The sequence below is a fragment of the Nonomuraea sp. NPDC049129 genome (assembly GCF_040648495.1).
Classification (GTDB): domain Bacteria; phylum Actinomycetota; class Actinomycetes; order Streptosporangiales; family Streptosporangiaceae; genus Nonomuraea.
The window spans coordinates 115344-170832 of sequence record NZ_JBEZDU010000001.1 but is presented as its reverse complement, the minus strand read 5'-3'; the positions used below and the strand labels follow the sequence as shown (position 1 = coordinate 170832).

Annotated in this window: 55 protein-coding genes and 1 pseudogene (2 of these 56 only partly in view); 34 read left to right on the top strand and 22 right to left on the bottom strand. The window is 69.6% G+C overall.

Annotation, left to right across the window (positions count from 1 at the left end; translation table 11 throughout):
* On the top strand, window positions 1-2947 hold the 3' portion of the coding sequence (locus AB0B64_RS00790; RefSeq protein ID WP_358173519.1) for a DUF4132 domain-containing protein. It extends 1913 nt beyond the left edge of the window; the window shows 2947 of its 4860 coding nt (coding positions 1914-4860); its start codon lies beyond the left edge, outside the window; its stop codon occupies window positions 2945-2947.
* Between the two features lie 199 nt (window positions 2948-3146).
* Here the strand turns inward: AB0B64_RS00790 and AB0B64_RS00785 are convergent, their stop codons facing one another.
* The gene (locus AB0B64_RS00785) at window positions 3147-4763 is read right to left on the bottom strand and encodes a phospholipase A2 (protein WP_357952375.1); all 1617 of its coding nucleotides are present in this window, start codon (window positions 4761-4763) and stop codon (window positions 3147-3149) included.
* Between the two features lie 428 nt (window positions 4764-5191).
* On the opposite strand from AB0B64_RS00785, the gene AB0B64_RS00780 reads away from it, so the two are divergent.
* Window positions 5192-6034, top strand: a complete 843-nt coding sequence (locus tag AB0B64_RS00780) for a hypothetical protein (RefSeq protein WP_358173516.1) — start codon at window positions 5192-5194, stop codon at window positions 6032-6034.
* 35 nt (window positions 6035-6069) lie between these two features.
* Here the strand turns inward: AB0B64_RS00780 and AB0B64_RS00775 are convergent, their stop codons facing one another.
* Both AB0B64_RS00775 and AB0B64_RS00770 read right to left on the bottom strand, forming a co-directional pair.
* Complete coding sequence (locus AB0B64_RS00775) at window positions 6070-8304, bottom strand: Orn/Lys/Arg decarboxylase N-terminal domain-containing protein (protein ID WP_358173513.1); 2235 nt, start codon at window positions 8302-8304, stop codon at window positions 6070-6072.
* Window positions 8305-8394: 90 nt separating this feature from the next.
* Window positions 8395-8832, bottom strand: a complete 438-nt coding sequence (locus AB0B64_RS00770; protein WP_357952378.1) for a hypothetical protein — start codon at window positions 8830-8832, stop codon at window positions 8395-8397.
* Window positions 8833-9017: 185 nt separating this feature from the next.
* On the opposite strand from AB0B64_RS00770, the gene AB0B64_RS00765 reads away from it, so the two are divergent.
* From AB0B64_RS00765 to AB0B64_RS00750, 4 genes are all read left to right on the top strand, one after another.
* Window positions 9018-9662 (top strand): acyl-homoserine-lactone synthase, encoded by a 645-nt coding sequence (locus AB0B64_RS00765; RefSeq protein WP_357952379.1) that lies wholly within the window; start codon window positions 9018-9020, stop codon window positions 9660-9662.
* Window positions 9663-9962: 300 nt separating this feature from the next.
* Window positions 9963-10241 (top strand): CATRA system-associated protein, encoded by a 279-nt coding sequence (locus AB0B64_RS00760; RefSeq protein ID WP_357952380.1) that lies wholly within the window; start codon window positions 9963-9965, stop codon window positions 10239-10241.
* Window positions 10228-11418 (top strand): CATRA conflict system CASPASE/TPR repeat-associated protein, encoded by a 1191-nt coding sequence (locus tag AB0B64_RS00755; protein WP_357952381.1) that lies wholly within the window; start codon window positions 10228-10230, stop codon window positions 11416-11418. Before AB0B64_RS00760 ends, AB0B64_RS00755 begins: the two co-directional genes overlap by 14 nt.
* Window positions 11415-15077 (top strand): CHAT domain-containing protein, encoded by a 3663-nt coding sequence (locus AB0B64_RS00750; protein ID WP_358173510.1) that lies wholly within the window; start codon window positions 11415-11417, stop codon window positions 15075-15077. The genes AB0B64_RS00755 and AB0B64_RS00750 overlap by 4 nt, the downstream gene beginning before the upstream one ends.
* A 6-nt stretch (window positions 15078-15083) precedes the next feature.
* Here AB0B64_RS00750 and AB0B64_RS00745 read toward each other — a convergent pair whose 3' ends face one another.
* Both AB0B64_RS00745 and AB0B64_RS00740 read right to left on the bottom strand, forming a co-directional pair.
* Window positions 15084-16253, bottom strand: coding sequence for a glycerophosphodiester phosphodiesterase (locus AB0B64_RS00745; RefSeq protein ID WP_357952383.1), 1170 nt, complete (start codon window positions 16251-16253; stop codon window positions 15084-15086).
* A gap of 125 nt (window positions 16254-16378) precedes the next feature.
* Window positions 16379-16987, bottom strand: a complete 609-nt coding sequence (locus AB0B64_RS00740; RefSeq protein WP_358173507.1) for a helix-turn-helix domain-containing protein — start codon at window positions 16985-16987, stop codon at window positions 16379-16381.
* A gap of 138 nt (window positions 16988-17125) precedes the next feature.
* On the opposite strand from AB0B64_RS00740, the gene AB0B64_RS00735 reads away from it, so the two are divergent.
* Window positions 17126-17686 carry a hypothetical protein gene (locus AB0B64_RS00735; RefSeq protein WP_358173504.1) on the top strand — a complete coding sequence of 187 codons (561 nt, stop codon included), beginning with the start codon at window positions 17126-17128 and terminating at the stop codon, window positions 17684-17686.
* 1 nt (window position 17687) lies between these two features.
* A pseudogene (locus AB0B64_RS00730) lies at window positions 17688-18143 on the top strand (FAD-dependent oxidoreductase); the annotation flags it as partial.
* Between the two features lie 62 nt (window positions 18144-18205).
* Here the strand turns inward: AB0B64_RS00730 and AB0B64_RS00725 are convergent.
* Entirely contained in the window at window positions 18206-19123 is a 918-nt protein-coding gene (locus AB0B64_RS00725; RefSeq protein WP_357952386.1) for an aldo/keto reductase, read from the bottom strand.
* 402 nt (window positions 19124-19525) lie between these two features.
* Between AB0B64_RS00725 and AB0B64_RS00720 the strand changes: the two genes are divergently transcribed.
* Both AB0B64_RS00720 and AB0B64_RS00715 read left to right on the top strand, forming a co-directional pair.
* The gene (locus tag AB0B64_RS00720; RefSeq protein ID WP_358173502.1) at window positions 19526-20104 is read left to right on the top strand and encodes an MFS transporter; all 579 of its coding nucleotides are present in this window, start codon (window positions 19526-19528) and stop codon (window positions 20102-20104) included.
* A 94-nt stretch (window positions 20105-20198) separates the two neighbouring features.
* Window positions 20199-21071 carry a helix-turn-helix transcriptional regulator gene (locus tag AB0B64_RS00715; protein ID WP_357952388.1) on the top strand — a complete coding sequence of 291 codons (873 nt, stop codon included), beginning with the start codon at window positions 20199-20201 and terminating at the stop codon, window positions 21069-21071.
* A gap of 76 nt (window positions 21072-21147) precedes the next feature.
* On the opposite strand, the gene AB0B64_RS00710 is transcribed toward AB0B64_RS00715, so the two are convergent.
* The gene (locus AB0B64_RS00710; protein ID WP_358173499.1) at window positions 21148-21369 is read right to left on the bottom strand and encodes a DUF397 domain-containing protein; all 222 of its coding nucleotides are present in this window, start codon (window positions 21367-21369) and stop codon (window positions 21148-21150) included.
* Window positions 21360-22181, bottom strand: a complete 822-nt coding sequence (locus AB0B64_RS00705) for a helix-turn-helix transcriptional regulator (RefSeq protein WP_358173496.1) — start codon at window positions 22179-22181, stop codon at window positions 21360-21362. Before AB0B64_RS00705 ends, AB0B64_RS00710 begins: the two co-directional genes overlap by 10 nt.
* Before the next feature lie 219 nt (window positions 22182-22400).
* Here AB0B64_RS00705 and AB0B64_RS00700 point away from each other — a divergent pair, with 219 nt between their 5' ends.
* A complete protein-coding gene (locus AB0B64_RS00700) occupies window positions 22401-22907 on the top strand; it encodes an ATP-binding protein (protein WP_357952392.1) in 507 nt (168 codons plus the stop codon).
* Here the strand turns inward: AB0B64_RS00700 and AB0B64_RS00695 are convergent.
* Window positions 22891-23736, bottom strand: coding sequence for an alpha/beta hydrolase (locus tag AB0B64_RS00695; protein ID WP_358173493.1), 846 nt, complete (start codon window positions 23734-23736; stop codon window positions 22891-22893). The genes AB0B64_RS00700 and AB0B64_RS00695 overlap by 17 nt on opposite strands.
* A gap of 65 nt (window positions 23737-23801) precedes the next feature.
* Here AB0B64_RS00695 and AB0B64_RS00690 point away from each other — a divergent pair, with 65 nt between their 5' ends.
* Both AB0B64_RS00690 and AB0B64_RS00685 read left to right on the top strand, forming a co-directional pair.
* Window positions 23802-24353: a helix-turn-helix domain-containing protein gene (locus AB0B64_RS00690; protein WP_358173490.1), complete on the top strand. Its 552-nt coding sequence runs from the start codon at window positions 23802-23804 to the stop codon at window positions 24351-24353.
* A gap of 69 nt (window positions 24354-24422) precedes the next feature.
* Window positions 24423-24932, top strand: coding sequence for an HAD domain-containing protein (locus AB0B64_RS00685; protein ID WP_358173487.1), 510 nt, complete (start codon window positions 24423-24425; stop codon window positions 24930-24932).
* 34 nt (window positions 24933-24966) lie between these two features.
* Here AB0B64_RS00685 and AB0B64_RS00680 read toward each other — a convergent pair whose 3' ends face one another.
* Window positions 24967-25419: a hypothetical protein gene (locus AB0B64_RS00680; protein WP_358173484.1), complete on the bottom strand. Its 453-nt coding sequence runs from the start codon at window positions 25417-25419 to the stop codon at window positions 24967-24969.
* A gap of 102 nt (window positions 25420-25521) precedes the next feature.
* Complete coding sequence (locus tag AB0B64_RS00675) at window positions 25522-25962, bottom strand: DUF6010 family protein (RefSeq protein WP_358173481.1); 441 nt, start codon at window positions 25960-25962, stop codon at window positions 25522-25524.
* Between the two features lie 143 nt (window positions 25963-26105).
* Here AB0B64_RS00675 and AB0B64_RS00670 point away from each other — a divergent pair, with 143 nt between their 5' ends.
* Window positions 26106-27050: a helix-turn-helix domain-containing protein gene (locus AB0B64_RS00670; protein ID WP_358173478.1), complete on the top strand. Its 945-nt coding sequence runs from the start codon at window positions 26106-26108 to the stop codon at window positions 27048-27050.
* Here AB0B64_RS00670 and AB0B64_RS00665 read toward each other — a convergent pair.
* From AB0B64_RS00665 to AB0B64_RS00655, 3 genes are all read right to left on the bottom strand, one after another.
* A complete protein-coding gene (locus AB0B64_RS00665; RefSeq protein ID WP_358173475.1) occupies window positions 27047-28036 on the bottom strand; it encodes a GNAT family N-acetyltransferase in 990 nt (329 codons plus the stop codon). The genes AB0B64_RS00670 and AB0B64_RS00665 overlap by 4 nt on opposite strands.
* A 154-nt stretch (window positions 28037-28190) precedes the next feature.
* Entirely contained in the window at window positions 28191-28889 is a 699-nt protein-coding gene (locus AB0B64_RS00660; RefSeq protein ID WP_358173473.1) for a hypothetical protein, read from the bottom strand.
* A 507-nt stretch (window positions 28890-29396) separates the two neighbouring features.
* Window positions 29397-30464 (bottom strand): glycerophosphodiester phosphodiesterase family protein, encoded by a 1068-nt coding sequence (locus tag AB0B64_RS00655; RefSeq protein WP_358173470.1) that lies wholly within the window; start codon window positions 30462-30464, stop codon window positions 29397-29399.
* 225 nt (window positions 30465-30689) lie between these two features.
* Between AB0B64_RS00655 and AB0B64_RS00650 the strand changes: the two genes are divergently transcribed.
* Both AB0B64_RS00650 and AB0B64_RS00645 read left to right on the top strand, forming a co-directional pair.
* A complete protein-coding gene (locus tag AB0B64_RS00650; protein WP_357952401.1) occupies window positions 30690-31127 on the top strand; it encodes a MarR family winged helix-turn-helix transcriptional regulator in 438 nt (145 codons plus the stop codon).
* A 147-nt stretch (window positions 31128-31274) separates the two neighbouring features.
* Window positions 31275-31832 carry a hypothetical protein gene (locus tag AB0B64_RS00645; protein ID WP_358173467.1) on the top strand — a complete coding sequence of 186 codons (558 nt, stop codon included), beginning with the start codon at window positions 31275-31277 and terminating at the stop codon, window positions 31830-31832.
* Here the strand turns inward: AB0B64_RS00645 and AB0B64_RS00640 are convergent.
* A complete protein-coding gene (locus tag AB0B64_RS00640) occupies window positions 31765-32385 on the bottom strand; it encodes a DUF3459 domain-containing protein (protein WP_357952403.1) in 621 nt (206 codons plus the stop codon). The genes AB0B64_RS00645 and AB0B64_RS00640 overlap by 68 nt on opposite strands.
* Window positions 32386-32393: 8 nt before the next feature.
* Here AB0B64_RS00640 and AB0B64_RS00635 point away from each other — a divergent pair, with 8 nt between their 5' ends.
* The gene (locus AB0B64_RS00635) at window positions 32394-32666 is read left to right on the top strand and encodes an NAD(P)-dependent oxidoreductase (protein WP_358173464.1); all 273 of its coding nucleotides are present in this window, start codon (window positions 32394-32396) and stop codon (window positions 32664-32666) included.
* A 26-nt stretch (window positions 32667-32692) separates the two neighbouring features.
* Here AB0B64_RS00635 and AB0B64_RS00630 read toward each other — a convergent pair whose 3' ends face one another.
* Window positions 32693-33145 (bottom strand): helix-turn-helix domain-containing protein, encoded by a 453-nt coding sequence (locus tag AB0B64_RS00630; protein ID WP_358173461.1) that lies wholly within the window; start codon window positions 33143-33145, stop codon window positions 32693-32695.
* 101 nt (window positions 33146-33246) lie between these two features.
* Between AB0B64_RS00630 and AB0B64_RS00625 the strand changes: the two genes are divergently transcribed.
* Window positions 33247-33624: a PPOX class F420-dependent oxidoreductase gene (locus AB0B64_RS00625; RefSeq protein WP_357952407.1), complete on the top strand. Its 378-nt coding sequence runs from the start codon at window positions 33247-33249 to the stop codon at window positions 33622-33624.
* Window positions 33625-33775: 151 nt separating this feature from the next.
* On the top strand, window positions 33776-35275 hold the full coding sequence (locus tag AB0B64_RS00620; protein ID WP_358173458.1) for a serine/threonine-protein kinase: 1500 nt from the start codon (window positions 33776-33778) through the stop codon (window positions 35273-35275).
* 85 nt (window positions 35276-35360) lie between these two features.
* On the opposite strand, the gene AB0B64_RS00615 is transcribed toward AB0B64_RS00620, so the two are convergent.
* On the bottom strand, window positions 35361-35657 hold the full coding sequence (locus AB0B64_RS00615; RefSeq protein WP_357952409.1) for a DUF3817 domain-containing protein: 297 nt from the start codon (window positions 35655-35657) through the stop codon (window positions 35361-35363).
* 224 nt (window positions 35658-35881) lie between these two features.
* On the opposite strand from AB0B64_RS00615, the gene AB0B64_RS00610 reads away from it, so the two are divergent.
* The 5 genes from AB0B64_RS00610 (at window position 35882) to AB0B64_RS00590 (ending at window position 40474) form a co-directional block, all read left to right on the top strand.
* Window positions 35882-36502: a TetR/AcrR family transcriptional regulator gene (locus AB0B64_RS00610; RefSeq protein WP_357952410.1), complete on the top strand. Its 621-nt coding sequence runs from the start codon at window positions 35882-35884 to the stop codon at window positions 36500-36502.
* A gap of 191 nt (window positions 36503-36693) precedes the next feature.
* A complete protein-coding gene (locus AB0B64_RS00605) occupies window positions 36694-36828 on the top strand; it encodes a hypothetical protein (RefSeq protein WP_357952411.1) in 135 nt (44 codons plus the stop codon).
* A gap of 30 nt (window positions 36829-36858) precedes the next feature.
* Entirely contained in the window at window positions 36859-37776 is a 918-nt protein-coding gene (locus tag AB0B64_RS00600) for an SDR family NAD(P)-dependent oxidoreductase (RefSeq protein WP_358173455.1), read from the top strand.
* A gap of 49 nt (window positions 37777-37825) precedes the next feature.
* Window positions 37826-39400, top strand: coding sequence for an AMP-binding protein (locus tag AB0B64_RS00595; protein ID WP_358173452.1), 1575 nt, complete (start codon window positions 37826-37828; stop codon window positions 39398-39400).
* 9 nt (window positions 39401-39409) lie between these two features.
* Window positions 39410-40474 carry a TIGR03617 family F420-dependent LLM class oxidoreductase gene (locus AB0B64_RS00590; RefSeq protein ID WP_358173449.1) on the top strand — a complete coding sequence of 355 codons (1065 nt, stop codon included), beginning with the start codon at window positions 39410-39412 and terminating at the stop codon, window positions 40472-40474.
* A 6-nt stretch (window positions 40475-40480) separates the two neighbouring features.
* Here AB0B64_RS00590 and AB0B64_RS00585 read toward each other — a convergent pair whose 3' ends face one another.
* On the bottom strand, window positions 40481-41155 hold the full coding sequence (locus tag AB0B64_RS00585) for a TetR family transcriptional regulator (RefSeq protein ID WP_358173446.1): 675 nt from the start codon (window positions 41153-41155) through the stop codon (window positions 40481-40483).
* A gap of 88 nt (window positions 41156-41243) precedes the next feature.
* Here AB0B64_RS00585 and AB0B64_RS00580 point away from each other — a divergent pair, with 88 nt between their 5' ends.
* The 5 genes from AB0B64_RS00580 (at window position 41244) to AB0B64_RS00560 (ending at window position 46264) form a co-directional block, all read left to right on the top strand.
* Window positions 41244-42782 (top strand): acyl-CoA carboxylase subunit beta, encoded by a 1539-nt coding sequence (locus AB0B64_RS00580; RefSeq protein ID WP_358173443.1) that lies wholly within the window; start codon window positions 41244-41246, stop codon window positions 42780-42782.
* On the top strand, window positions 42779-43039 hold the full coding sequence (locus tag AB0B64_RS00575; RefSeq protein ID WP_357952418.1) for an acyl-CoA carboxylase subunit epsilon: 261 nt from the start codon (window positions 42779-42781) through the stop codon (window positions 43037-43039). Before AB0B64_RS00580 ends, AB0B64_RS00575 begins: the two co-directional genes overlap by 4 nt.
* Window positions 43040-43041: 2 nt before the next feature.
* Window positions 43042-44793, top strand: a complete 1752-nt coding sequence (locus AB0B64_RS00570; protein ID WP_358174771.1) for a biotin carboxylase N-terminal domain-containing protein — start codon at window positions 43042-43044, stop codon at window positions 44791-44793.
* Window positions 44794-44959: 166 nt separating this feature from the next.
* Window positions 44960-45955, top strand: coding sequence for a pectinesterase family protein (locus AB0B64_RS00565; protein WP_357952419.1), 996 nt, complete (start codon window positions 44960-44962; stop codon window positions 45953-45955).
* Window positions 45956-45964: 9 nt separating this feature from the next.
* Window positions 45965-46264: a hypothetical protein gene (locus tag AB0B64_RS00560; RefSeq protein ID WP_357952420.1), complete on the top strand. Its 300-nt coding sequence runs from the start codon at window positions 45965-45967 to the stop codon at window positions 46262-46264.
* 51 nt (window positions 46265-46315) lie between these two features.
* Here the strand turns inward: AB0B64_RS00560 and AB0B64_RS00555 are convergent, their stop codons facing one another.
* Entirely contained in the window at window positions 46316-47155 is an 840-nt protein-coding gene (locus AB0B64_RS00555) for a hypothetical protein (protein WP_358173440.1), read from the bottom strand.
* A gap of 22 nt (window positions 47156-47177) precedes the next feature.
* Window positions 47178-47432 carry a hypothetical protein gene (locus AB0B64_RS00550; protein WP_357952422.1) on the bottom strand — a complete coding sequence of 85 codons (255 nt, stop codon included), beginning with the start codon at window positions 47430-47432 and terminating at the stop codon, window positions 47178-47180.
* Between the two features lie 303 nt (window positions 47433-47735).
* On the opposite strand from AB0B64_RS00550, the gene AB0B64_RS00545 reads away from it, so the two are divergent.
* Window positions 47736-48728 carry a hypothetical protein gene (locus AB0B64_RS00545; RefSeq protein ID WP_357952423.1) on the top strand — a complete coding sequence of 331 codons (993 nt, stop codon included), beginning with the start codon at window positions 47736-47738 and terminating at the stop codon, window positions 48726-48728.
* A 340-nt stretch (window positions 48729-49068) separates the two neighbouring features.
* On the opposite strand, the gene AB0B64_RS00540 is transcribed toward AB0B64_RS00545, so the two are convergent.
* Entirely contained in the window at window positions 49069-50016 is a 948-nt protein-coding gene (locus AB0B64_RS00540) for a TauD/TfdA family dioxygenase (protein ID WP_357952424.1), read from the bottom strand.
* 290 nt (window positions 50017-50306) lie between these two features.
* Here AB0B64_RS00540 and AB0B64_RS00535 point away from each other — a divergent pair, with 290 nt between their 5' ends.
* From AB0B64_RS00535 to AB0B64_RS00525, 3 genes are read left to right on the top strand one after another with little or no spacing between them, the layout of a single operon-like run.
* Complete coding sequence (locus AB0B64_RS00535) at window positions 50307-51359, top strand: ABC transporter substrate-binding protein (protein WP_357952426.1); 1053 nt, start codon at window positions 50307-50309, stop codon at window positions 51357-51359.
* Window positions 51359-52183, top strand: a complete 825-nt coding sequence (locus AB0B64_RS00530; RefSeq protein WP_357952427.1) for an ABC transporter permease — start codon at window positions 51359-51361, stop codon at window positions 52181-52183. The genes AB0B64_RS00535 and AB0B64_RS00530 overlap by 1 nt, the downstream gene beginning before the upstream one ends.
* The gene (locus tag AB0B64_RS00525; protein WP_357952428.1) at window positions 52159-52890 is read left to right on the top strand and encodes an ABC transporter ATP-binding protein; all 732 of its coding nucleotides are present in this window, start codon (window positions 52159-52161) and stop codon (window positions 52888-52890) included. The genes AB0B64_RS00530 and AB0B64_RS00525 overlap by 25 nt, the downstream gene beginning before the upstream one ends.
* Here AB0B64_RS00525 and AB0B64_RS00520 read toward each other — a convergent pair.
* Window positions 52835-53905: an LLM class flavin-dependent oxidoreductase gene (locus AB0B64_RS00520; RefSeq protein ID WP_358173437.1), complete on the bottom strand. Its 1071-nt coding sequence runs from the start codon at window positions 53903-53905 to the stop codon at window positions 52835-52837. The genes AB0B64_RS00525 and AB0B64_RS00520 overlap by 56 nt on opposite strands.
* 191 nt (window positions 53906-54096) lie before the next feature.
* On the opposite strand from AB0B64_RS00520, the gene AB0B64_RS00515 reads away from it, so the two are divergent.
* A protein-coding gene (locus AB0B64_RS00515) for an ABC transporter substrate-binding protein (RefSeq protein ID WP_357952430.1) crosses the window boundary here: on the top strand, window positions 54097-55489 show its 5' portion. 323 nt of this gene lie beyond the right edge of the window; the window shows 1393 of its 1716 coding nt (coding positions 1-1393); its start codon is at window positions 54097-54099; its stop codon lies off the right edge, out of view.

Genomic DNA, 55489 nt, shown 5'->3' with positions numbered 1-55489 from the left:
GGCGAAGGTCTGGCTCGGCCGCTTCCTGAAGCTGTACGCGGGGCTCGCGCTCCCCGTCGCCGGTCTCGGCGACCTCCTGCACGACGCCGGTACGCGGCTGCGCGCGGAGGGCCTCACCTGCGACGGCCATGAGGCGGTACTGGGAGTGGACGAGGACGAGGTCAACCGCTGGGAGGGGACCGCCGCCGACCTCCCGCTCCTCGACCTCCTCCTGGACCGCGGCGTCCCGCTCGCGCGGCCCCGGTTGCTGCACACGTTCAAGCTGTACGACCGGCTCGCCTCCGGAGCGGGCACGGACCTGGCCGCCGTCGCCGCCGACCCGGACTGGGCTCCGCTGCTGCGCGACGCGATCGTGGGCAACGTGACCAACCAGCTCAACGTCACCGAGCCGGCCGTCCCGGAGCAGACCGCCCCCGAGACCGTACGGGCGCTGACCGCGACACCGGGAACGGCGCGGATCGTCGCCGCCATCCTGGCCGAGCATGCCGAGCGGGTCCCCGATCAAGGGCTTCCGGACGCGCACGCCGCACTGTGCGACGCCGAACGGTTCACCATCGCCGGAGTCCCCGGCCCCCTCCTGGACAGCGTCCGGACGATCGCGACCGGGACGGACCCGGCCCGGGCCCTGGCCGCCACGCTGAGCGGCGGCGTCCTCGACGAACTGGAGTTGCCCGCCTTCGTCCCCGGCCACGTCAACACCATCACCGACTACCTGGAGGAGAGCGGCACCGCTCTGCTCCTGATCGAGTCCGGCCGGCTCTGGGGGCACAAGTTCCGCGCCTCCGTCGTCACACCGGATGGAGTCGGCCCGTCCCACGGCTTCGGCGCGTACGAGGACATCTCCAGCCGGTCCCACGAACGGAACGAAGCGCGCGACCTCTACGACCGCTGCCTGATCGCCGTGAACGGCCTGGTGACCGTACTTGACCACGGCGGCCCGCACTGCCCGCACGGCAGCGCGCACCCCGCCGCCCGCCGCGTCGTACCGGCCGACGGCGAACGGGTCGCCTTCCCCGGTGGCGCCGAGGCCACCGTGTGGCGCGGCAAGGGGCGGATCATCGAGCTGCGGGACCCGGCCGGGCGGACCATCGGCCGCTACGTCCGCGGCTGGGGCAGGGTGCCCGAGCACGACGGCGCCGAGAACATCAGCGCGGTCGCGCACCGCCGCTACGCGTCCGGGACCCACCTGGTCGCGCCTCCCGGCCGGTGGTCGGCGATGCGGCCGCGCGACCCCGAAGGATCCAGGGCGCTGCGCGCCGTCGACGAGAAGAAGGCGCAGGCCCTGATCGACGTCGCGGACGCCGCGCTCGCCGCCGACCTCATGCGAGTGCTGGACCCCGAGGGTCGGTACCAGGAGAAGGAGGCCGCCCGCGAGGAACTGGCGGGACGGCTCCGCCCGCTCCTGCCGGAAATCACCGACGAGTCGCTCTGGAAGGGCGTCACGTTCCTGGTGTGGACGGCCGTCGAATGCCGCGAGCGCGCGTTCGCCCTGCTGGAGCGCCTGGCGCTGACCCCGCCACCCCACCTGCGCCCGGCGCCCGCCGCCGCGGCACCCGCCGTCCAGCCCGAGAATCCCCCCGAGCCGGACGATCCGGGGCCTGAGTCCGCGTACGAGAGGATCGTCCACTTCACCCGTACCGCCGTCGATGTGCCGTACGACAAGACGATCGCGACATTCGCCGCCTCCACCGTCAAGGGGATCGAGAACACGCTGGGCCGCCTCGGCGCCGCCGTCCTGGAGGCCGCGTGGGGCAACGGCGGCGGGCGCGCGCGACTTCTGGAACTGGCCGCCGTCCCCGAACTCCTCCGTACCGACGGCACCTGGCATGTCGCCCGGCTGCGCCCGGAGTACGAACTCGGGCGGATCCGCTCGGGCTACGGCCCCATCGCGGCCGCCGCCGTCGCCGACTACGAGAAGGTGGGGTGGGGGTACGTGGTCACGGCGCTCCTCTACACCCCGGACGGCCCCGACCCGCTCCTGTTCACCCGCAACCGCGCCGTCGAGCTGCGGACCTGCCGTGGCTGGGGCGACCCGGACCGGCTCCGGCGGGCGCTCGACCAGATCGCCGAGAACGGCCCGCCGCCCGTGGACCGGGAGGCGACCGTACGGGCGTTCGCCAAGGCCACCGGCCTGTCACCGGCCCAGTGCCTGATCTTGCTCTCCACCTCGGCCCGCACGCTCTCCTGGCCGGACGGCTGGGCACGGGGCCGCGTCGCCGCCTTCCGTGAGGGCGACACCGCCCGCGCCCGCGAACTCAACCTCACCGAGAATGCATTGCGCATCGCCGCGCTCTCCCTGGAGGCGCTCACCACCACCGACGAGGCCGTCGAAGTCGTCGAGCTGCTCATGCCCGACGACCCCGCCGAGCTCTGGCGTAAGGGCCCCGACCTCAACCGGGCGGTCGCGTACTGGACGGAACGCCACCCGAGGCTCACCCCGCTCACCACCGCGCAGTGGGCCATCCTCGCCTCCGGCGCCGAGGACGCCCTGGAGGCGCTGATCGCCCTGCTCGGCGAGCGTGCGTCCGTACCGCCGCTGGGTCACATCGCCCGCGCTGCGAGGCTCCTGGCCGACCGCCTGCCCAAGGACCATCCCGCCCGTACGACCGCCGCCGCCCGCCTGCGTGACCTGCACGAACACGTCACCGGCCCGGACACGACCCTGCCCATCGCCGCCGGGGTCACCTCGGTCACCGCCCTGGAACGAGCCGCCGGAGCGACCGCGGCCCACCTCCCGGAGAGCGGGCTCACCATCGGCGAAGCCCTCACCCTGGAGCCCGCCGGAGACGGCTACCGCGTCCACCTCCGCCCGTCCCGCTGGTCCGACCTGGACGCGCTGACCCCGGCCCTCCGCCGCGGCGGCGCCACCGATGCAGCCCTGGTCATGAAGGACCTGCGCTTCCTCCGTTCGTCCGAGCCACTGGAGGCCGCGGCCCGGCTGGAGTGACGTTCCCGGAGGTGTGTATCCCTCCCAGGGCCCCGGCTACGGCGGACCATTTCTTCGCTCCCCGGAGGGGGTACATCCCCAAAGCCCTCAGCCACGATGGGCCGTCACAGGGATCAAGGCGGTCATATGACGAAGGGAGGCCGGATGGCGAGCGATCACGCCATCCGGCCGGCCTTCTCAGATCAGAGTGTGCTGCGGGTCAGGTCTTGTCAGCACCGTTCTTGGGATTGCCGAGGCGAACCCCCTGGCGGTAGATGAAGGCCCATCTCCGGCAAGCAGGGCGGACGAGGACGAAGTAGGCGTTGCAGGTCCAGTTCTTGAGCGTGCTGTAGAAGACGTCGTCCACCTGGGACTTGCGGTACCTGTCGAGGTAGTACTTGTAGTGCTTGTAGGTGTTGCCGATCAGGCCGTACCCGTAGTCGTGCATGTCGCAGGCGGGCCGGAAGTCGAAGCCCGTCGGCCGGTCGGGGGCGTTGGTGCAGTGGTCGAAGGTGATGCCGACGACATAGCGCTTGCTGGGGAGCTTCTTCCACAGCGGCTTGTGCCAGCCATTGTGCGCGACCCAGGACGAACAGCCGGCCCGCTGGTAGTACAGCCACTTCCAGGCGTCGTTGCAGTACGACGGGTACGCCTGGGGGTTGGAGATGTCGCCGGGCAGGAAGTCGCCCGGGGACGGCTCGGTGGCGTTGGGGTCGTTGATGCCGGTCGCCCCTTGCATCGGGTCGCCGGGAGTCGGCTGGGCGGTGCCGGTGGCGGTCGCCGTGGGGGCGGCGGTGCCGTTGGCGAAGGCCAGTTGCCAGCTGCCGTCGGTGGGGGAGTCGATGGAGTTCAGGCGGCCGAGCTGGTCGTAGCCATAGGTGGCGGCGGGGGAACTGCTCAGGCCGGGGTCGGCCACGGTGCGCAGCAGGCCGTTGGCGTCGTATCCGTACTGGGCCACGGTCTGCGGGGTGGACGAGCCGGACTTGAGGGTGATGTCTTTGAGCCGGCCCGCGAAGTCGCCGAAGGAGGCGGCGGTGGCCGTGGTCGTGGCGGCGTAGTGGATGGTGAGGGTTTCCTCGGGGGTCTCGCCGCCGGCCGGTTCCTTGATGGTGCTGATGCGGCCCTGGGGGTCGTAGGTCACCGATGAGGTGCCGTACGCGGTGTTGCCGGTGCTGGTCGCGCGCCAGGTGTCGGTGCCCTGCAGGCCGTCGATCTTGCTCCAGGTGTAGGTGAGGCTGAGGTCGGCGTTGCTCTGGGTGAAGGTGTCGTCGCCGGCTTCTGTGGCGCCCTTGTCCATCGCGATGGTTTCGGTGATGGAGGTACGCATCGCTCCGGCGGCGGTGTCCCACCGGGTCGTTTCGGTGATCTTGGAGCCGTCGGTGGTCTCGTAGCGCTGGACGCCGCCACCGTCGGGGAAGGAGATGCTGCTCTTGAGGTCGTAGCGGGAGGTGGTGCCGCCGTCGAGTTCGGTGACGACGATGGCGCCGTTCTGGGTCTCCAGTTTCCGGTCGACCATTCCGCCGAGGAACTCCGCCGTCCAGCCGGGCCCGAACACCGCCATCTCGGGACGGGAGGCCAGGGCCGACTGCGGTCGGGCCAGGTCGCCGCCTCCGGTGGCCACGCCGTGCGAGCGGCCGATCGCCCCGGCCGGTACGTCGGTATCGCTGATCTTGAAGGTGTCGGTGTCGGTGAAGTACAGCCCCGGACCGACCTGCTGGACGTTGTCCGGGTCCGCCTCATTGGTGGCGCTGGTGGTGGCGGTGACGGCGGACGCCGTCGGGGAGAGCAGAGGGAGTAGCACTGCCGCGACGGCGACGGTGAATGTTAATCGACGCAACCGGTCCTCCTCATTTGGCGAGCGAATTGATCCCCTGGACAGTAAATGATGGAAACTCGCTCAACAAGGGTTTGGGCGGATGTTTAACTCGATGTTCAAATCGCGTACGAAGTCACGCTTGGAAGGCGATTCCTGAAAAGTTCCTGTGCGTCGACTGATATGTATAAGCGCTGGTGGGAGCGCCTGTGTGGCGGAAATGTAGTGATTATGTGGCACCTTCGCGGATAATTCTGTTCGGGTAATGTGAAGACGTTTCAGCGCGGCTGTTTAGGACTGTTTCAAAAACGCGCAGGCATGGTCCAGTGTGGTATTGAAGTCGCCCGCCAGGATCCGTGGGCGCGCCGGTGGCCGCAGGCGGGCGGCTGTGGTCGCCGCACCAAATCGCCTGATTTCCGCCATGGACGCAGTTCTTTCGACATGATCGGAACATGAACGCATCGCTGCGGGCCGCGCTCGTAGGGGCGGTGGTCGGACTGGCCCAGTTCGTCCTCCTCTGCTGGCGGGGAGACGACCTTGGGCCGCTCGACCTGATGATGACGGTCGTCCTGTCCTCCGGCCTGGGGTTCTTCCTGTCCTGGTGGGGCGGTCTGCCGCGCTGGTGGGGGGTGGGCCTGGTGGGTCCGGCCGCCATAGTGGCGTTCCTCCTCCTCGCCCTCCCCCTCGTACATGCCACCGAGACCATGGACTCGGGTGACTGGCAGATGGGCCTGTCCCTCGTGGCTCTGGGCGCGACCGCCTACCTGGCCGCGGGCGGTCTGGTCATGCCGGTGCACCGGGGGCTCCGCGTCCTGACGGTCGCGGGCGTCGCCGTGGCGTACCTGGCCGTGTGGTCGGCACAGGACGTGCTCGCCGACTCGGCGCGCGCCCACAGACTGACCCGCGCCGGGGTCCCGCTCGTCGCGCCCACGCTGCCGGATTACCAGCTCTGGTCCCTGGAGGGCTTGGAAGGGCGGCTGGAGCTCAGGTACGCCCGCGATGGCTTGGTCTCGCGGGTTGACGTCGCCGTCGAGTCAGGGAGCACGGATAGTCCCAAAGGCGCCTGCGACTCTGCCGCGCTGAACTACTACCTCCCGGAGGCGGACAAGTGCCGGCAGGTGTCACCGGGGGTATGGCTCGTTCCCAGTGTCACCCATAAGATCATCTTCGCCTGGTACGGCGACGACTTGGTGCGGATCGAGGGCCTGACGATGAGCGAGAAAGAGCTGCTCGCCGTGCTGCGCTCGTTGCACCCCGTGGAGGCCGGGGAGCTGGCCAGGCTCGACGAAGACTGAACCTCACCAGCGCCGGCCCCGCCGGTGACCGCTCCTCAGCGTTCGACTTCGACGTGGTAGCTGCCGTCGTCGCCGCGGTGCGCGCCGTGGATGTCGGTGGCCAGGTCCGGGAAGGAGCGGTCGAAGTCCTCCAGGGCGTGCAGGTACGCCATCAGTGGGCCGTCGGCGGGTCCGGTCGCCTCCCCGGGCATCAGCATGGGGATCCCCGGCGGCGTGACCACGACCGTGGCGGCCGAGATGCGGCCGGGCAGGTCGGCGAGCGGGACGCGTTCGGTGCGTGAGCGGATCAGGGCCTGGTAGCTGTCGGCCGGGGTGCGGACAGGCTGGGGAAGGGTGGTGAAGATCTGGTCGAGGAGCGCGCCGAGCTCGAGGGCGCGGAGCTTGTCGTGTACGTCGGAGCAGAAGCGGCGCAGCGTGGTGGCCGGCGGGCCGAAGCCCGGTAGCACCTCGGACAGGGGCAGGTCGTCGTCGTAGGCGCGTTTGAAGTCGGTGAGCGCGTCGATCAGCGTGCCCCACTTGCCCTTGGTGATGCCCATGGAGAACAGCACCAGCAGCGTGTGATCCCCCGTCTTCTCCACGGCGATGCCGCGCTCCCGCAGGTAGGTGGCGACGATCCGAGCGGGAATGCCCCAGTCGAGCGTGCCTTCGGCGGCGTCGGCGCCGGGGCAGGTGATCGTCACCTTGATGGGGTCGAGCAGGCAGTAGCCGTCGGTCAGGCCCTGGAAGCCGTGCCAGGCGGCGCCGGGCTCCAGCGTCCAGCACGCCGGATCGGTGCTCAGCAGGACAGGATCGGCTTCGGCGAAGGAGACGGGCCGGCCGGTGTGGGGGTCGGTGACGTGCGTGGGCTGCCAGACGCCGAAGTACCAGTCCGGCCGCCGGCCGTCCTCCCGGATGCGGGCTCCCAGCCGGACCATGGCCTGCCGGAACCGCACCGCCTCGGTGACGGCCTCGCCCGTCAGGTACGGCCCGGCCGGACCGTCCATCATCCCCGCCGCCACGTCCAGCGAGGCGATCATCGGGTAGAGCGGCGAGGTGGAGCAGTGCATCAGGTACGTCTCGTTGAGCCGCTCGTAGTCCACCGGGGCGCGATCGGCCGACCGGACGTGCAGCATCGCCGACTGCGACAGAGCGGCCAGGAGCTTGTGCGTGGACTGGGTGGCGAACACGGTGGGGCGCCGCGGCCCCGGCAGCGTCCGCTCGTCCACGGCCATGCCGTAGCGGCGGGCGTACAGGGGGTTGAAGCGGGCGTAGGCGAACCACGCCTCGTCGAAGTGCACGCGGGGGACGCTCTCGCTCAGCAGCTCGGCCACCCGTACGGCGTCGTAGCAGAGCCCGTCGTACGTGGAATTGGTGATCACGGCGTAGGCCGGATCGGTCCGCGCGAGCGGGTGGCCGGCCAGGCGGGCACGCAGGGCGTCGGCCTGCAGCGCGGCGGGCGGAATGGGGCCCGCCAGGCCGAGGCCGTTGCGTTCTGGCACCAGGTAGACGGGGCGGGCGCCGCTGATGGTCAGCGCGTGCTGGAGGGATTTGTGGCAGTTGCGGTCCACCAGGGCAGTCTCGTCGCGGGCGATGGCGTGGTGGCCGACGATGCGGTTGGCGGTGGCGTTGCCGTTCATCACGAAGAAGGTGCGGTCGGCGCCGAAGACACGGGCGGCGTTGCGTTCGGCCTCGCCGATCGGGCCGGTGTGGTCCAGCGGTGAGCCGAGTTCCGGGACGGAGATGGACAGGTCGGTGCGCAGCAGGCGCTCGCCGTAGAAGTCGAAGAACGCCCGCCCGACCGGCGACTTCAGGAACGCGACGCCGCCCGCGTGCGCCGGGGTGTGCCAGGAGTACTGGTGGTGGTCCTGCAGCTTGCGCAGCGCGCGGAAGAACGGTGGCAGGATCCGCTCGGCGTACTCCTCGGCGGCGTGCGCGATGCGGCCGGCGATGAAGTCGGGGGTGTCCTCAAGCGGGAACACATAGCCCTGGATGACCTCGTACACCCATAGGGGGAGCTCCTGTTCGGCGGTCATGAGGAAGACCGGCAGGCCGCGGAAGCGCTGGGTGACCGCGCCCAGCACCTGATCGGCGCCGGGTGCGTCCCAGTCGGCCAGCATCCCGGACAGCGAGGCGTCCGAGCCGATCACCGCCAGCGCGTCCTGCGTGCGATGCGTCCAGCGCACCTGGACGCCGAGGTCGTCCATCGCCGCGCCGACGCGGCGGATCTGCTCGGCGAGTGCCGTGTCGGCGTCGGGGCGCTCGGCGACTGCGGCGAGAACCGTACGTTCCATGCGAAACTCCATGGCCGGGGGGACTGTCGCTCCGCTCTTTACCCTGAGTCGTTGATCGTCACTCAGGGTACCCGGCCGGTCTGGCGAAGGTCAGTCGATCCGCTGGCAGATGGTCACCGGCAGCTTCGGAGACCAGGTCCTGGTGGCCTCGTCATAGGCGCGGGCGTAGCCGTTGTTGCCCGGCGCGCAGGGCGCCGCGATCGTCGTCTCCACATAAATGGCCCCGCCGGGAGTGATGGGGTGTGTCCGGGCGATCTCCCACTTGGAGAACGCCACCCGGCCGGTGTTGAACTTGACGACCAGGTAGACCCGGTGATCGACGGTGAAATTGCCGCCGGCGACCTTGAGATGGCCGTTGAAGGTGTAATTGAACAGGAAGGACTGACCCTGCCTGAGACCGGCGGACGAGGTGGCGGATGTGGTGGACGTGGTCGACGCGTTCGCGGCGCCGGTGAAGGCCGGGACGCCCAGGGCGACGATGCCTGCGGTGGCGGCGACTCCGAGCATGGTACGGACGGTGCGGTTCATCGGATCTCCTTGGTGACGGCGTGAACCGGATGCGTAACCATTGACAGGCACGCCGCCTGCAATGCGCTTTCAGTGCTCTGACGGGCCGCCGGCGATTGCGCTGAGTGCCATCCGGAAACCGCGATTCCGCGAATGACGGAAAGAAAAGCGATCACCAGGAGTCGCTTCTTTCGCGGAGGGTGCACATGGACGATCCGTCGGTGGGGGAATGCACGCAACAGATCGCCACCGGCCGTGCGGGCGAACTGCCGGCATGGCTGCTCGACGGTATGTTCCGGCTGCGTCACGAGGTGTTCCACGAACGCCTTCGCTGGGACGTCCACAGCCTCCACGGAAGGGAACGCGATTCCTTCGACGACTGCGATCCGGTCTATGTGATCAGTTATGCGGAACGCTGCCGGGAGATCACGGGGTGCTGCCGCCTGCTGCCCACCGATGGCCCTTACATGCTCCGCGATGTCTTCCCCGAGGCGTTATGTGGTGACCCGGCTCCGCACGATCCGGCCATCTGGGAGCTCAGCCGCCTGGCCACCGCTCGAGCCTGGTCCCGTGGCGTGGTGGCGGGTTTCGGCCCCCGCGCCCGCGCGCTGCTCTGGGAGGCGTTCCGCTGGGTCGACCGGCGTGGTGACACGATCGTCGCGGTCTCCAGCGTGGCGGTGGAACGCAGCGTGCATGCCATGGGCGTTCGTACCCGGCGTCTCGGCGACGGCAAGGCGACGCGCTTCGGCAAGCTTCCCTGCTCGGCCTACACCACGTCGACCAGGGATTTCCTGGAGAACGCGCTCCCCGCGCCGGAAGGGGAGCCGCACTGCCGGGACGGGCGGCGCTGAGGGCGCTCCAGCGGGTCCCATCTACGAAAAGCTGTACAAAACGGACGTAAAGGAATAATCTCGACATGCCTCAGTCGGGGGCCCTGAGGCACCAAAGCGCACAGGCTAAGACGCCCCGGTCTCGCTGGAGACCGGGGCGTCTTCGCGGGCGAATCCAGCGGCCACGCGGACGCCGCAGGTCGCAAGGGATCAACGCCGCGAACGCCCCCTTGTTACCGCATCGTGTTGGTGTGATCGCTGGTCGTGATCACAGGCGGGCATGCACACTTGAGTCGGGAATCGCCCGACGGGAGGTTCGGCGTGCACGATGAGGCCGTGGCAGTGCTGCGCGAGGCGCTCGGCTGGGAGTTGCCCGCGGCGAAGTGGGCGAACGTGGACGCGGCCGTGACCAGACTCGCGGCGTCGGCCGACCCGGACGCCGAGATCGGCTACCTGGAGCTGGCCGGGCCCATGCGGATCATCACCAAATACCCCGAGGAACCGGTGGCTCCGATGCCCGATCAGACCCGCGAGCGCGTCAACGAGCTGATCCACAGCCTGTCGGCCCCCGTCGCGGACCGGGCCGATGAGGCCGGGTGAGCCTGCCGCCCCAGGGCTGATCGTCCACGTGTTCGTGGCCGCCGCCGGGCCGGAGGCGGTCGCGGGCGAGCGGCGGCTGCGCCAGGTGTGGGACGCGCTCGGCGACCGGTTGCACATGCCGGCCACGACCGTGGGCACGGTCGAGGTCCGGACGGCGCGGGGCCTGCCGCTGCGTCAGGCGGTGCTGCGACTGGAACACGACATGCGCTGCCTGAGCGTGGCGTTGACGGGCGGTTCCTGGAAGGAGCTCGACGCCCTCTGGGCCGGATGCGCCGGTGAGGACATCGGTGAGTGGGCTCTCGGTGAGTGCCGGTTGTTCGTCGCCTACGGCCGTACGAGGCGGGCGGATCGGATCGTGGCCGCCCTGCCGCAGCCGTACACAACACCGCAGCCGTACAGCACGAGCCGGATGACCACCAGAGACGGCCTGGCTCTGTGGGAGGTCGGCCATGAGGAGGACGCGCGGAGCCGGCGCGTGTTCGCGGTCATCGCGCCGCGCAGGCTGGAGACCCGCCTGGACGCGTGGGCGTGGACGGCGGGTGATGACCGGATGGCGCCGTTCGCCCGTTACCTGATGCACGCCGCCAAGGTCCGCTACCACCTGCGCGTCTACGCGGACGGAGCGAGCATGCGGGCGGCGCGCAGCCGGGTCGACGAGCAGGTCGACGCGACGATGGCGCTGCTCGGGGGCGACGGTCTGACGTCTGCGCGGCGCGAGCTGACCGAGCGGCAGACGGCGGCGGCGGGGCTGATCTGGGCCGCGACCCGGCTGCGCGAAATGCGGCGGAGCGTGGAGATCGCGCTGCACAACATGCGGGCGCAGGGGCTCGAGGACGACCTGGCGTTGACCGAGTGGTTCCTGCGGCGCCTCGACGACGACCTCGCCTACGCCGAGGCGGCCCGGGAGCGGGCCCGTGAGATCACCGCGATCGCCGACATCGTGCTGGCCGAGCGGCTGCAGCTGCGGGCGGAGAAGACCGAGCGCCGCTGGGAACGCTTCGGCATCCTGAGCACCGCCGTCATCGGCAGCCTGATCATGATGCTGACCGCGGTGCAGTCCCTGAACTACCGCGTCCCCCTACCCGATTCCGTGAAGCCCTTCATCGTGGCCGCCCTGGCCCTGACGGCCTTCGGGGTGACCGCGTTCGGCGTCGTCAGATGGCGGAGGAGCCGATGAACCCGGCCGAGCTCATCAACCGATACCTGCTGACCGGCGACACCAAGGCCCTGGAGGACGGGCTGGCCGGATACCGCGAGGCGGTGGCGCGCGACTCGGACCCGATGCTGCTCAGCGAGTACGGCAACGCCCTGAGCATGCGCTACGACTGGCTTCGAGACGAGCAGGACCTGGTCCAGGCCATCGACCTGCACCGCCGCGCCGTGGCGGCCCTGGCCGGGCGGCCGGAGCTGGCCGAGGCCCAGGCGGCGCTGGCGGGCGTGCTCGGCAACCACGTGAAGGCGAGTGGTGGAGGGGAGCTCGGGGAAGCCCTGGAGCTGTACGAGGTGGCGCTCCGCGGTCAGCTCCAGGACCGGCCGCTGGTGCTGGCCAACCACGGCATGGCCTTCATGCTCAGCCACATGCGGACCGGCGACCGCGACCACCTGCGCCGCGGGATCGATCTGCTGCGCCAGTCGGTGCACGCCACCGACCGGTCGACCGACAGGTACCTGTGGCGGCTGGCCAAGCTCGCCAACGCCTTGGTGCTCGTCGCCCACGAGGACCCGGCCAGGGCCGAGGAGCTGAAGGCGGCCCTCGACGAGGTGCGCGCCCGCTACGCCGAGGCGTCCGAGCCGGTCAAGCAGGAGATCATGGTCCTGCTGGGCGCCATCATGGCGGCGGACGAGATCCCGGTCATCACCCCCGAGATGATGGAGCAGTTGCGGAACGAGGCCGTCGGCGATGCGTTCCTCGGCCCCGACGGCCGCTCGCGCTACCTCGCGGGCATGGGCGGCATGCTCATCGAGGACGTCCGCACCTCCGGCGCCCTGGACCGCGCCGACCAGGCGGTGGAGATGCTCCATCAGGCCGTGGCCCAGGCGCCACCGGGCCACCCCGAGCTGCCGCAACTGCTGATCTCGCTGGGCGCGGTGCTGGGCCTGCGCATGGAGTTCAGTGGCACCGTCGACGACCTCGACGAGATGATCGACGTCCTGAGCCGAGGGGTGGCGCTCGTCAGCCCCACCGACCCGCATGTCGGGATGTACCGCTCGGATCTGGGCAATGCGCTGATGTTGAAGTTCCGGTTCGGTGGCGGTCCGAAGGTGCTCGACAACTCCATCGACTGCTACCGGCGGGCGCTCAAGGACTCGCCGCAGCATCCGGAGCGCGCGATGGCGCTGACCGGCCTGGGATCGGCGCTCTTCTTCCGGTACGAGCTCACCGGCAAGCTGGCGGAGCTGGACGAAGCGGTGAAAAGCCACCGCGCGGCCAGCTCCATAACGGCCCCCGAGCACCGCAACTACGCCCTGATCCTGGCCAACCTGGGCGGCGCGCTGGCGCAGCGCTACGAGCGGACCCGCCGGAGCGAGGACGCGGAGGAGGCCGCCTCCGTCCTGCGTGACGCCGTGGCCGCCACGCCGCTGACCAGCCCCTACCGCCCCAGCTATCTCGGTAATCTCGCCGCCGTGCTGGCGGAGCGGTACAAGTACACCGGTCATACGCCGGCGTTGCTTGAGGCCGTCGAGCGGATGCGCGAAGCCGTCCGTACGGTGCAGCCCGGCAACATCCAGCGGCCCGGCGTCCTCAACACCTTCGGCATGGTGCTCCTGCAGACGGGCGACGGCCTCGACGAGTCGATCGACATGTTCCGCCAGGCCAAGGCCGCCTCCGTGCCCGGGACCGCGATGCGCACCCGCGCGACCGTCAACCTGGGCGGCGCCCTGCTGATCAGGGCTCTGTCGCCACGGATCAGCCGGGCCACACTGTCCGCGATGATCGCGGAGGCGCTGGGGGAGCCGGCCCCCAAGGGCGCCGTCGAGCAGATCCCCGACCTGGACGAGGCCATCGAGCAGCTCACCGAGGCCATCAGGGCCAAGCCGCCGGGTGGCCCGGTCGCGTACAGCCAGCTCGGGGGTGCCCTGCGCAAGCGCTACGCGATGACCGGACGGGGCGGGGACCTCAGGAGGGCACTGCGTACGATGCGGACCGCCGTGGCGACCTGCGCGCCCGACGCCCCGGCCGCCTCGATCGCGCTGTACCACCTGGCGGGGACGCTCACCGACCAGTGGGAGATGACCGGCGCGCCCGCGCCGCGTGACGAGGCGCTCGCCCGCTACCGCGAGGCCGCCTGGGTCGAGACGGCGTCGGCGGACTGGCGGGTCACCGTCGGGCAGCGGTGGGGCGAGTTCGCCATGGAGGCGGGGCTGGTCGAGGAGGCGGTCAAGGGGTTCGCCACGGCGGTCGCCGCGCTGGACGAGGCGGCCTGGCGCGGGCTCGGCCGCGACGACCAGGAGCGCGTACTGCGGGACTACGAGGGGCTGGCCCGCGACGCGGCGGCGGCCGCGATCCGGGCGGCCGACCCGGGCACCGCCCTGGAGTTGCTGGAGCAGGGCAGAGGCGTCATGCTCACCCAGGTCATCGACAACCGCAGCTCCCGCGACGTCCTGCACGCCGCCGCGCCCGAGCTGGCCGACCGGCTTGCCGAGGTACAGGACGCCATCGACGCCGCCGAGCGCATGGACCTGGTCGACGTGCCGGTGGCCGGGTCCGACGCGCCCGCCTTCGACCGGGAACGCCTCCTCGACCAGCGTCACACGTTGCGGCGGCGCCGCGAGGAGATCCTCGCCGAGATCAGGGCGCTGCCGGGCTTCGCCGGGTTCTTACGCCCGCCGCGCCACGAGAGCCTGCTACGGGCCGCCGACGCCGGGCCCGTCGCGGTCGTGAACATCAGCCGCTACGGCTGCGACGCGCTCCTCGTCACGCCCGAGGGCATTCGCGTCGTACCACTGGACATCACCGCCGCACAGGTCGAGGAACGGGCCGCGGCGTTCGCGGCGGCGGTGGACACGAGGGCCAACGAAGCGGTCGTGACGTGCCTCGACTGGCTCTGGGAGCACATCACCGGGCCGGTGCTGGACGCGCTCGGCGAACCGCCGTCCAGGATGTGGTGGTGCCCCACCGGCCCGCTGACCCTGCTGCCGCTGCACGCCGCCGGTCGGGCGCCCGACCTGGTCATCTCCAGCTACACCCCCACTCTGCGGGCCCTGCGGCACGCCCGCGAGCAGACCGGGCCGACCGCCGACCGGCAGGTGCTGCTCGTCGGCGTCCCCGCCATGGACGGGGCGGCCGTACTGAAGGGCGTGGAACAGGAGTTGCGGGCCGTACGCCGGCACCTACCGCGGCGGCTGGAGCTGACCGGCGCCGACGCCACCCGCGACCGGGTGCTCGCCGCGCTGGACGAGAGCGCCTGGGTCCACTTCGCCTGCCATGCCGTGCAGGAGCCCACCGACCCCTCCAGCGGCCGGCTGCTGTTGCCCGGCCCGCCGCTGACCGTACGGGATCTGGCGGCCCGCCGCCTCGACCGGGCCGAGCTGGCCTTCCTCAGCGGCTGCGAGACCTCGCGCGGCGGCGACGTCCTGACCGACGAGGCGGTCAGCATCGCGGCGTCGGTCCAGCTCGCCGGGTTCCCGCACGTGATCGGCTCGCTGTGGCCGATCAGCGACCTGCACGCGCCGGCCGTCGCGGAGGAGGTCTACACCGTGCTGACCGCAGGCGGCACCCGCGAGCCGCACCCCGACGCGGCGGCCACGGCGCTGCACCTGGCCGTACGCTCGCTGCGGCGCCGCCGTCCAGGGTTTCCGATCTTCTGGGCGGCATACGTGCACGTCGGCCCCTGACCTTGTCTACTCCTGTCCTTCTTCCGGCAGGCCGTTGTCGAACTGCTTCGGCTGTACCTGCTCGCGCGGCCTGCCCTGCTCCGCCTTCGCCAGGGCGGCGGCGTCGGGATAGTCGGTGACGAAGGCGTCCACGCCCAGGTCTATGTGCGCCCGGTACTCCGCCAGCGCGTCACCGTGGTCCGTCGGGGTCTGGCCGCGTCGCAACTGCAGGGGCAGGTACTGGTTCTCGCTGCGGAAGGTGTACACGCCGATCTTCAACCCGGCCTTGTGCGCGTCGGACACCAGCGTCGTCGGGGTGCCCGAGCTGCCGTCCGGGTTGAGCGGGAGCGCCGATGACTTGTCCGGCCCGATCCACTTCGCGTACTGCGCGATCTTCGCCAGCCCTTCGGGCTTCATCATGTCCGCGTAGGTCGTCGGGTCTCCGGCGGCGGTCAGGTCGTACGGCTGGCCGGTGGTGCCCAGGGCCTGCCACAGCGGCACGCGGAGCTCTTTCGCCACCCGCTTCAGGCTGGACGGCTCGAACGACTGGACCACGACCGGGCTGTTCGGCCGGTTGAGCCCGTTGCGCTTGACGGTCTCGATCAGCGGCTCCTCCAGCGGCAGCCCGATCGACCTGAAGTAGGTCGGGTGCTTGGTCTCGGGAAAGACTCCGACCTGCTTGCCGTACTGGCGCGAGAGCCGCTTGGCCAGGTCGAGCACCTCCTGGAAGGTGAGCACCTGGTAGTAACCGTTGTACACGGTGTTGCGCTGGCGGATCGCGGGCAGCCGCTCGACCGCGCGCAGCGTCTTCAGCTCGGCCAGGGTGAAGTCCTCGGTGAACCACCCGGTCACGTTGCGGCCGTCGACGACCTTGGTGGTCTTGCGCGCGGCGAACTCGGGGCGCAGCGACACGTCGGTGGTGCCGGAGATCTCGTTCTCGTGCCTGACGACCAGCTTGTGGTCCTTGGTCGGCACCAGGTCGGGCTCGATCCAGTCGGCACCCATGGCCACGGCCAGCTCATAACCGCCCTGCGTGTGCTCGGGGCGGTGGCCCGCCGCGCCGCGGTGGCCGATGATGACGACCTGGGACCGGTCGGGTGCGGATTCGGCTGCTGCTGCCGCTGGAGCTGTGCCGGCTCCAGCTCCAGCTCCGGTTCCGGCGAGGATGGCGAGGGTGGTGACTGCGATCTTCCGCACGTTGAAACTCCCTGCGGCATCTGTACCGGAGACTCTCACCGATGATCACCGCGGCAATTATGGTAATGACCGAAATCTAGCTATGGGCCAATAACGGCGGAATTTCCGGTGACGAGCCGTCCCTCTCAGGCTCCCGCCGGGTCGCTGTAGTCGGTGGCGGCATAGACCTTCAGAAGTCTCTCGACTCCGTGCAGGAACGTCTCGCAGATCAACTCCGGGTCGAACAGGCAGCCGGCGGCCATGGCGCCGTCGCGCATCATCACGAAGTGGCGGGCGGCGGGCTCGGCGCCGGTCTCCTGGATCTTGGTCAGCAGCTCCGTGACGGTTTCCAGGAACCATTGGCGGTGGGCGAGCACGGCCTTGTGCACCGGGGACTCCGGGTCGGGGTACTCGGCGGCGGCGTTGAGGAAGGCGCATCCCCGGAATCCGGCGGACCGGATGCCTTGGGCGATGGACTCGCTGAGGGCCTGGATGGTGCCGGCGGCCGGTAGTCCGGCGGCGACGGCCTCGTCCGCCTGCCCCCGCATGGCCCGGTCGACCTCGTTCAGGTAGGCGAGGACAAGGTCTTCCTTGCCGGGGAAGTGCCGGTAGAGGGTGGCCCGCGTCACCTGCGCTTCCGCGACGATGCGATCGATGCCGACGGAGTGGATGCCCTCCGCGTAGAAGAGCCGGGTGGCCGTGTTGAGCAGCCGGGACCGCGCTTCGGACGGCCGGCCTTCGGATGAGGTGGGCATGCCGCCAGCCTAGCGGATAGAACGTTCGGTCTTGACAGTCCGTGCCGCAGATTGCCATGCTGTGCCGCGATAGAACGTTCGGTCTAGCTGAAGGCGCTGAAGCGCTCTCCTCCTCACTCATCCACCGAGAGGATCATCATGAGCACCATCGCCGCGTCGCCCGGTATTTCCGGGACCGCGTCCGCGCTACGGCGGCTGTACTTCGTCCGGTTCGCGTTCGCCATCGTCTGGGCCCTCGCGATGTTCACGACCGCCTCGAACCTGGGCCCGCTCGCGGTCACCCTGCTCGTGCTCTACCCGCTGTTCGACGTGGCCGCCGCCGTCATCGACGCCCGCGCGTCGCGCGCCACCGGATCACCTGCCCTGCTGTACGTGAACGTCGCCGTCAGCCTGATCACCGCCATCGGTGTGGCCATCGCCTGCGCGTCCGGCATCCCGGCGGTGCTGCGCGTGTGGGGCGCCTGGGCGGTCGTTGCCGGGCTGGTCCAGTTGATCGTGGGTGTCACCCGACGCAAGATGGGCGGCCAGTGGCCGATGATCATCAGCGGCGGCGTCTCCGTACTCGCCGGTGCGTCGTTCGTCGTCGGCGCCGCCGCGGCCAACCCGACGCTGACCAACGCGGCCGGCTACGCCATCCCCGGCGGCGTCTTCTTCCTCATCTCGGCCCTCCGCCTCGGTCGCGCCGCGAAGGGGAACTGAGGTGGACGGCAAAACGTACGACGTCGTCGTCATCGGGGCCGGTCCGGTCGGGCAGAACGTCGCCGACCGGGTGGTGCGGGGCGGCCTGAGCGCCGCCATCGTCGAGCGCGAGCTCGTCGGCGGGGAATGCTCCTACTGGGCCTGCATGCCGACCAAGGCGTTGCTGCGCAGCGCGGCGGCGTTACGGGCGGCGCGTCAGGTGCCGGGTGCGCGCGAGGCGGTGACCGGTGGTCTCGACGCGGCCGCGGTGCTGGGCCGGCGGGATGGTTTCGCCTCGCACTGGAAGGACGACGGTCAGGTCGGCTGGCTCGATTCGGCCGGGATCGCCCTGCACCGTGGCCAGGGCCGGATCGTGTCCGCGGGCGTGGTCGAGGTGACCGGCGACGACGGCGTCCCCATCACGCTGACGGCCCGGCATGCGGTGGTCATCGCGACCGGAAGCGGCGCGCTACTGCCCGACATTCCCGGTTTGCGGGAGGCCACGCCGTGCACCAGCCGGGAGGCGGTCGAGCGCGGCGATCAGGTGGCGTGCGTGGGGTCGGATGATCCCCACGCGACGCCCTGGCCGCGGTCCATCGCGGTGATGGCCCGCATGTCCTCGTCGTCGATCGCGAACGAGAACAAGTCAGCGTTCTCCCGCATACGCGCGGGGTTGATGCTCTTGGGCAGGACCGGGTACCCGTTCTGGACGCCCCACCGCAGCAACAGCCGCGCCTCGGTAACCCCGTACTTGGCGGCAAGGGCCTTGAACGGCGAATCGCCACTGGCGCTGTCGGCCCGCATCTCATCCGTCTTGCCACTGTGATGGCCCGGGGCGGTCCGCCAGGTCGAGAGGGGCACCAAGCTGCTGTAGGCGATGGGAACGATGCCGTTCTCGTCGAGAAAGCGCACGAGTTCGGGCTTCTGAGACCACGGGTGCAGTTCGATCTGGTTCGCGTGTGGCAAGGGGAGACTCGCCGCCGTCAGTTCCTCGATGTGCGCGGCGCTGAAGTTGGACACGCCGATCGCCCGCGCCTTGTGCTTCTCGTACAGCTCGACCAGCGCACGCCACTGCTCCAGCCGCTGCGTCCGGTTGAACGGCGCGTGGATCAGGTACAGGTCGACGTGGCCGAGGCCTAGCCTCTGGAGACTCTCCTCGAAGGCGTCGACGGCCTGCTGCGTCGACTTGAAGGACTCGTCTCCGTCTCCCGGCCACAGCTTGGTCGTGATGAACAGGTCGTCGCGGGTGAGCCCCTCGGCGGCCATGCCGCGGCGAAGGCCCTCACCGACGCCGCGTTCGTTCTGGTAGACCTCCGCGGTGTCGATGTGGCGGTAGCCGGCGCGCAGCGCCGCCTCGACGGCGTCGGCGGCCTCCGCGTCGGGGATGAGGTAGGTGCCGAACCCGAGGAGCGGGATGTCGACCCCGGGTGCGAGTGTCCTGCTGTACGAGGTGGTCACGGGTCCTCCTGGATGTGTGCTCGGGTCGCGGCCATGACGCGACGCGGGTCGGCGGCCTGGCAGCTGTCGTCACCTTCGACGCGTCGCCCGGAAGGTATGGGCCGACTCTTCTGGCCTGCGGCTTTGCGCCCACGAGTGATCTGTTTCCGACTCTAACGCCGGATGGCGGGTCCTACCGCGAGGCAGGGGGGTACTGCCAGGGACCCCCTTCGCGGGCCCTCTGGGTTTACCTGGAGCTGTGTCTTGGGCGCTGGAGGTTTCTGCCAGTACCCCTCACAGCGGAGACTCCCAGGTCACAGCTGTTTTGCGTTGCATAGTCAGTGGTCGGCTCTGCCTGGCCATGGACGCGGGGACGCCGGTCGGCGCTCCACCACACGCCATTCGACTGGAGGGGAGAAGATCATGAAGATCGCGGTCCTGGGCACGAGAATGGTCGGCTTCGTCGCGGACCTGCTCGGCTGGCGGGCGATCTTCGTGAGCGCGGCCGCGGCGACGCTCGTCCTCGCCGTCGTGCTCCGTAAGGTCATCCCGCCCCTCGAACCACGCCAACCCGTTCCCTACCCGCGCCTTCTGGGGTCGGTCTTCACCACCGTGGTGCGCCACCGCGCAGCGCTCCCGACTCTGGTCATCTGCGCCGCGAGCTTCGCGGTGTTCTCGTTGTTCTGGACGTCACTGACCTACCTGCTGACAGCGGCGCCGTTCTCCTACTCGGCCGGCCAGATCGGCCTGCTGGGCCTGGCCGGAGTGGCCGGCGCTTTCGCCGCCCGGCGAGCCGGCGTCCTGCACGATCGGGGATGGTCGGTTCCCGCCACCGGTGCCGCCCTGGCCGTGCTGGCGCTGGTCGCCGGCTGGGCGGCGATCATGGCCGTCGCCCTTCTCGGCCTCGCCGGGTGGGCGCTTACCCGCGGCCGACTGAAGGAGGCAGGTTCCCCCGCAGGGGTTTCCATGCCGTACGCCGAGAAGTCGAACGCGTCCCTGTGATGCGCGTCCCATGCCGAGGGGACCTCTGTGGGGGGTACTGGCAGGGACTCTCACGCGCCCTCACCGGCCGCTGCATCCTTCCTATGCTGAGGTTATGGACAACCGGGCCGAGGTCAGCACTTTCCTGAGATCCCGCCGCGACAAGATCACGCCGGAGGAGGCGGGCCTGCCCGCGTACGGGCAGAGGCGCGTGCCCGGCCTGCGCCGAGGCGAGGTCGCGACGCTGGCCGGGGTCAGCGTCGAGTACTACACACGCCTGGAACGCGGCAACCTCGGCGGGGTCTCCGACAGCGTGCTCAACGCCCTCGTCCGGGCATTGCGCCTGGACGACACCGAACGGGACCACCTGTACGCCCTGGCGCACGCCGCCAACGCCCGGCCCCTCCACGAGCGGCCCCGCCCCAAACAGGCCACCGTGCGGCCCAGCGTGCTGCGCATCATCGAAGGCCTGCACGACCAGCCGGCCTACCTGCGCAACAACCGCATGGACATCCTGGCGGCCAACCCATTGGCCCGCGCCCTGCACTGTCAGTGCTTCGAACAGGAGCCGGCCAACTGCTGCCGGTTCGTCTTCCTCGACCCCCGGGCCAGAACGTTCTACCCCGAATGGGAACGCGTCGCCCGCGACGGCGTCGGCGTCCTGCGGGTCGAAGCCGCCAAGAACCCCTACGACCGAGAACTGTCGAACCTGATCGGCGAGCTGTCCACCCGCAGCGACGCCTTCCGCACCCTGTGGGGCGCCCACAACGTGCACGTCTACACCAGAGGAACCAAACGCTTCCACCACCCGGTGGTCGGCGCGATGGAGCTGAGGCACGAGTCCCTGGACCTGCCCGGCGACGAAGGGCTGTCCATCACCGTCTACAGCGCCGACCCCGGCACGCCGGCCGCGGACGCCCTGCAGCTCCTGGCCAGCTGGGCAGCCACCCAGGAGCAAGCCACCGCACACGCCGACACCAAACGCTGACATCCGGCCCATGCGGGGGTTTGACCAACGTGTGCGGCCCCCGATGGATTTGTCGAGGGCCGCATGGTTGATGGCGCTAGAAGTCGAAGATTCCGTTCTTCGCGCCCGCTACGAACTTGTCCCAGACGGCTCGACGGACCACCCAGGGCTCGGCGTTTGGTTGCTCAGTGTCGCGCAGGGCGACGCGGCCGTCGGACAGATGCTTGGCCTCCAGGCACTCGCCGCCCTGGCCGCTTGACGCGGTGATCCATCCTGTGGGGCTCGCGATCTCTCGCCCGATCTTCTCGCTCAACTCCATGCTGCCACTCTCCCCTTGATCCGCTGCATTGACAGGTACTCGGGAAGTGCCGCCTTGCGTATGCATTCGAGCCGATCCACCAGTCGCTTGATCTCGGCTGGTTTGTCGATGACGTGACCGTGGAGAGCGGATTCGACATACGCAGCGATCGTCACTCCATTCTCCTGGGCGAGAACGACCGGCCCTACCAGGGCTGCCGTGCACAGAGCTTCGTATGGGACGAGTTGGACGCTGAACCAGTTGTTCTCGGCCATGGCGATCAGATGTTCCAGCTGGCGGCGGGTCACAGAGCCGTCGCCAATTGGACGATACAGGATGCCTTCGTCCACGACAGCGAGGTATTGGGGAGGAATGGGCCGGTTGAAGATAGTTTGCCGTTCCAATCGGGCTTGGATGGCTTCCTCTACCTGCTCCGGTGTCGTTTGTGGCTCCCCGGTGAAGATCGCGCGAGCGTACTCCTCGGTCTGAGCCAGTCCCGGCACGATCAATGGGGCAACGCTGATGATTTGATCCGCTTTCCGCTCGATCGGTGGCCACTGTCGATACCACTGGGGTATCCGGTCGCCGCTGATGGCCGGCCAGTGCGTGAGCAGCGCGCCGTCCAGCCCCAGCGCCTTTTCGCAGAGCTCGATCAGTTCCCGCGTGGGCTTCTCGTCTCCCCGTTCTACGTTGCCGATACGACTCTTGCTGTAGCCGATACGCTCGGCGAGCTGCGCCTGAGTCCATTTAGCCGCGTATCGGTATTTCCGTAGATCGGCACCGAAACGTGCCATTGGGCCGGTGGTTGGGTCGAGCTCTTTGGGTGCTGGCATCAATACCCCTGTGACCGCGACTGTTCCAGCTCTTCTGGTTTGATGCCAGGAGAAGTCTGGGACCGCTCTGGGATTGTTTCCCAACACAATGTAGCCCGTTGCATGCACTGTTTGAAGTGGCAACCGGAAGCTGGGCACTGCCAATTCGCATAACAGAATCCTGGCGCGAGCGATGGTGGCATGCGCCGAACTGCGACGGGTGGGAAATGGGTGGTAAATATGACAGAAGTCGGCATGCGGCTCGTCGGCGACATGCGGTTTCCCGGACGCCCCGAGGTCGTCAGCGATGTGCGGATTTATGCCGCTAGCTGGCTGGTCAGGGAGCTGCCTGAAGCCGCCGACGATGCGAATCTTCTGGATAACGTACGGCTTCTGGTCACCGAAATCGTCACCAACGCAATAAGGCATACTATTTCCGGCCGCTGGAGAAATGGAGCTTTTCGCGTCCGCATGTGGCGCGGCAGCGGCGGCCGGATCCGTGTTGAGGTCAGGGACCAGGGCTGGTGGTCGGGGCCACGGCTCCGCAACGACGACGCGAACGAGACCGGCGGGCGTGGGCTGCAAATCTTGGCGGCCGTGGCGACGAAATGGGGTGTCAGAAGGCACTTGTTCGGCCGGACCGTATGGTTTGAGCTGGACCCTATTGCGGCGAGCATGGGGTACCTGGACGCGCCAGAGCAGATCGTCGATCAGGCAAGCGGGCGGGTGATCAGGAGCTACGGCTGAGAAGCCGGCCTATCCGGTCGGCGACGAGGTGCGGTTGCTCGGCCTGGATGAAGTGCGCCGAGTCGACGACTTCGTAACGCCCGTCGGGCAGAGTCTCGGCGTACCGCCGCTGGTGCTCGCGGATGGCGGCGTTCTGGCGCTCCCGCCCTTTGCCGGCGCGCGCCGCCGACAGCACGATCGTCGGGCATTTCGGGAGCTGGGGCGGGTGGGCGCGGAACCGCGGGATGGCGGCGGCCACCGCCTGCATCTCCCTGCGGGTCTGAGCGGTCCCGGCGGGGGTGAAGTTCTCGGCGAGCATGGCCTCATAGGTGTCGGCGGAGAACAAGGGCCGGACATTACCGCTGAACAGCCGCGCCAAGGGGCGGAAGCGGCTGAGCGCCTGCGTCACGGCCAGCATGCGGTCGATCTTCTTGGTGGTCTGGTCCCACGTGTCGTACACCGGTGAGGTCTCCGGTGTGGGGTCGACCAGCAGGAGCCCCCGCAGCCGGGGTCCCAGGCGCTCGGCGGCGCGGCGGGCGACCAGCCCGCCCATGCTGTGCGCGACGAGCACGAACTCGCCCGGGACGACGGCCTCGGTCATCGCGACCAGGTCGGCGGCCAGGTCGTCGATGCTGAGCTGCTGGGTGGTACGGCCGCTGAGCGCGCGCCCGGCGCGGTCGTAGGCCACCAGTCGCGCCTTGCCGGCCAGCGGCGGCAGCACCGGGTCCCAACAGGTCCGCCCGCATCCGCTGCCCGCCTCGAAGACCACCCAGTCCTGTCCCTGGCCGGACTCCTCGACATAGACGGTACGGCCGTTGACGGGCACCAGCTGTCCGGTGGCGTCTCGCATGGCTCCTCCTCCGAGCGCAACGTTTTCATTTTGGATAACGGTATCTCATATGAAATCGTTGAGCCATGGATCCTGTCGAGCAGCTGTTGCACCCGGTGCGGCTGCGCATCGTGCACGCCCTGTCCGCAGCGGGCGCGCTGACGATCGCGCAAATGTGCGCCCGCATGCCCGAGGTGCCGAAGATCACGATGTACCGGCAGGTCGCCCAGCTGACCGAGGGAGGGTTCCTGGAAGTGGACGGCGAGCAGCGGGTACGCGGCGCCGTCGAGCGCCGCTACCGGCTGCGTCAGGACCGGCCCACGATCGGCGCCGGCGAGGCCGCCACGATGTCGCTCGACGACCACCGCCGGGGATTCGCCGCGGCCATGGCCGTCCTGATCGCCGAGTTCAACGCCTACCTGGACCGCGACGGCGCCAGCCCGGAGGCCGACTCGGTCTCCTACCGGCAGGGCACCGTCTGGCTGAGTCCGGACGAGCTCGTTGAAATGCTGGCCGACCTGCTCGTGGTGCTGCGCGACCGGCTGGCCAACACACCCACTCCAGACCGCACGCCGTACCTCCTCAGCGCGATCTTGTTCCCTGCCGAGCAGCCGCCCGCGCCTGAAGTAGGTCGTTAGCCGCTGTCGGTCCCGACCCAAAGCACACGCGGCACCCCTCGATGGCGATCCGGCCGATATCGTGCGGCCATGACCGATCATGTCCAGCGCCCACTGCTGTTCCTGGACGTCGACGGGACGCTCCTGCCTTATGGCGGCGGCCGGCTCCCGTCAGCCCTCGATGAGTGGGCGGCATGGCAGGACGCGGCCAATCCGCAGCTGGCGAAGATCGATCCCGCGCACGGCCCGCGGCTGCTGGCGCTGTCCTGCGAGCTCATCTGGGCCACCGCGTGGATGCACGACGCCAACGAAGTGATCGCTCCGCTGCTCGGCCTGCCGGAGCTCCCGGTGGCCGACCTCCCGGACGCCCCGGAGGAAGACGACCCCGGTGTGCTGCACTGGAAGACACAAGCGCTCGTCGAGGCCGCCGCCGGTCGGCCGTTCGTCTGGGTCGACGACGAGATCACCGACCTCGATCGGACATGGGTCGACAGACACCATCGCGGACCGGCCCTTCTTCACCGCGTCGACTCCGCGAACGGTCTCACCCACGAGGACTTCGACGTACTTGACGCCTGGCTACGGAACCTCGTGATCTAAGGGAGCGGCTGCCCCGCGTCGAGCCCCTGGCGGGTTACTTGTAGTACTGCACCCAGTACTCGACGGTGTGCTTCTTGCTGAGGGAGAAGGCCGCCCAGTACTGCGAATGCCCGGCGTTGTTGATGCGGACGATGCCGTACTTGCCGTTGCAGGCCCACTTGCCGTACTTGGCGACCTTCTCGCCGCCGCCCCAGTTGCGCAGGAACCAGAGTCTGACCTCCAACTGCGAGTCGTTGCCCCAGCAGCGGGCCTTGACCTGCATCACCCGGACGCCCGAGGGCCGGTTCCAGGTCGCGCTCGAGAAGTACCCCTTGCTTGGGCCCAACGACTCGTGCCGTTGGGTGTGCCAGCTGGCCATTGCCGCTGCGCTCGTCGCGCGGGTCGAGACTTCACTGTGCGCGGCCGGGGCCGCGACGGCCGGTGCCGTCGCCAGGGCCAAACTGGAGGCGGTGGTGGCGAGGGCGAGGGAGATGCTTGCGAGACGCATGATTACCTGCCTTTTCGGGATGAGACGGGGGTCTGCTTCCGAATGGGAAGGTAAGGCGGCGCGTGTTGAGTATGTGTTGAGCACGCGTTGAGAGCTGCGCTCTTACGCCTGTTTACGTCCGTCGGGGGAGGAGAGCGGAGCCGCAGACCGACGGGACAGGCGGGTGCGGAGCCAGCCGAAGACCGAAGGCCCGCCCGCGAAGCACCAAAGCGCTATCACCGGGTCGCAGATGGCGCAGCCGAAGGAGGAGTCCGCGGCGAAGGGGAGCAGGGGGCTGCCCTGGAGATGGTGCAGTACGTCCCAGGCGGTGTGGAGCAGCCAGCCGATGCCGATGAACGTCCAGCTTTCCAGCCCCCGGTAGGCGACGTACGACATGACGACCGGCAGCACGAACTCCCAGTAACCGAGCCCGCCACCGCTGAGATAGGCGGCGCCCGCGCCGGCGACCGCCACGGCATTCGCGCGGCGCCGATGCGGCTCGGGGATCAGGGAGATGAGGGAGACGGCGATCAGACCGATCAGGATCGGCATGAGGATGGACATGAAGAGTGGTGATCCGTTCTGCGAACATGCGAGTCGAAGTCGAAGGCAGCGCCAGGCTAGATCGGCTCGCCCCCTAGGCCCCATGGGCTGAATCGACAATTTCCAACGGCTTCCCGCCATCCAGCGTGGCCTACCGTGTCCCTATGCACACGGTGGCGGTCCTGGCGCTGGACCATGTGGTGGCGGCCGACATGGCGACCCCGATCGAGGTGTTCGGGCGGGCCCGCCTGGCGGACGGGCGCCGCCCGTACCGGGTCCTGGTCTGCGCGGCGACGCCGCAGGTGGCCAGCGACACGTTCACGCTCCTCGCTCCGTACGGACTGGAGGCGCTGCGGGAGGCGGACACGATCGTCGTGCCCGGTTGCTCGGAACAGGCCGCCCCGCCGGACCGGGAAGTACTCGACGCCCTGCGCGCGGCGGCGGCCGCGGGAACCAGGATCGCCTCCATCTGCGCGGGGGCGTTCACCCTCGCCGCGGCCGGGCTGCTCGACGGGCTGCGCGCGACCACGCACTGGATCGCGGCCCACCGGCTGGCCGAGCTGTTTCCACGGGTGGATGTACGGCCGGACGTGCTGTACGTCGACAACGGCCAGATCCTGACCTCGGCCGGCGCCGCGGCCGGCCTGGACCTGTGCCTGCACCTCATCCGGCGGGACTTCGGCTCGGCGATCGCCGCCGACTCGGCCCGGCTGTCGGTGATGCCGCTGGAACGAGAGGGCGGACAGGCGCAGTTCATCACGCACGCTCAGCCGCCGGTGCCCCAGGGCTCGCTGCTGGAGCCCGTACTGTCGTGGATCGAGGACAACCTCGCCCAGGAGGTGACCCTGGCGGAGATGGCCAGGCGCGGCGGGCTCAGCGAGCGGACCTTCAGCCGCCGCTTCCGGGAGCAGACCGGCACCACTCCGCTGCAGTGGCTCCTACGAGCCCGCGTACGCCGGGCGCAGTTCCTACTGGAGACTACCGGCCACGGCGTCGAGCGCATCGCGACGCAGGCCGGGTTCGGTTCGCCCACCGCCTTCCGGGAGCGCTTCAAGCGCGTCGTCGGCGTGACCCCGCACGCCTATCGCGCCTCCTTCCGGAGCGCTTAAATCTCTAACCGCCACTCTCTCTGCTCGTCGAAGAACTCGAACCCCATGGCCTCGTTGATGGCCAGCATGTGGGCGTTGGAGACGGCGTTCCACGTGATGACGCGCTCGATGTGGGGCTCCCGCTCACGCAGCCAGAGCAGGTTGCCGATCTTGAGAAGCAGGCCCAGGCGGTGGCCCCGGTGCTCGCGCAGCACGGTCGTGTCCCCCTGATAGCCCCAGCTGTCGGAGCGGTCCTCGTCGACCAGGATGCGCGTGTAGCCGGCGGGGGCTTCGTCGGACGTGCGCCTGGCGATCATGGTGTACGGAATGCGGCCGATGACCGGAAGGGCCTGCTCGCGGCTGCGCACGCGGTCGACGGAGAAGTTCGCGGCCTCGATGTCCGCGTCGCGCGGGGCGTCGTTCATGCCGCCCATCAGCGTGGCCAGGTCCTGCAGCAACTCGGGGCCGGCCGGGCCGACCCAGCGCTCCAGATGGTAGCCGGCCACCTCGGGCCGCATCCGCTCCAGCGCTGCCCAGTCGGCCGTACGCAGGTCGAGCGTGCGTCGGGCCTCCGTGAGCGAGAGCGTCATCCCGCGCGCGGCGGCGAAGCGGGCGCCCGAGCCGGTGTCGGGCGTCGCGGTCAGGACCAGCGTCCGACCGTGGGCGCGCAGCCGCTCAAGGGCATGCTCGAACAGCACCGAGCCCAGGCCCCGGCCGCGCCGCTCCGGCCGCACCACGAGGGTGAACAGCCGACCCACGTGGGTGTTGTCGTCCTCGGGCAGTGCCAGCGCGTACCCGCCGACCACCCTGCCGCCCTCGGCCGCCACCCACGCCTCGGACCGCCCGCCCGCCCCGCCCGTAGTGACGACGTAGGAGAACCAGGGCAGGGAGGGTACGGGGCCGTGGTCGTCGCCGTTGCTGGCCACGAACGCGTCGTACAGGCCCGTGACCAGGTCGCCCGGCCGGTCGAAATCGATCGGCTGGATCATCCGCTGCCCATCTCGCACTGAGTCTCCCCGAAGGCCGGTCCATGTCGCCATCAACCTACAGAACCAGCCCCGCCCGCCGCCGCTGAGATTCCTGTTGGCCAGGCTGCCTGGCCTGCGGCCTCGAAGATCCTGGGCCGCCTGTCCTCGGCTCGGTGAACGTCGCCGGACTGATTCAACCGGCGGTCGGCAGGAGAGCGAGCGTCCGGGTGAGCGCGGCGCGACCCCTGCGTAGGGCAGCGGTCCGATCGGTTCCGGCTGGTCCCTGCCATCGGAGATAAACCATGGTGGTGCCATGCGCAGCCATGGCGCTCAAGGCCGATCTTGGGGAGGCGCCGGCCGGGGCAGGGCTGGCGGGGTCGCCGCCCACGGCGGCCAACACGGACACTGCCCCGGTTTCCGGGCCGAGCGGGAGCAGGAGCGGGTCCATCGTTCTCCAGGACACCTCGGCCAGCAGCCCCCCTCGGGCGGCCACGATCGTTGACATGATGTCCGGGTCATCATCCTTGGTGTACTCCTCTTCGTTGACCCTGGCCCGCACCCCGTGCCATCCCCAACGGTCGAAGTCCGCCAGATCACTGCCCGAATAATCGGATTGGGGCTGGCGGGCGCAGTCTTCCGCGCCGCGACGGGCCTCCCGGACCAGGCGACTCGCGGTGCCGGGCGAAGTGATCCAGAACCTGACGTCCAGCGCTGAGGACACCTCCGGAACGCGTAGCAGGCCGGTGTAGGCCGGAACCCCCTCGGGTGGCAGCGCGCCGAGGCCGTGCTCCGGCCAACAGGAAAACAGAAGGGGGAAGTCCAGGTTCATCGCGGCGGGAACGGCGACGGTGCGGCCCATGTCCTCGAGGCGGCGGTCGACGTCGTCATCCAAGCGGCTCCGCAGCCTGTCAGCGATCTCCTCCGCCGAAGTCGCCGCCTGTACGGGTATCGGCAACAGGGGCGCCATCGGCCGGTCGACGACGCCTGAGGTCAACAACAGCGCGACAGCTGTGGCCGCGACACGAAGCCCACGACGCCTGGCAAGATCCACGACGGGTACGACGCCGGGAGTCCGAGAAAGGTTCGCCAGGAGCGAGGGCCTCGAAGACCGGTCTGCCCATCCACGATCATCGGTTCGGGCCATGCACGCTCCCCGACGAGATCACCGCCGTCAGCGCGTCCCTGAGCCACCGTACAAGCGGCTGTTACTGGCGGGCCGGCGACCACTACTGGTTCGACTGCGGCGGTGGCGACGGCGGCCGGGAGTGGTACTTCTTCCGGCGCGAAGGACGCCGCCGTAGCCGCCGCCGAGCTCAGCGCCCAGACCGGGTAATGAGCCTTTCGATGGTCGATTTTCGCGAGAGCGGCGCAGCGGGACCCCGGTCCGCGATGAGCACGGTCAGGCGCGTGGCTCGGCGTATTGCCTCGGCAGTGTGAAGCCGCGCGTCTCCAGCACGGTGCGCAGGCGGTCGGGGTAGTCGGTGATGATGCCGTCGACCCCGTCGTCGATGAGCTTGTTGATGGTGGCCTCGTCGTCGATCGTCCATGGGATCACCTTGAGGCCGAGGCGGTGCGCCTGGTCGACCATCGCCCGGGTGACGTAGGCCTGGTAGCCGGGATCGGTCACCTTGCCGTTCTGCGGGCTGCCGTGCACGGGCGAGAACGCGCCGGCGCCGAACGACTTGACGGCCCTGAGCGGGTCGCCGCCGAAGTCGTCGATGTCGATCCCGCCCAGCCACGGGGAGGCGCCGGGCTTGCCGGTCTGCAGGAAGTCGATGTTCGTCAACGCCACCAGGGGAAGGCGTGGCTCGACCCGGCGCATCAGCATGAGCGAACCCCAGTCGAAGCTCTGGATCGTCACCTGCCGCAGCATGTGGGCGCGCCGGATCTCCTCGACCGCCACCCGTACGAACCGCTCGCGGGGCGCGGTCTCGCTCGGCGCGCCGGCCTCCACCTTGGTCTCCACGTTCAGCTTCACGTCGTTCGCACGGTAACGCTTGACCAGGTCGAACACCTGGCTCAGCAGCGGCATGCGAGCACCCGGCGACGGCCGTTGCCCGGGGAAATCCGGTAGCGTCCGGGACCCGCAGTCCAGGGTCTGCACCTGGGCGAAAGTGAGCGTGTTCAGGTACTTGCCGACGTACGGGTACTCCGGATCGCCGGGAGTGACCGGGCCGGTGTCCTGGCACTTGCGGGCGTCCACTCGCCGGTCGTGCGTGACGACTGCCTTGCCGTCCTCGGTGATTTGGATGTCCAGTTCGAGCGTGCTCACGCCGACCTGCAGCCCGTTGGCGAAGGACGCGAGCGTGCTCTCCACCACCAGGCCCAGCCCGCCCCGGTGGGCTTGGAGGTCGAACGTACGGCGGCCGTGCCGGTCGAGCCCGGGATCGGCGGCGGCCGGTCCGGGATAGGCCGCGGCGGCCAGGGTGAGAGCGACGGCCGCCGCGGCGGCACGCAATCCGATCATCGTCAGTCGTCCTGTTCCTGCGGTCGAACGCGAGAGGACGTCCGTCCCGTCCGAGACGGGCGCCTCTCCTGCCGCGCACCAGGCTGCCGATCATCTGTGACGGCAGGGGGAACGCCCGACGAAGCTTGGCCGACGACTCCCGCCGGCTCAGCGTGGACACGATCGTCAGCCGGCGCGAGCCCTACTGTGTCGGTGCGGCCTTCCAGGGTGCGGGAAACTGGAGGGATGACCACCGAGAACGGCCGTCCCGGTCCGCCCGTGACCAGTGTCTCCGTCGTGCTGCTGACTCTGGCGCGCCGGATCGAGGCCGAGCTCAACGCCGCTCTGGCCGCGCTCGACCTCACGGTCAGCAAGCTCGGGCTGCTGGGTCACATCGCCGGTGTGCCCGGGGTGTCGTTCAGCGATCTGGCGCGGATGTCGGGGACCACGGTGCAGAGCGCCCACAGCGCGGTGAAGGCGCTCGCCGCCGCTGGGCTCGTGAGTGACAGTGTCGCCCGCGCCGGCTCCGCCTCGACGATCGAGCTCACGCCTGACGGTGCGCGCCTCCTCGAGGCGGCCAAAGAGGCGGTGGCCGGAGTCGATGACCACCTGTTCGGTCCCGAGTCCGACCCGATCCAGCGGCAGATCGCCGACGCCGTCCGCGCCGCCTTCGAGGCTCGCTAACTGCTTCGGGGCCCGCTAACTCCTTCAAGCGCCACTGACCTGACTGTTCGCGCGGCTTTGTAGCACAGGCCGCCCAAACAACCTTCAGTCTGCCTGAAGCTTTCGTTGCTAGCCTTCAGGCTACCTGAAGGCTATGAGGGAGCGTCCATGGAAGGTCTGTTGCTGTCGATACACGTACTCGCCGGCATTGTGTTCGTCGGCGGATCGGCCATCGCGGCCAGCCTGTTTCCCCGCTACGCACCCGTTGCCGTGGATTCGGCGGTCGGTGACGCGCCGACGCGGGTCTCGACCGAGACCGAGCGGAATCGGGCCGTGGCCCTTGCGCTGCACCGGGTCACCCGGGGCTACGGCCTGTTCGGCATCGTCGTGCCGGTGGTCGGGATCGCCGCGGCCATGGTCCAGGGCCGGATCGGCGAGATCTGGATCTCCGTCTCCATGACCCTCCTGCGTACGTTGCGGCTCGCCGCGGCCGTGGAGCTGGTCTCCCTGGTGGTCCTGCTGGGCAACCTGCTCACCACGCACACGCCGGCGGTCGCGACGCTGGTCGGCCCGCTCCACGGCACGGCCTACCTCGTGATCGTCGTGACCGCTCTGCTGGCCCCGGCCGCCCTCCCGTCGGGCGTCCGCTGGCGCGCCGTCATTCCGGGCGTCGGTGGACTGCTCGTTGTACGGCGGATGCGAAACCATTCCCCTGAGACCCGGTAAGGAGCCGAGCCTCGAAAGGCGCGAGGGTGACCGCGTCGGTCGGCTGGTCTCGCTCGTGGACGGTCGCGTGCGAGGACCAAAGCGTGCTCGTGAATCCAGGAAACGCGATTCTCTGGTCACGGTCGGAAAGATTCACCGCTACGAGAACCGCGTCTTCGCCGTCACCCCGGCGATAGACGAGATGGTCCGGGTGGGCGGACAACACGGTGATACTGCCTTCGCGCAGTACGGCCAGCTCTTTCCGGAGCGACAGGAGTTCTTTGACGAGGGAGAGGACCGAGCCGGGGTCGAATTCCTGGCTCTCGACGCTGAACTCTCCCGCCCACGAAGGTATGGGCAGCCAAGTCTCGACGTCATCGGGACCGAATCCGGCGTGCGCCGGCTTTTCTTGCCACGGCATGGGCATCCGCTGCGGGTCACGGCCGAGGCCGAGACCGGGCGCGCGTAGTTCGGCGCAGTCGCGGGCGTGCTCGCTGTCGACGGGGGAGTCGGGGAGGCCGAGTTCGTCGCCGTAATAGAGCGTCGGCGTTCCCTTGAGGGTGAGGCGCCACATTTGTGAATGTGGGCCGAGGCACCGTGGTCGACGAATCGGCGCTCATCGCGGCGCTGGCGGACGGACGGATCGGCTTCGCCGCCCTCGATGTGTTCGAGGTCGAGCCGCTGCCCGCCGAGAGCCCGCTCTGGACCATGCCGTACGTCCTGATCAGCCCGCATACCGCGGCCCTCGCCGTGGACGAGGAGGCGGCCGTCGTCGAGCTGTTCGCCGACAATGCCACGCGGCTGCTCGACGGGCATCCGCTCGTGAACGTCGTCGACACGGTCGAGTTCTACTGACCTGCCGGGTTCCTGGAAGAAGTCGGTCACCCGGCCGCGCCGGGGCCGGGCAGCAGGTCGACGTCGCCCGCGTGCATCGGCTCGCCGCAGTGGGCGCAGCGCAGGTCGACGCTGCTGATCTCACCGCACGCGTGATGGCGGTAGAGCACCGGCGGGCCGGCCTCACCCGCGAGCCACCTGTCCCCCCAGCCGGCCATGACCATGAGCAGGTCGACGAGCTCGCTGCCCTTCGCCGTCAGGTGATACTCATAGCGCGGCCGCATGTCGTAGGCGTGGCGCTCCAGCACGCCCTGGGCGACGAGGTGGTTGAGCCGCTCGGTCAGCACCTTGCGGGAGATCCCGAGGTCGGCCTGGATCTGGTCGAACCTGCTCACCCCGGCCCACACGTCACGCAGGATCAACGGCGACCACGGCTCCCCGATCACGTCGAGGGTGCGTGCGATGGAGCAGGCCATCTCCCTGAAGTTCGTGCGTTGCATGAGCGGAGTCTAGCAATTGGGGTTCCCTTAGGGAACTTCGAGTGTTACGGTCATGGAGTCTCTTCAAGGAACCCAAAGGCCGCCGCTAGGAGATGGTCACCATGCTCAAGCCCGACGTACGCCACGTGCTCGACGGCACCTCGCTCGCCCACCTCGCCACCGTTCTCCCTGACGGTGCCCCTCACTCCGTTCCGGTCTGGGTCGGCACGTACGGCGAGCAAGTCGCGATCATGACAGGCCCGGACTCCCAGAAGGCCCGCAACCTGCGGCGCGATCCCCGGGTCGCGCTCTCCCTGACGCCGCCCGACAACCCGTTCCAGCCGGTCATCGTCCGCGGCAGGGTCGTCGAGTGGATCGAGGGCGACGCCGCCTGGGAGATCGTCGACCGGATCTCGACGAAGTACATCGGCGGCCCCTACGCGCGCGATGTGGAGCGAGTCGTCGCGCTCATCGAACCCGATCGGCAGACCATGGGCTGAGGCGCTCTGTCGCGCGGAGAAGTCGCTTGGGGCAGAGGCGCATCGATCTTCGCTTACTGTGCATCTCGGGGAAATCGCTGAGGCAGAATGTCCAAGCCAGGGCGTATGGATGCGCGGCGTGCCGGGGGGATCACGGAGGATGACGTCGGGAATGGGCACTCAAGCTCAGGAGCAGCTCGGCCCTTATCGGATGATCGAGAAGATCGGCGAGGGCGGCATGGGGGTCGTCCACCTCGGTCTCGACGGCGCGGGCCGCAAAGTCGCGATCAAAGTGCTGCACCAGCACGTGGCCGCCGACCTCAAGGCCCGTGACCGGCTGGTCCGCGAGGTGGAGACCATGCGGCGGGTGCGCAGCCCGTACGTCGCCGAGGTGATCGACGCCGAGCTGACGGGCGGCCGGCCGTATGTGGTGACCCGTTTCGCCGCGGGCCGCACGCTGGAGGACACCGTGCTGTCCCAGGGCCCGATGGAGGCGCGCGAGGTCATCAGGCTCGCCCAGGGGCTGTGCCAGGCGCTGGTGGACGTGCACGCGGCCGGTGTGATCCATCGGGACCTCAAACCGTCCAACGTCATGCTGGTCGGCGGCGAGCCGCTGGTCATCGACTTCGGCATCGCGCATCTGGTGAACGCGACCCGGCTCACGCTGACGGGCATGTTCGTGGGGACGCCGGGCTATCTGGCGCCGGAGATCATCCGCGACTCGCAGATCACCCAGGCGGCCGATGTGCACGCGCTCGCCTCGACGGTGTTCTTCGCCGCCACAGGGCTGCCGCCGTTCGGGACGGGGGCGTTCGAGGCGGTCTGCTTCAACACCATGGAAGGGCGGGTGCAGCTCGACAAGGCGCCGGTGTGGCTGCGGGACTGGCTCGGCCGGGCGCTGCAGGTCGATCCGGCGGCCCGGCCCAGCGCGCGGGAGCTGCTGCGGATGGCCAGGGCGCTCGATCCGGCGGGCCGCCCGGCTCAGGCCGAATGGCACCGAGATCGTCCGCCGGCGGCCCGCCTGGGTGAGGCCAAGGGGCGCGGAGACAGCACGCTCACCATGGACGCCGTCTCCGACCTGCTCCCGCCGGTCGACTACGCCGCGAGGCGCCAGGAGCAGCCGCCGTACGTACCCGCCCCGGCGCCGACCGTCCACACCGATCAGCCGGAGGAGCGCCGCCCGGCCCCGGCTCCCAAGGAGCCCTTCGACCTCCAGCGGTTCTTGGCCGGTAGCGGGTTCGTCGGGGTGCTCGCGGTCGTGACGCTGATGGCGTTGACCGTCGTCATGCCGGTCGCCATGGGGCTGCTGGCGGCGGCGCTCACGCTTGCGCTGCGCGTGGCCGAATACTTCTTGGGCGAGAACGAGCGGACGTTTTCCAGGGAGGCGCTCGTGGCGGGGGGTCACATGCTCCTGTCGCTGGCGTTCGGCATCGCCGCCGCGACTTTCCTGCACATGGCCGGCCGGTTGAGCGTGGGACACGCGGAGTCCTTGGCCGCCGGCGCGTTCACGCTGGGGCTGTTCGTGCTGCCCGGCTCGGGGACGGTGCGGTGGGCCGCCTCGGACATCCTCGCCCGCTTCCTGCCCGGCCGCAGCGCGACCGTGGTGACGGTGGCCGTGATGGGGCCGATCGCGCTGACCTCGGTGATCGTGGCCCTGGTCCAGGCGTTGTAGCCCGGCCCGGCCGGCGTTCGGCGCGGCGCACGTTCGCGCCGAACGTGTCTGCTGTCGGCGCGAACGGCATCCCCGGTGGCTTCCCTCAGGCGGGCTGGTCGGCCGTCGCGCGCGCCGCCATCCGCCGTTCGAACCACAGGGAGCAGAACGGCGGGACCGCGCACGCCAGGCCCAGCACCACCGCGCCCCGGCTCCAGCCCGCCTCGCGCGCCGAGAGCAGGACTCCGATCACGTACAGCACGAACAGCGCTCCGTGGATCGGCCCGAACACCTTCACACCGAGTTCGCCGGTCGCGGTCACGTACTTGAAGAACATCCCGACCAGCAGCCCTGCCCACGAGCATGCCTCGGCCACCGCCACGACCCGGAACCAACCCAGCATTTTCCACCCTTTCGCCCGAATATCGCGGATACTCTACAGGCTGTAGAGGATGGCGGGAGTGGGGTGCGCCTGTGCGCGCTCTCGGCCGGCGCGTTCCGGCGGGCCGCCGTGTGTGGTGCGGGTCGGGCGCGGATGGCGCCGTGTGTGGTGCGGGCCGTGGTCGGGGAGCGTGCGGCCGTCGGGGGGTCGTTCTGGGGTGCATGATCGTCTGGCACACTGAGTCCATGAGTGGACGAGGTCGCCCGCCGGACCCGGACCTCGAAGCGCGGGTCCATGCCGCGGCGCTCGACCTGTACGGCGAGGTGGGCTGGGCGGGGTTCAGCCTGGACGTGGTGGCGCGGCGGGCGCGAGTGGGGAAGGCGGCCCTCTACAGCAGGTGGGGCAGCAAGGAGAAGCTGATCGTCGACGCGTTGACGGCCATGCACCCCGACCCTGGCCCGAATGCCCCGAAGCGGTCGGGGCTGTTGCGGGAGGACCTGGTCGTCATGGCGGTGAACATCCTCAACGGCTACTTCGATCGACGGGGCCTGGTCATCCTGCGGGCGCAGATCGAGGCCAAGGTCTATCCGGAGCTGTTCGGTCATGCGCTGGAGCGGCTCCAGCGAGAGCGCATCAAGGAGGGCCGCGCCATCGTGGTGAGCGGCATCGACCGGGGCGAACTTCCGGCGGGGACGTCCCCGGCTCGGGTGCTGGACGCGGTCGCGGGCATTCTGACCAACCACGTTCTGTCGACACCGGCCAGCCAGATGCCCGCGCTGATCAAGCGCAAGGAGAAGTTCGCCGAGGAGACCGTCGACTTCGTGCTGTCGGCCGTCGGCTACCGGTCAGCAGTCCAAGACGTCTGACCGGCCATCCCAGAGCGTCTGACCGTCCTGGGGTGTCTGGCCTGTCCGTGATTGGTCACTTGTTGAGCGGCTATTTACAGACCAAGTTCGTCTGTATTAGCGTGCGGATCAGCGCGCCAACGGCTTGATCGGCTCACGGATACGGCCCTGACGCGGCCTCCCGGAAGGAGCACACACATGGCCCCCAGCCCGTGACTCTCACGAACGCGAGCAGCCCCGGCCGGATCGTCGCGGTGCTGGCCTTCGGCGGCATGGTCGTCTCCATGATGCTCACCCTCTCGATGCCCGCCTACCTGACGGAACCGATCCCCACTGAACAGTCCTAACGACCGCTGCGCACACAGGAAGGGCATTCCATGGGAGCTCTCGACGGCAGGATCGCCATCATCACCGGCGCGGGCCGCGGCATCGGCGCCTCCATCGGCCGGATGTTCGCCGCCCAGGGCGCGAAGCTCGTGCTCAACGACCTCGGCGCCGGCCCGGACGGCACGGGCGGCGACGCCGGTCCCGTACAGGACATCGCCAAGGAGATCAACGACTGCGGCGGCCAGGCCGTCGCCGACACCGGCGACATCGCCGAGACCGCGACCGGCCGGCGCCTGGTCGACCTGGCCGTGGAGAACTACGGCGGGCTCGACATCGTCGTCAACGTCGCCGGCATCCTCCGCGACAAGATGATCTTCAATCTGCCCGAGGAGGACTGGGACGCGGTCATCCGGGTACACCTGCGCGGCCACTACAGCACGATCAAGCCCGCGGCCGCGTACTGGCGCGGGCAGCGCAACCCGGACGGCCACTACCGCGTCATCAACTTCACCTCGGACTCGGCGCTCCAGGGCTCCCCGGGCCAGCCCAACTATGCCGCCGCGAAGATGGGCATCATCGGCCTGACCGCCTCACTCGCCAACGGCCTGGCCCGGTACGGCGTGACCGCGAACGCCATCGCCCCCGGCGCCGCCACCCGCCTGACCGCCACCGTCCCGGACGACAAGAAGCTCGGCGACGATTCCGGCCTCGCGGAGGTCATGTCGCCGGACAACATCGGGCCGATCGTCACCTACCTCGCCTCCACCGAGTCGGACTGGCTTTCGGGGCGTACGCTCGGCGCCGCCGGCTACGAGGTCAGGTTGTGGAACACCCCCGAGGTCATCGAGACCATCGCCTCGGACGGCCCGTGGGACCTCCAGGACCTCGCGGCCAAGGTCGCGACGTCGTTCCGCCCCAAGGCCGACGGCCTTCCGCCATCGCTCTTCATGGCACAAATCCCCAAGTGAGCCGAGCATCACCTTAGGCCCCTTCATGCCGACAGGAGAGGGAAGCGCTATGTCCCCTGATACTCAATCGAGTACCACCCCATCGCCCACGGCGCCCATCGGCTTCTACGAGATCGCCGCCGCCGACCCCGGCCGGGTGGCCATCATCGATCCGGACGGATCGGCTCTCACCTCCGGCGAACTGCTGGCGCGGGTCAACCGCGTCTCGCGCGCCCTGCGGTCGCACGGCCTCACGGCGGGTGACGCCGTGGCGGTGGCGGTGCACAACGGTCACGAGTATCTGGAGCTGTCGCTGGCCCTGGGGCAGGTCGGGATGTTCCTGGTCCCGGTGAACTGGCGGCTGGCCCCGGCCGAGATGCGGTACATCATCCACGACTCCGGGGCCAAGGTCGTGGTCATGGACGCCGAGCAGGCGGCGACGCTGCCGCCGGAGTCGCTGCCGGAGCACCGGTTCGTGGTCGGCGGCGCGGTGGACGGCTGGCGGCCCTACCCGGAGCTGGGTGCGGGCGAGCCGTCCGACGCGCCGCCGCAGCGCCGGCTCGGGTCCGTCATGGGCTATACCTCGGGCACCACGGGCAGCCCCAAGGGCGTACGGTTCGCGCTGCCGGACATCCTTCCGGAGGCGGCGCTCGCGTCGTACACGGCCTTTGTCTCCCGCTACGAGGTCACCGTGGCCGAGGGGGCGCACCTGGTGTGCTCGCCGATCTACCACGCCGCGCCCGGCGGCCACGCCTCCGGCTTCCTGCACCTCGGCCACACGGTGGTGATCCAGGACAGGTTCGATGCCGAGGGTGTGCTGCGGGCGGTGGAGCGATACCGCGTGACCAGCGTGCACATGGTTCCCACGCACTTCCACCGCCTGCTGCGCCTGCCTGAGGAGGTGCGGTCCGCGTACGACCTGTCCAGCCTGGAGGCGGTCATCCACGCGGGGGCGCCGTGCCCGGTGCCGATCAAGCAGCAGATGATGGAGTGGCTGGGCCCGCGGGTGTGGGAGTACCTGGGATCCACCGAGGGCAGCGTCTCCCTGGTGAGTCCCCAGGAGTGGCTGCGCAAGCCCGGCACCGTGGGACGGCCGGTGCCGAACACGGACGTGAAGATCCTCGACGAGGACGGCAAGGAGGTGCCTGTCGGGGAGGCGGGCACGATCTACTTCGGCACGCCGGGGCGGCGGCCGGCCTTCGAGTACAACAACGACTCGGACAAGACCGCGGCCGCGCGGCGGGGCGACCTGGCCACCGCCGGCGACTACGGCTACTTCGACGAGGACGGTTACCTGTTCCTGCTGGACCGGAGGACGGACCTGATCATCTCCGGCGGCGTGAACATCTATCCGGCCGAGATCGAGCAGGCCCTGATCACGCATCCCGCCGTCGCCGACGTCGCGGTCATCGGCGTGCCGGACCCGGACTGGGGTCAGAGCGTGCTCGCGGTCGTTCAACCGGCCGCCGGCGCGGTGCCCGGTGACGAGCTGGCCGCCGAACTCCGCGCGCACTGCGCCGAGCTCCTGGCCTCCTTCAAGATCCCGCGCCGGTACGAGTTCCGCGCCGACTTCCCGCGGACCGAGACGGGCAAGCTGCAACGCCGCAAGCTCCGCGATGCCTACATCAACAACCTAGCAACGTAAGGAGTACAGGTGAAGGTAGGTGTGCACGTCGGCGGCCCGCCGTCGTCAGAGGTAGCGCGGTTCGCCGGATGGGCCGAGGAGACCGGCTTCGACGTCGTCACCACCACCGAGGTCGATCACGATCCCTTTCTGCCACTGGCGCTGGCCGCCCAGGCGACCAGCCGGGTACGGCTCGCGACGGGCATCGCGGTCGCCTTCGCGCGCACGCCGATGGCAATGGCGTACGTCACCAACGATCTTCAGGCGCTCTCCGGCGGGCGCTTCGTCCTCGGCCTCGGCACCCAGACCAAGCCCCACATCACCCGCCGCTTCAGCATGGAGTGGGGCAAACCGGTGACCCGGATGCGGGAGTACATCACCGCCCTGCGCGCGATCTGGAACGACTGGAACAAGGGCGAGGAGGTGCGGCACGTGGGGGAGTACTACCGGCACACGCTCATGACGGCGACCTTCCGCCCGGCGCCGCACGGTCACGACAATCCGCCGATCCACCTCGCCGCGGTCGGCCCGGCCATGACGCGGCTGGCCGGTGAGGTGGCGGACGGGCTGATACCGCACGGCTTCAGCACCGAACGGTATTTCCGCGAGGTCACCCTGCCGGCTCTGGAGGAGGGCCTGGAGCGGGGCGGCCGTGACCGGTCAGAGGTGAGCGTCCACTGTCCCGGCTTCGCGCACGTGTACGCACCGGAAGGCTCCGTCGACGAGCAGCGGCGGATGCTGCGCGGGCGGGTCGCCTTCTACGGCTCCACCCCTGCCTACCGAGGGGTTCTCGCCCTTCACGGCTGGGAGGAGTTGCACGAGCGCCTCCACGCGCTGTCGGTCCGTCCGGAGGCCGACCGCTGGGACCGGATGGCCGACCTCGTCGATGATGAGGTGCTCGACACGTTCTGTACGAGCGGCACCCTGCCCGAGGTGGCGGCGGAGCTGCGCCGCCGGTTCGGCGGGCTGGTCGACCAGGTGCACCTTCATCCACCGGCGGGCACACCGGAGGCGGAGATTCGCGCGGCCGTGGCCACGCTCCACGACTCCGACCTGCCCGCAGAAGAGCCGGCCCTGCCCGCAGGTGAGCGATAGGTCGCCTCAGCGGGTCTCGAGGTGGGCTTGGATGGCGTCCATGACGGCCCGTGGCGAGGCCGAGCGGCTGAAGGTGGCCACCACCACCTGCTCGCCCTTCTCCTGGGGCTGCTCCAGGTGGCGGAACGTGGCGATGACGTAGCCGAGAGCGTGGTCCAGGAGCCCGAAGGGATCGTAGGCGCCGCCTGCCCGCAGCCAGCCGCGCAGGACCTGGTTGTGCGCCGCCACGACGGAGGCGGCCATGAGCTCGGCCCGCAGTCCGGCGTCGGGCGAGTCGCCGAGCCATTCGCCGACGAACTCCCGGAACAGCCGCTGGTAGCGGGCCACGCTGGCGATCTCCCGGTCGCGCAGCGCGGGCACCTCCCGGACCAGGCGGTAGCGGCGCAGCGACACCTCGGCGTCGTCGACGTAGTGGGCGAGCACCAGGCGTACGGCGTCGGTGATGGCCACGATCGCGGTGTCGGCGGCGGAGGCGCGCAGGCGGGTGTCGATCTTGGCCAGCAGCGCGTCGTGGTCGGGGAAGATCGCGTCTTCCTTGGAGTGGTAATGGCGGAAGAACGTGCTGCGGCTCACGCCCGCCCGGGCGGCGATGTCGTCCACGGTCGTGGCGTCGTAGCCGTTCTCGTCGAACAGGGCGACGGCGGCTTCGGCCAGGCGGTGGCTGATGCTCGGGTTCGGCACAGGGGCCATTCTTCCGGATTCAGGGGTGTCCAAAACGTACGAAACTCAGTACCGTACTTATGAAACTCAGTCCCATGGACGGTGATGGATGAGACCACCTGACACCGCGGGCAGCCTCGCCCGCCTGAAGGAGCGGCTCGACGAGGCCGTCCACGTCGCCGAGGCGCGGGCAGCGACCAAGCAGCACGCCAAGGGCAGGCTGACCGCCCGCGAGCGGATCGAGCGACTGCTGGACGACGGCTCGTTCGTCGAACTGGACGCCCTCATGAAGGGTTCGCTCGGTTACGGCGACGGCGTGGTGACCGGGTACGGGACGGTGGACGGCCGCCAGGTGTGCGTGTTCTCGCAGGACTTCACGGTCGCGGGCGGCAGTCTGGGTGAGGTGTACGGGCAGAAGATCTGCAAGGTCATGGACCTGGCGATGCGCAACGGGTGCCCGATCGTCGGCATCAACGAGGGCGCCGGGGCACGCATCCAGGAGGGTGTGGTCTCGCTCGGGCTGTACGGCGAGATCTTCCGCCGCAACATCCGCGCCTCCGGCGTGATCCCGCAGATCTCCCTCATCATGGGCGCCTGCGCGGGCGGTCACGTGTACTCGCCGGCGCTCACCGACTTCACGGTCATGGTGGACGAGTCCTCGCACATGTTCGTCACGGGCCCGGACGTGATCAAGACCGTGACCGGCGAGGACGTCACGTTCGAGGAACTCGGCGGCGGACGGGTGCACAACAGCCGCAGCGGCGTGGCGCACTATCTGGCGCACGACGAGGACGACGCGCTGGACTATGTCCGGGCGTTGCTGTCGTACCTGCCGGACAACAACCTTGACGAGCCGCCGCACCCGGTGTTCGAGGCGGACCTGGAGCCTTCGGCCGACGACCTGGCGCTGGACGCGCTGGTCCCTGACTCGCCGAACCAGCCGTACGACATGCACGAGGTGATCGGCGCGCTGCTGGACGACGGCGAGTTCCTGGAGGTGCAGGGGCTGTTCGCGCCCAACATCGTGGTCGGCTTCGGCCGGATCGAGGGGCGGCCGGTCGGCGTGGTGGCCAACCAGCCGATGCGGCTGGCCGGGACGCTCGACATCGACGCCTCCGAGAAGGCCGCCCGGTTCGTACGCACCTGCGATGCCTTCAGCGTCCCGGTGCTCACGCTGGTGGACGTGCCCGGCTTCCTGCCCGGCACCGACCAGGAGTGGAACGGCATCATCCGGCGCGGCGCCAAACTCCTGTACGCCTACGGCGAGGCCACCGTCCCGCTCGTCACCGTCATCACCCGCAAGGCCTACGGCGGCGCGTACGACGTGATGGGCTCCAAGCACCTGGGCGCCGACGTCAACCTGGCCTGGTCCACCGCCCAGATCGCGGTCATGGGCGCCCAGGGCGCGGTCAACATCCTGCACCGCAAACGCCTGGCCGCCGCCGACGACCCCGACGCGCTGCGCGCCGAGCTGGTCCACGAGTACGAGGACACCCTCGCGACTCCATACCTGGCGGCCGAACGCGGCTACGTGGACGCCGTCATCCGGCCGAGCGAGACCCGCCGCGAGGTCACCAGGGCGCTGCGGCTGCTGCGCGGCAAGCGCGACGCCCTGCCGCCCAAGAAGCACGGGAACATACCGCTGTGAGCAACATCGAGGACGTCGAGCGGGCAGCCGGGATCGAGGACGTCGAGCGGGCGCCCGAAGTCGAGTTGCGCGTGGTGAAGGGCGCTCCGACGCCGGAGGAGCTCGCCGCCCTGGTCGTGGCCCTGCGCCTGGTGCGGCCGGCGGCCGACGCTCCGCGACCGGCGGTCACCCGCCCACGGCGCGTGCTGCGCCGTCCCCTCGTGCCAGGCCCGCGCGGCTGGCGGGAGTCGAGCTGGAACCTGGGAGGACACCTGTGAGCCTGCGCAAAGTGCTGATCGCCAACCGCGGCGAGATCGCCGTCCGCATCGTCCGCGCCTGCCGGGACGCCGGCATCGGCTGCGTGGCCGTCTACGCCGATCCCGACCGCGACGCGCTGCACGCCCGCATGGCCGACGAGGCGTACGCGCTGGACGGCGCCACGCCGGGGGAGACGTACCTGTCGATCGACAAGATCATCGAGGTGGCGGCGCGGTCGGGCGCCGATGCCGTACATCCCGGTTATGGCTTTCTGGCGGAGAACGCCGCCTTCGCCCAGGCGGTCATCGACGCCGGGCTGGTCTGGATCGGCCCGCCCCCGGCGGCGATCACCGCCCTCGGCGACAAGGTGGAGGCCCGGCACATCGCCCAGAAGGTAGGGGCGCCGCTGGTGGCCGGAACGGCCGACCCGGTGTCCGGGGCGGACGAGGTGCTGGCGTTCGCGCGGGAGCATGGCCTGCCGATCGCCATCAAGGCGGCGTTCGGCGGTGGCGGGCGCGGCCTCAAGGTCGCCCGCACCCTGGAGGAGATCCCCGACCTGTACGACAGTGCGGTCCGCGAGGCGGTGGCGGCCTTCGGGCGGGGTGAGTGCTTCGTCGAGCGCTACCTCGACCGGCCCCGCCACGTCGAGACCCAGTGCCTGGCCGACGCCCACGGCGGCGTGGTCGTGGTCAGCACCCGCGACTGCTCGCTCCAGCGCCGCCACCAGAAACTGGTCGAAGAGGCGCCCGCGCCGTTCCTCACCGCGGAGCAGGAGGCCCTGCTGCGCGACAGCTCCAAGGCCATCCTGCGCGAGGCCGGCTACGTCGGCGCCGGGACCTGCGAGTTCCTCGTCGGCCAGGACGGCACGATCTCCTTCCTGGAGGTCAACACCCGCCTGCAGGTCGAGCACCCGGTCAGCGAGGAGGTCACCGGCATCGACCTCGTACGCGAGATGTTCCGCGTCGCCGACGGCGAGCCGCTGGGCTACGACGATCCGCCGGCTCGCGGCCACTCGATCGAGTTCCGGATCAACGCCGAGGACCCCGGCCGCGGCTTCCTGCCCGCCCCCGGCACGATCACCCGCTGGCACGCCCCCTCCGGCCCCGGCGTCCGTCTCGACGGCGGCTACGAGCAGGGCGAGACCGTGCCCGGCTCCTTCGACTCCCTGGTCGCCAAGCTGATCGTCACCGGCGCCACCCGCGAGCAGGCGCTCCAGCGCGCCCGCCGGGCGCTGGCCGAGTTCGAGGTCGACGGCATGCCCACCGCGCTGCCCTTCCACCGGGCGGTCGTGGACGATCCGGCGTTCACCGCCGAGCCGTTCACCGTCCACACCCGCTGGATCGAGACCGAGTTCGACAACCACCTCACCCCCTACGCCGGACCGGCCGCCACGGCGGAACCGGTGGAGCGGGACCGGATCACCGTCGAGGTGGCGGGCAAGCGCCTGGAAGTCGTCCTGCCCGCCGGGCTCGGCGGTTCGCGGAGCGCCGGCCCGCCCAGGGGCGCCGCCCCCCGGCGCCGAGGCGCGAGTGCCGTGCGGTCCGCGCCCAGCGGAGACGCCCTGGTCAGCCCGATGCAGGGCACCATCGTCAAGCTGGTGGCCGCCGACGGCGACACCGTGCGCGAGGGCGACACCATCGTGGTCCTGGAGGCCATGAAGATGGAGCAGCCGCTCACCGCCCACAAGGCAGGCACCGTGGTGGGGATGTCCGCCCAGGTAGGCGCCACGGTCGCGGCAGGCGCGGTGATCTGCGAGATCAAGGACCCGTCGTGACCCCGTCGACCCGGCAGCTGATCGCCGAGGCGTCCGCGCCACTACCGCTCCCCGCCTGAAAGCTTCACGCGTGACCTTGGGATTTCGACTCGCCTGCCCTTGTTGAGTTGACTTCCCGGTCAAGGTGCCTCTTCCTCGGCGACGACGAGAGGAAGGGGAACGCGACATGTTCGTACGCAAGCATGCAGGCGCCGCCTTGCTGGCGGCCACGGCGATGGTGTGCGGAGCCGTACCGCAGGCGGCGGCCGACACCGACACCTTCGATTCCCTGGCCAAGCCCACCGTGGCGGCGGACGGCTCCGGCACCTACCGGACCGTGCAGGCCGCCATCGACGCCGTGCCCGCGGGCAACGCCGGCCGGGTGACGATCACCATCGCGGCCGGGTCGTATCGCGAGATCGTCCGGGTCCCCTCGAACAAGCCGTACATCACGCTCCAAGGACTCGGTTCTTCGGCGGCCCAGACTGTGATCGTTAACAATCACTATGCGGGCCAGTACGGGACATTCAACAGCGCCACCGCGTTCGTCGACGGCCACGACTTCATCGCCACCAACCTGACGATCTCCAACGACTTCGACGAGAACCCGAACGTCACCGGCCACCAGGCGGTCGCGCTCAACCTGAACGCCGACCGCGCGGTCCTGCGCAACGTACGCCTGCTCGGCGACCAGGACACCTTCCTGGTCAACAACGCGGCCCGCGCCTACGTCGCCGGTTCCTACGTCGAGGGCACCGTCGACTTCGTCTTCGGCGGCGGCACCATCGTCTTCGACAACTGCGACGTCTACGAGAAACGCAGCACCGGCGGCCCGATCACGGCCGCGAGCACCGACGCGGCCAAGACCTACGGCTTCCTGTTCTACAAGTCGCGGATCTCCGGAGGGTCCTCGGCCGGGACCACCACGCTGGGCCGTCCCTGGCGGCCCAATGCCCAGGTGCTCTACCGGGAGTCCACGCTCAGCTCGGTGATCAAAACCGCCCAGCCGTGGACCGACATGTCCGGCAACTCATGGAAGAACGCCCGCTTCTTCGAGTACCGGAACACCGGCTCGGGCGCCGGCTCGAACGCCAACCGGCCGCAGTACAGCGACGCCCAGGCCGCGAACTACACGCCCCAGAAGTACCTGGCCGGCTCCGACGGCTGGAACCCCATCTCCTGAAGGACGATCATGAACTTCCGTGCAACACTCACCATGCTGACCGTCCTGGCCGCGCTCGGGGTGGCCGCCGCGCCCGCTCAAGCGACCTCCCCTGCCGCCGACGGAGGGGCCTTCGACCCAGTGAGCGCCGCCCGTACCTGGCCGAGCACCGCCGACGGTTTCGCCGCCACCAGCGGAAACGGGCTGAGCACCACCACCGGCTCGGCCTTCAACCCCGGGTCCTTCTACTCCTACACCCTCGACCCGGCCGCCGATGTCCCGTCCCTGCTCAGGACCTACGCGGGACCCCAGGCGAACATCGGCACCTGACGCTTTCGTCGCGGGCCGCGCGCGTCCATCACCTGTGACGCGGGCGGCCCGTCAGCGCGCATGGGTCAGCCGGACGTATCCGTACGGGTTGAAGAACAGATCGTCCTCGTCGTAACGGTCGCAGGTGCCGGTGCGCAGCAGCCGGCGGGGCGCGTCCTCGGCCATCCGGAACCCGGCGCCGTCCTCGATCTCCGCCGCGCGCGGATCGGTCAGCAGGTAGATCGCCAGCGTGTCCAGGTGCGCGACCAGCTCAGGCAGCTCGTCCTTCGCCGGCGGCACCGCACCGACCTCGATCTCCACCTCGGGCGCGCCGAGCAGGTGCATGCCGCAGCTGTAGAGCACCTGGCCGTCGTAGATCGGCCGCTTCACCCAGGCGGCGACGAGCGCGCCGGCCAGGCCTTCATCCGTGACGTCGGCCAGGCCCTCGTCCGTGATGTCGGCCAGGCCCTCGGGCGTGGCGATGGCCGCTCGATCGGCCAGGCTCTCCTCCCGGATGTCGGCCGCTTGGCCCGCCAGTGCGAGCCACCGGTCCCGGCCGTGCGTGATCCCGCTGCTCTCGTTCTTCACCGCCGTGGCGCCGGACCGCAGCAGCGCGGCCGTCACCGCCAGCAGCCGCCGGGACGTGTCGAACGCCAACTCCCGCATCATCGGCATGGACAGCAGGTAGCCGACCGTGTCGTGCGACTCGACCGCGGCCCAGTCCGCCTCGTCGAACGAGGCCGCCGCCATGCTGGCCTCGAACGCCTCCGGCATCCGGGAGTCGGGTTCGGCCTCGGAGTACTCACGGTCGAGGACAAACCCGCCGAAGCCGGACGCGATCCGTTCCATCTCGGAAAGGGCCAGCCCGGAGCCGAGTACGCACAGCACATGCCTGGGGAACGCTTCACTCATCTCGGTACATTAGCGATCAGACCTACTCGCCAGCCCGGTGAACGGCGATCTCGGTCAGCGTCGGGGTGTACACCTCCGTCGGCACCTTCCCGATGAGCGCCACCCGGAGCCGGGAGGCCGTGACGCTGCCGAAACCGGTCACGGCCAGGTCGTATCCGATGCCGTTGGCCCGGCTCGCGAACGTCACCCAGGCACCGGTCCCGGCGTCCCATCGCCGCACTTCGAAGGTCTGGACGCGCGGGTTGGTGCCTGAGTCGGTGTACTCGTCGAGGTCCACCTCGTCGAAGGTGGTGGCCGCGGCCGAAGTCGATGTCGAGCGTGATCGGGTAGGTCGCGTCGTCGGCCGCCGCCCAGCGGGTCGCCGGATACCGGCTCCTCCGCCGGCACCACCACGCCGGAGGGCACCTGGAAGGGAATCTCCAAGTACGTCGCCGAACGCTCCGTCATCGGCGGCACCACGTTCGCCACCTCCTTCAACACCGGCCACGGCCTGTCCACCTGGACCAAGGGCCGGCTGTCCAATCAGCAGGAGTGGGGCGAACTCCGGCTCGGCCTGGTCCTCGCCTCCGATCCGGCCAAGGTGATCCAGGTCCCGCTGGCCGGCTCGGGCCGGCGCACCACGGGCTGGACGACCCGGTCGGCTGACCTGTCGGCGTACGCCGGTCAGAAGGTGGCCGCGCTCGGCCTGATCGTCGCCGCCGGCGCCCGCCCCATCACGGGATACCAGGTCAACCTCGGCGCACTGGCCCTGCGCGACGGCACGAACCACACCCCCGCCGCGCCGCAGGACCTGCGCATCACCCAGCTGCTCCCCGCGACCGGCGAACTGTTCCTGTCCTGGAAGCGCTCCGCCTACGACAAGGTACGCCGCTACGACGTCTACCTGGACGACACCTATCTCGGCGGCGCCTACGACGACGTCTACTACGTCAAGCGCTTCACGGCCACGTCGGGCACGATCAAGCTGGTGGCGGTCGGCCCGGACGGGTCGGAGAGCCCGGCCGCGACCACGTCGTTCGACCTGTCCACGGCACCGGGCAAGGCGCAGGCGTCGGCGAAGCCGGACGGCACGCTGACGGCCACCTGGACGCCTCCGGCGAGCGGGCAGCCCATCACGCTGAAGGTCCAAAGCCTCGACACCGCCCACCCGTACACCAAGGAGGTCCAAGTCCCCGGAACGAGCTCGAGCACGACGCTGACCGGCGTACCCGTCAACGGCGACGGCTACCTCCTGACCCTGCGGGCGGGAACGGGCACGGTCACCGGGGTACGCGGGACGTTCGCCGACACCGAGATCAGCCCCTACCCGGCCTCGGCGGTGGCGATCAACGGGAACACCTTCACGTTCTCCCGGCCGACGCTTCCGGACTGGCACACCCTGACCATCCTTGAGGACGGCCAGGCGAAGTCGTTCACGACGACGTACGGCTCGGGTGCCAAGCCGTACATCATCCGTGGCCGCACCACGCGTGCCGCGGAGACGGTGACCATGTCCGGCGCCACCAGCAAGGTGGTCGCCATCCTGGAGGACTATGCCGGTAACAAGGCCACGACGGTGCTTCGCGGCAACTGATCACGAAGGCGAGGGCGCCCCGTGGGCGCCCACGTCGACGGCGGGTGATGCGCCGGCGCGCCACTCAGACGAGCGCGCTTTCCACGATCTTCTGAGTGGCCTGAGAATACCCCCGGCGTGGAGTTAGTTCTCGACTTGCCTGAGGACGTGGCTGTGCTGGTGGCCGAATACAGCCATGAAAGAGAGCTGGCCGAAGCCCACCCGGCCTGGTCTCAACGGTGCGCTGAAAGGCTTGAGGCGTCCCTGCCCGCGAATGGGGGTGCGGGCGGTCGATCCCCGGCGCCGCCCGCACGCTCTCGGGTCGCCAGACGACGACGAGGGATTCGGCCCTGTCGGGTCGTCAGGCGATGACGAGGGATTCGGCCCTGAACTCCCGCCCGGCGACGATCTCGGAGACGAAGCCGCTCGGCCCGACCGGGCGGTCACCGATCAGTGTGACCCGGTGCAGCGTCCGCTGGACGTCGAGGTGGTCGAGGTCCGACGGGGCCAGGTGGGCGGTGGCCCGGTTGTCCCAGAACGCGATGCTGCCCGGCTGCCAGCGGAAGCGGACCGTGTACTCAGGCCGGGTGATCTGCTCATAGAGCAGGCCCAGGACGCGTCGGCTCTCCGGCGCGGACAGGCCGACGATGTGATCGGTGAACCCCGGGTTGACGAACAGCGCGCGCTCGCCCGTCTCCGGGTGCACCCGCACCACCGGGTGTACCGACACCAGCAGGTTGTCGTTGATCCGCTTGACGAGCTTGCCGTCCTGTTCGGCCGGCTGGTACCCGGCCAGGAAGCGGTGCTCGGCGCGTAGTTCGTCCACGAAGGCCCGCAGCGGCTCGGACAAGCCTTCGTACGCGGCGACCAGGTTGGTCCACTGGGTGTCGCCGCCGAACTCCGGCACGGTCTCGGCCCGCAGGATCGAGGCGGCGGGCGGGTTGACGGCGGCGGTGACGTCGGTGTGCCAGCCGGCGTTGTAGGAGTAGCGACGCTTGCGGGAGAGCTGGCGGTATCCAGGGCCGTACCGCTCCTCGTAGCGGCGTGGATCGATGGTGAGGATCTGCGGGAAGTCCTCCGGTGGGGCGTCCTCGTGCGGGTGGGCGTGTGTCAGCTCCCCGAACTGGCGGGCGAAGGCGATCTGCCCGGCGTGGTCGAGGGTCTGGCCGCGGAAGAAGACGACCTTGTGGGCGAGCAGTGCCTGACGGATCTCCGCCACTGTGGAGGGGTCCAGGGGGTGGGCCAGGTCGATGCCGCTGATCTCGGCACCGATGTACCCGGCTACGCGCTTGATCGTGAGAATGGGCATGCTGAAGCGCTCCTCGGATCGTGGAGTGTGAAAAGGGGAGACGGGGGTGCGGGACCCTGAGGTCACCGCATGGCACAGAGCGCGCTCGCCTGCCGCCTGAGATCGACGTGGAGGCGAGCCACCAGAAGCTCACTGCTCTTCACAGCCCAGATCTTCCGCGACATTCCCCACACATGCAATAGGGAATGCGGAAATTCATGTATAACCTGTAGGGAATGTTGCTTTAGCCTGAGGGCGTGCTTATGGTGAGAGCAGGCTCTTGATCCCTCCGCATCTGAAGGGCATGTCGTATGCCTGTTTCCTCCCTCTTGAGACCCGCGCTCGCCGCGTTCCTGCTCGTCGCGCTGACCGGGTGTGCCCAGGGCGGCGAGCCGGAACGACCCGCGGCGGCGCTCGCGACGGACGCGCCGCTGCCGAACTCCGTCCCCAAGGGCACCAAGCTGATCGTCGGAGATCCGCAGACGAAGGTGGCGCTGCAGTTGTCCGGTGAGATCGACAAGTTCTCGTTCGACATCGAGTGGGCCAACATCAGCGGTGGCCCGCAGACGAGCGAGGCGTTCCGGGCCGGCGCGCTGGATGTGGGCGCGGTGGCGGAGATTCCGCCCATCCACGCCACCTGGACCGGCCTGCCGGTGAAGATCGTGGCTTCGAAGTTCCGCAAGGATCCGCTGAAGCATCCCACGTACGAGCTGGGCATCGCGCCGGGCGTGAGCGTGAAGACCCTCGCCGATCTGCGGGGCAAGAAGATCGCCTACAGTCCAGGCCAGGCGCAGGGCGCGCTGGTGCTCAAAGTGCTGAAGCAGGCAGGGCTCACCAAAGCGAACGTCACGCTGGTCGAGCTGCCGAGCACCGGCGACGTCTATCCCAACGCCCTGGCCGCCAAGCAGGTGGACGTGGCCCCGATCGGCGGCGTCAACATCAAGCGATACGCGGCCAAGTTCGGCAAGGACGGCGCGACGACTCTCCGCCACGGGCTGCGCGACGATCCGGCCCACCTGTACGTGCGGACGGTCACGCTGCGGGACCCGGCCAAGGCCGCCGCGATCCGCGAGTACGTCGCGGCGTGGGCCAGGGCCTCGATCTGGGTCTACCAGCATCCAAAGGAGTGGATCGAGGGCTACTACGTGAAGGACCAGGGTCTCACCGCCGCCGACGGCCAGTACCTGGTCGATCTGGCGGGCGAGCCCGACATCCCCGCCGACTGGTCGCAGGCCATCGCCCGGCACCAGGAGACGATCGACATCCTGGCCAAGGAGACCGGGAACCCACCGCTGAAGGCCCAGGACCTCTACGACCTGCGCTACCAGGCGGTCGGCGCGGACGCGATCAAGGGCGGTGCGTGATGACGCTCGTCACCTCCCGCCGCGCCACGGTCGCCCGCGCCAGGAACCGGCGCCGCCTGCGGCCCGGCCGCCCGATCAAGTTCGGGTTCCTGGTGGGGCCGGTGCTCCTGCTCGCGTTATGGGCGGCGTCCTCGGCATCGGGCCGGCTGGATCCCCGGTTCCTGTCCGCGCCGTGGATGGTGCTCACCACGGCGGCCGACCTGGTCGAGACCGGCCGTCTCCAGGACAACCTGCTGGCGTCGGTCCAGCGCGTCGGAGCCGGGCTGGCCATCGGCGTGCCGCTCGGGACGCTGCTCGCGCTGGTGTCCGGGCTGAACCGCTGGGGCGAGGCGGTGATCGACGGGCCCATCCAGATCAAGCGGGCCATCCCCGCGCTCGCACTGATGCCGCTGCTGGTCCTGTGGCTGGGCATCGGCGAGGGGATGAAGGTGACCCTCATCGCCGTCGGCGTGCTCGTACCCATCTACATCCACACCCACAACGGGCTGCGCGGCATCGACAGTCGTTACGTCGAGCTCGCCGAGACGGTCGATCTCGGGCGCGGCGCGTTCGTGCGGAAGGTGGTCCTGCCGGGCGCGCTGCCGGGATTCCTGCTCGGCCTGCGGTTCGCGGTCACGACGGCCTGGCTGTTCCTGGTCGTGGCCGAGCTCGTCAACTCCAGCAGCGGCATCGGCTACATGATGGACCTGGCGCGTACGTACGGGCAGACGGACGTCATCCTCGTCGGCATCGTCGTGTACGGCCTGCTCGGGCTCTTCTCCGACGCCGCGGTCCGGCTGGTGGAGAGGAGGGCACTGTCATGGCGACGGACGTTGGCGAGCTGATCCGCGTACAGGCCCTGACCCGTCGTTACGGCGCCCGCACCATCCTGGACGGCCTGGACCTGGAGATCGCGCTGGGGGAGTTCGTGGCCCTCCTGGGGCAGAGCGGATCCGGCAAGAGCACGCTGTTGCGCGCCCTGGCCGGGCTGGACGGCGACGTGGCCGGGGACGGGCTGGTCGAGGTGCCCGCGCAGGTGTCGGTCGTCTTCCAGGACGCCAGGCTGCTGCCCTGGCAGCGGGTGCTCGACAACGTCATCCTCGGCCTGAACGGCGCCGCGGAAAGGGGCAGGGAGAGCCTGCGGGAGGTGGGTCTGGCCGGGCGGGAACGCGCCTGGCCGAACGAGCTGTCCGGGGGCGAGCAGCAGCGCGTGGCACTGGCGCGATCCCTCGTACGGGAGCCCCGGCTGCTGCTCGCCGACGAACCGTTCGGCGCGCTCGACGCTCTGACCAGGCTCAAGATGCACGGCCTGCTGCGCCGCCTGGTCGAGCAGCACCGCCCCGCCGTCCTCCTCGTCACCCACGACGTGGATGAGGCGATCGCGCTGGCCGACCGCGTTCTCGTGCTGGACCAGGGCAGGATCGCGGCCGAACAGCGGCTCGACGCGGGCAGGAGCGCCACCGAACTCCGGACCGAGCTGCTGCGGACGCTCGGCGTTACCTTGTCGACCGTTCGCGGAGCAGCGGCAGGAGTTGCTCACCCTGCCGTTTGATCTCCGGCAGATAGGGGGTGTCGGACAGGACGAAGTGGGTGATGCCGAGCGCCTGGTATTTGCGCAGCGACTTGGCCACGTCCTCGGCCGAGCCGACCAGCCAGGTGGTGCCCGCGCCGCCGCCGCCGAACTTGCCGGGGGCGGTGTAGAGGTTGTCGTCGAGCACCTCTCCCCGCGCGGCCAGGTCGAGCAGGCGCTGCTGACCGACGGCGGCGTGCCGGTTGGGGTCACGGGAGATGCTCCCCTTCGCCATCTCCGCGACCTTGGCCTCGGCGTCGGCCCAGGCCTGTTCGGTGGTGTCGCGTACCAGGGTGGTGATCCGCAGCCCGAACTCCAGCGGAGGGTGTTCGCGGTCGAGTCGCTCGCTGAGCCGCTTGAGCCGCTCGATCCGCGCGGCGACGCCGTCGAGGGGCTCGCCCCAGAAGAGCTGGACGTCGGCCTCGGTGGCGGCCACGTTCTCCGCGGCTTCGGAGGCGCCGCCGAAGTAGAGCCGGGGGTGCGTGCGTTCGCCCCGGACGACCGGCCGCGGCACCGCCGTGGAATCGGTGACCCTGAAATGCTCGCCCTGGTAGGTGACGTTCTCCTCGGTCCACAGCCGGCGCACGATCTGGATGAACTCCTTCGTACGGGCGTAGCGGTGAGCCTGGTCGCCTTCGCTGTCACCGTAGGCCGCCAGGTTGTCCTTGCCCGACACGATGTTGACCAGCACGCGGCCCTCGGTGAGATGGTCCAGGGTCGCGGCGGCGGCGGCGAAGTTGGCCGGCCGCCAGTAACCGGGCCGGATCGCGATCAGCGGCTGGAACGTCGTCGTCTGCGCGGCCAGGGCGGCGGCGACCGTGAAAGTGTCGGGCCGACCCCAGCCGGTGCCGATGAGCGCCCCGCCCCACCCGTGCTTCTCCAGGGCTTTCGCCTGGCCGGTGAGGGTCTCCAGGCTGTTGTGGTTCGCGACGACGTCGTCGCCCCGGTGCCCGGGTCGGCCCTGGTTCGGGATGTACCAGAGGAAGTGGACGCTCATCGGGGACTCTCCTTCTGTGACCCAGATCACCTAAAAACCTACTGTTCATGTAGGTAAAGTGTAGATTGTGTTCAGGCCACTTCGGTACTCCAGGCGCGAGATCGACTTCGCTTTCTTCGCCGGCGCGCTGTGTCAGCGCTGACCGGCTTTCGCACCCTTTGCCCATCGAGCATCAAGTACGAGGAAAGCTCATGTCCGACCTTCGCAGTTCCATCGAACGCTCCGCGCCGGGACGCAAGAAGTGGCCCTGGATCGCCGCCGTCGTCGCCGTCCTCCTCATCGCCGGCACCGGCTTCGCCCTCACCCGGGGCGACGGCTCCGGCGGCGGCAACGCCACCGCCAACGCACCCGTCGGCGGCGGCACGCTGCAGTTCGCGCTGATCGACTACCAGCGCAGCCCGGACCCGCAATGGGGCACCAACTACGCTGAGTCGCTCATCGGCAACAACATCACTGACAAGCTGACCTGGCAGGACCCGAAGACCGGTGAGATCACGCCGTGGCTGGCGCGGTCGTGGGAGTACAACAAGGACCTGACCGAGTTCACCTTCCACCTGCGCGAGGACGTCACCTTCAGCGACGGCACCCCGTTCGACGCCGAAGTGGTCAAGGCCAACTTCGACCAGTACGTGCACGGCGACGAGAAGCTGGGCATCAACCCCAACGGCGCCGCCCTGCTGTCCGGGTACATCGAGACGAAGACTCCCGACCGCTACACCGCCGTCGTGCGGTTCAAGCAGCCGCTCGCGAGCTTCCTGCAGGCCTCCTCCTTCACCGCCAACGCGCAGCCCGGCTTCCTGTCGCTCTCGACGCTGCGGCTGAGCGCGAAGGAGCGGACCGACCCGAAGAAGGTGATCGGCACCGGCCCGTTCGTGTACGAGTCGTGGGAACCGCAGGTCAAGACCGTCCTGGTCAAGCGCAAGGGCTACAACTGGTCCCCGCCGTCGCTCGGGCACAAGAGTGAGGCGTACCTGGACAAGATCGTGTTCAACACGATTCCGGAGGCCAGCGTCCGGACCGGCTCGCTGGCCTCCGGCGCGATCGACGCCACCCTGGACGTGGGCACCACGGACGAGAAGTCACTGGCCGACCAGGGTTTCACGATCATCCATCGGGCCGTCTCAGGCACTGCCATCCTGTTCAACTTCAACTCCCAGCTGTTCCCGACCAGCGACATCGCGGTCCGCAAGGCGATCCAGCTCGGCTGGGACCGTGAGGCGATCAAGAAGACGGTGCTCACCGACTCCTACTCCGTCGCGACCTCGGTCCTGGAGCCGTCGGTCACCGGGTACGCCGACTACAGCGGCTCGGTCCTGAAGTACGACCCAGAGAAGGCGAAGCGCCTCCTGGAGGAGGCCGGCTGGAAGGAGGGCCCGGACGGGATCCGGGTCAAGGACGGCAAGCCGCTCGTGGTCAAGCTGCTCGGCATCAGCAACCTGGTGGTGAACAAGCCGGCATACGAGTCGATCCAGCAGGACCTGAAGAAGATCGGGGTCGACCTGCGGCTCACGGTCGTCCCGATCCCTGACTACACGGCCGGCCTGGCCAAGGCGAAGACCGACTGGAACGTCACCGCGTCCAACC

Bases quoted from the DNA above. Each gene is read 5' to 3' on its own strand.
- AB0B64_RS00735 (WP_358173504.1), top strand. From the start codon at position 17,126: ATGAGCACCATCGCCGCGTCGCCCGGTATTTCCGGGACCGCGTCCGCG.
- AB0B64_RS00565 (WP_357952419.1), top strand. From the start codon at position 44,960: ATGTTCGTACGCAAGCATGCAGGCGCCGCCTTGCTGGCGGCCACGGCG.
- AB0B64_RS00675 (WP_358173481.1), bottom strand. From the start codon at position 25,962: ATGTCCATCCTCATGCCGATCCTGATCGGTCTGATCGCCGTCTCCCTC.
- AB0B64_RS00765 (WP_357952379.1), top strand. From the start codon at position 9,018: ATGGACGATCCGTCGGTGGGGGAATGCACGCAACAGATCGCCACCGGC.
- AB0B64_RS00520 (WP_358173437.1), bottom strand. From the start codon at position 53,905: ATGAGCGTCCACTTCCTCTGGTACATCCCGAACCAGGGCCGACCCGGG.
- AB0B64_RS00710 (WP_358173499.1), bottom strand. From the start codon at position 21,369: ATGGAGTTGAGCGAGAAGATCGGGCGAGAGATCGCGAGCCCCACAGGA.
- AB0B64_RS00580 (WP_358173443.1), top strand. From the start codon at position 41,244: ATGAGACCACCTGACACCGCGGGCAGCCTCGCCCGCCTGAAGGAGCGG.
- AB0B64_RS00620 (WP_358173458.1), top strand. From the start codon at position 33,776: ATGGGCACTCAAGCTCAGGAGCAGCTCGGCCCTTATCGGATGATCGAG.
- AB0B64_RS00640 (WP_357952403.1), bottom strand. From the start codon at position 32,385: ATGTGGCGCCTCACCCTCAAGGGAACGCCGACGCTCTATTACGGCGAC.
- AB0B64_RS00650 (WP_357952401.1), top strand. From the start codon at position 30,690: ATGACCACCGAGAACGGCCGTCCCGGTCCGCCCGTGACCAGTGTCTCC.
- AB0B64_RS00560 (WP_357952420.1), top strand. From the start codon at position 45,965: ATGAACTTCCGTGCAACACTCACCATGCTGACCGTCCTGGCCGCGCTC.
- AB0B64_RS00600 (WP_358173455.1), top strand. From the start codon at position 36,859: ATGGGAGCTCTCGACGGCAGGATCGCCATCATCACCGGCGCGGGCCGC.
- AB0B64_RS00775 (WP_358173513.1), bottom strand. From the start codon at position 8,304: ATGGAACGTACGGTTCTCGCCGCAGTCGCCGAGCGCCCCGACGCCGAC.
- AB0B64_RS00645 (WP_358173467.1), top strand. From the start codon at position 31,275: ATGGAAGGTCTGTTGCTGTCGATACACGTACTCGCCGGCATTGTGTTC.
- AB0B64_RS00670 (WP_358173478.1), top strand. From the start codon at position 26,106: ATGCACACGGTGGCGGTCCTGGCGCTGGACCATGTGGTGGCGGCCGAC.
- AB0B64_RS00740 (WP_358173507.1), bottom strand. From the start codon at position 16,987: ATGCCCACCTCATCCGAAGGCCGGCCGTCCGAAGCGCGGTCCCGGCTG.
- AB0B64_RS00780 (WP_358173516.1), top strand. From the start codon at position 5,192: ATGAACGCATCGCTGCGGGCCGCGCTCGTAGGGGCGGTGGTCGGACTG.
- AB0B64_RS00705 (WP_358173496.1), bottom strand. From the start codon at position 22,181: ATGCCAGCACCCAAAGAGCTCGACCCAACCACCGGCCCAATGGCACGT.
- AB0B64_RS00700 (WP_357952392.1), top strand. From the start codon at position 22,401: ATGACAGAAGTCGGCATGCGGCTCGTCGGCGACATGCGGTTTCCCGGA.
- AB0B64_RS00595 (WP_358173452.1), top strand. From the start codon at position 37,826: ATGTCCCCTGATACTCAATCGAGTACCACCCCATCGCCCACGGCGCCC.
- AB0B64_RS00535 (WP_357952426.1), top strand. From the start codon at position 50,307: ATGCCTGTTTCCTCCCTCTTGAGACCCGCGCTCGCCGCGTTCCTGCTC.
- AB0B64_RS00530 (WP_357952427.1), top strand. From the start codon at position 51,359: ATGACGCTCGTCACCTCCCGCCGCGCCACGGTCGCCCGCGCCAGGAAC.
- AB0B64_RS00525 (WP_357952428.1), top strand. From the start codon at position 52,159: ATGGCGACGGACGTTGGCGAGCTGATCCGCGTACAGGCCCTGACCCGT.
- AB0B64_RS00770 (WP_357952378.1), bottom strand. From the start codon at position 8,832: ATGAACCGCACCGTCCGTACCATGCTCGGAGTCGCCGCCACCGCAGGC.
- AB0B64_RS00750 (WP_358173510.1), top strand. From the start codon at position 11,415: ATGAACCCGGCCGAGCTCATCAACCGATACCTGCTGACCGGCGACACC.
- AB0B64_RS00625 (WP_357952407.1), top strand. From the start codon at position 33,247: ATGCTCAAGCCCGACGTACGCCACGTGCTCGACGGCACCTCGCTCGCC.
- AB0B64_RS00715 (WP_357952388.1), top strand. From the start codon at position 20,199: ATGGACAACCGGGCCGAGGTCAGCACTTTCCTGAGATCCCGCCGCGAC.
- AB0B64_RS00555 (WP_358173440.1), bottom strand. From the start codon at position 47,155: ATGAGTGAAGCGTTCCCCAGGCATGTGCTGTGCGTACTCGGCTCCGGG.
- AB0B64_RS00685 (WP_358173487.1), top strand. From the start codon at position 24,423: ATGACCGATCATGTCCAGCGCCCACTGCTGTTCCTGGACGTCGACGGG.
- AB0B64_RS00755 (WP_357952381.1), top strand. From the start codon at position 10,228: ATGAGGCCGGGTGAGCCTGCCGCCCCAGGGCTGATCGTCCACGTGTTC.
- AB0B64_RS00680 (WP_358173484.1), bottom strand. From the start codon at position 25,419: ATGCGTCTCGCAAGCATCTCCCTCGCCCTCGCCACCACCGCCTCCAGT.
- AB0B64_RS00720 (WP_358173502.1), top strand. From the start codon at position 19,526: ATGAAGATCGCGGTCCTGGGCACGAGAATGGTCGGCTTCGTCGCGGAC.
- AB0B64_RS00615 (WP_357952409.1), bottom strand. From the start codon at position 35,657: ATGCTGGGTTGGTTCCGGGTCGTGGCGGTGGCCGAGGCATGCTCGTGG.
- AB0B64_RS00690 (WP_358173490.1), top strand. From the start codon at position 23,802: ATGGATCCTGTCGAGCAGCTGTTGCACCCGGTGCGGCTGCGCATCGTG.
- AB0B64_RS00540 (WP_357952424.1), bottom strand. From the start codon at position 50,016: ATGCCCATTCTCACGATCAAGCGCGTAGCCGGGTACATCGGTGCCGAG.
- AB0B64_RS00630 (WP_358173461.1), bottom strand. From the start codon at position 33,145: ATGCAACGCACGAACTTCAGGGAGATGGCCTGCTCCATCGCACGCACC.
- AB0B64_RS00610 (WP_357952410.1), top strand. From the start codon at position 35,882: ATGAGTGGACGAGGTCGCCCGCCGGACCCGGACCTCGAAGCGCGGGTC.
- AB0B64_RS00695 (WP_358173493.1), bottom strand. From the start codon at position 23,736: ATGCGAGACGCCACCGGACAGCTGGTGCCCGTCAACGGCCGTACCGTC.
- AB0B64_RS00655 (WP_358173470.1), bottom strand. From the start codon at position 30,464: ATGATCGGATTGCGTGCCGCCGCGGCGGCCGTCGCTCTCACCCTGGCC.